35 protein-coding genes, 1 tRNA gene and 4 pseudogenes (1 of these 40 running past the window's edge) are annotated in these 57671 nt (G+C 35.4%); 21 read left to right on the forward strand and 19 right to left on the reverse strand.

Annotated elements, in window-relative coordinates; translation table 11 throughout:
• Positions 1-119 precede the first annotated feature (119 nt).
• From RINTHH_RS04915 to RINTHH_RS04925, 3 genes are all read left to right on the forward strand, one after another.
• Entirely contained in the window at positions 120-950 is an 831-nt protein-coding gene (locus RINTHH_RS04915) for a UbiA family prenyltransferase (RefSeq protein ID WP_008233618.1), read from the forward strand.
• Between the two features lie 181 nt (positions 951-1131).
• Positions 1132-1785, forward strand: a complete 654-nt coding sequence (locus RINTHH_RS10130; RefSeq protein ID WP_008233620.1) for an HAD family hydrolase — start codon at positions 1132-1134, stop codon at positions 1783-1785.
• 74 nt (positions 1786-1859) lie between these two features.
• The gene (locus RINTHH_RS04925; protein ID WP_008233621.1) at positions 1860-2948 is read left to right on the forward strand and encodes a RuBisCO accumulation factor 1; all 1089 of its coding nucleotides are present in this window, start codon (positions 1860-1862) and stop codon (positions 2946-2948) included.
• 1609 nt (positions 2949-4557) lie between these two features.
• On the opposite strand, the gene pyrE is transcribed toward RINTHH_RS04925, so the two are convergent.
• Complete coding sequence (gene pyrE / locus RINTHH_RS04930) at positions 4558-5127, reverse strand: orotate phosphoribosyltransferase (protein ID WP_408005758.1); 570 nt, start codon at positions 5125-5127, stop codon at positions 4558-4560.
• Between the two features lie 719 nt (positions 5128-5846).
• Positions 5847-5919, reverse strand: a tRNA-Ile gene (locus tag RINTHH_RS04935).
• 309 nt (positions 5920-6228) lie between these two features.
• Here RINTHH_RS04935 and RINTHH_RS04940 point away from each other — a divergent pair.
• The gene (locus tag RINTHH_RS04940; RefSeq protein ID WP_008233624.1) at positions 6229-6918 is read left to right on the forward strand and encodes a hypothetical protein; all 690 of its coding nucleotides are present in this window, start codon (positions 6229-6231) and stop codon (positions 6916-6918) included.
• Between the two features lie 212 nt (positions 6919-7130).
• Positions 7131-8454: pseudogene (locus tag RINTHH_RS04945) on the forward strand (hemolysin family protein).
• A gap of 95 nt (positions 8455-8549) precedes the next feature.
• Here the strand turns inward: RINTHH_RS04945 and queC are convergent.
• Complete coding sequence (queC, locus tag RINTHH_RS04950; RefSeq protein WP_044304668.1) at positions 8550-9227, reverse strand: 7-cyano-7-deazaguanine synthase QueC; 678 nt, start codon at positions 9225-9227, stop codon at positions 8550-8552.
• Between the two features lie 301 nt (positions 9228-9528).
• On the opposite strand from queC, the pseudogene RINTHH_RS04955 reads away from it, so the two are divergent.
• The 3 genes and pseudogenes from RINTHH_RS04955 to RINTHH_RS04965 all read left to right on the forward strand — a co-directional run.
• Positions 9529-10097 (forward strand): annotated as a pseudogene (locus RINTHH_RS04955) (Gfo/Idh/MocA family protein); the annotation flags it as partial.
• 311 nt (positions 10098-10408) lie between these two features.
• Positions 10409-11551 carry a ParM/StbA family protein gene (locus RINTHH_RS04960; protein WP_044304669.1) on the forward strand — a complete coding sequence of 381 codons (1143 nt, stop codon included), beginning with the start codon at positions 10409-10411 and terminating at the stop codon, positions 11549-11551.
• Between the two features lie 6 nt (positions 11552-11557).
• Complete coding sequence (locus tag RINTHH_RS04965; RefSeq protein ID WP_008233634.1) at positions 11558-12043, forward strand: hypothetical protein; 486 nt, start codon at positions 11558-11560, stop codon at positions 12041-12043.
• Positions 12044-12542: 499 nt separating this feature from the next.
• Here the strand turns inward: RINTHH_RS04965 and cysS are convergent, their stop codons facing one another.
• Positions 12543-14009 (reverse strand): cysteine--tRNA ligase, encoded by a 1467-nt coding sequence (cysS, locus tag RINTHH_RS04970; RefSeq protein WP_008233635.1) that lies wholly within the window; start codon positions 14007-14009, stop codon positions 12543-12545.
• A gap of 148 nt (positions 14010-14157) precedes the next feature.
• On the opposite strand from cysS, the gene RINTHH_RS04975 reads away from it, so the two are divergent.
• The 10 genes and pseudogenes from RINTHH_RS04975 (at position 14158) to RINTHH_RS11515 (ending at position 32707) form a co-directional block, all read left to right on the forward strand.
• Positions 14158-15174 carry a CobW family GTP-binding protein gene (locus RINTHH_RS04975; protein ID WP_008233636.1) on the forward strand — a complete coding sequence of 339 codons (1017 nt, stop codon included), beginning with the start codon at positions 14158-14160 and terminating at the stop codon, positions 15172-15174.
• A 656-nt stretch (positions 15175-15830) separates the two neighbouring features.
• Positions 15831-16172, forward strand: coding sequence for a photosystem II reaction center protein Psb28 (gene psb28 / locus RINTHH_RS04980; protein ID WP_044304670.1), 342 nt, complete (start codon positions 15831-15833; stop codon positions 16170-16172).
• A 486-nt stretch (positions 16173-16658) separates the two neighbouring features.
• Positions 16659-17945, forward strand: coding sequence for a glucose-1-phosphate adenylyltransferase (locus RINTHH_RS04985; RefSeq protein ID WP_008233638.1), 1287 nt, complete (start codon positions 16659-16661; stop codon positions 17943-17945).
• 429 nt (positions 17946-18374) lie between these two features.
• Complete coding sequence (locus tag RINTHH_RS04990; protein WP_008233639.1) at positions 18375-19370, forward strand: DnaJ C-terminal domain-containing protein; 996 nt, start codon at positions 18375-18377, stop codon at positions 19368-19370.
• 430 nt (positions 19371-19800) lie between these two features.
• Positions 19801-20103 (forward strand): 30S ribosomal protein S20, encoded by a 303-nt coding sequence (gene rpsT, locus RINTHH_RS04995; protein WP_044304745.1) that lies wholly within the window; start codon positions 19801-19803, stop codon positions 20101-20103.
• Between the two features lie 83 nt (positions 20104-20186).
• Positions 20187-20975 (forward strand): TatD family hydrolase, encoded by a 789-nt coding sequence (locus RINTHH_RS05000; RefSeq protein WP_044304671.1) that lies wholly within the window; start codon positions 20187-20189, stop codon positions 20973-20975.
• A gap of 801 nt (positions 20976-21776) precedes the next feature.
• Complete coding sequence (gene rpoB, locus RINTHH_RS05005; RefSeq protein ID WP_044304672.1) at positions 21777-25121, forward strand: DNA-directed RNA polymerase subunit beta; 3345 nt, start codon at positions 21777-21779, stop codon at positions 25119-25121.
• 125 nt (positions 25122-25246) lie between these two features.
• Positions 25247-31264: pseudogene (locus RINTHH_RS05015) on the forward strand (DNA-directed RNA polymerase subunit beta').
• Positions 31265-31909: 645 nt separating this feature from the next.
• Positions 31910-32053: a hypothetical protein gene (locus tag RINTHH_RS11510; protein WP_008233651.1), complete on the forward strand. Its 144-nt coding sequence runs from the start codon at positions 31910-31912 to the stop codon at positions 32051-32053.
• Positions 32054-32545: 492 nt separating this feature from the next.
• Positions 32546-32707 carry a hypothetical protein gene (locus tag RINTHH_RS11515; RefSeq protein WP_008233664.1) on the forward strand — a complete coding sequence of 54 codons (162 nt, stop codon included), beginning with the start codon at positions 32546-32548 and terminating at the stop codon, positions 32705-32707.
• Positions 32708-32772: 65 nt separating this feature from the next.
• On the opposite strand, the gene RINTHH_RS05020 is transcribed toward RINTHH_RS11515, so the two are convergent.
• Both RINTHH_RS05020 and ftsY read right to left on the reverse strand, forming a co-directional pair.
• On the reverse strand, positions 32773-34170 hold the full coding sequence (locus RINTHH_RS05020; RefSeq protein WP_008233665.1) for a GAF domain-containing SpoIIE family protein phosphatase: 1398 nt from the start codon (positions 34168-34170) through the stop codon (positions 32773-32775).
• Between the two features lie 2267 nt (positions 34171-36437).
• Positions 36438-37580, reverse strand: a pseudogene (ftsY, locus tag RINTHH_RS05025) (signal recognition particle-docking protein FtsY); the annotation flags it as partial.
• Between ftsY and RINTHH_RS11680 the strand changes: the two are divergent.
• Complete coding sequence (locus RINTHH_RS11680; protein WP_044304676.1) at positions 37507-37779, forward strand: hypothetical protein; 273 nt, start codon at positions 37507-37509, stop codon at positions 37777-37779. The pseudogene ftsY and the gene RINTHH_RS11680 sit on opposite strands and share 74 nt — an antisense overlap.
• Here RINTHH_RS11680 and RINTHH_RS11685 read toward each other — a convergent pair.
• From RINTHH_RS11685 to RINTHH_RS05055, 5 genes are all read right to left on the reverse strand, one after another.
• The gene (locus tag RINTHH_RS11685) at positions 37760-37990 is read right to left on the reverse strand and encodes a hypothetical protein (RefSeq protein WP_008233669.1); all 231 of its coding nucleotides are present in this window, start codon (positions 37988-37990) and stop codon (positions 37760-37762) included. The genes RINTHH_RS11680 and RINTHH_RS11685 overlap by 20 nt on opposite strands.
• Before the next feature lie 999 nt (positions 37991-38989).
• Positions 38990-39604, reverse strand: coding sequence for a transcription antitermination factor NusB (gene nusB, locus RINTHH_RS05040; RefSeq protein WP_008226451.1), 615 nt, complete (start codon positions 39602-39604; stop codon positions 38990-38992).
• Between the two features lie 283 nt (positions 39605-39887).
• Entirely contained in the window at positions 39888-40661 is a 774-nt protein-coding gene (locus RINTHH_RS05045) for a DUF502 domain-containing protein (protein WP_044304678.1), read from the reverse strand.
• 1380 nt (positions 40662-42041) lie between these two features.
• Positions 42042-42890, reverse strand: coding sequence for a hormogonium polysaccharide biosynthesis protein HpsJ (gene hpsJ-B / locus RINTHH_RS05050; protein WP_008233673.1), 849 nt, complete (start codon positions 42888-42890; stop codon positions 42042-42044).
• A gap of 109 nt (positions 42891-42999) precedes the next feature.
• Entirely contained in the window at positions 43000-43647 is a 648-nt protein-coding gene (locus RINTHH_RS05055; protein WP_008233674.1) for a TIGR04282 family arsenosugar biosynthesis glycosyltransferase, read from the reverse strand.
• 1214 nt (positions 43648-44861) lie between these two features.
• Here RINTHH_RS05055 and lepB point away from each other — a divergent pair.
• The gene (gene lepB, locus RINTHH_RS05060; protein WP_008233675.1) at positions 44862-45443 is read left to right on the forward strand and encodes a signal peptidase I; all 582 of its coding nucleotides are present in this window, start codon (positions 44862-44864) and stop codon (positions 45441-45443) included.
• A gap of 48 nt (positions 45444-45491) precedes the next feature.
• Here the strand turns inward: lepB and RINTHH_RS05065 are convergent, their stop codons facing one another.
• From RINTHH_RS05065 to RINTHH_RS05085, 5 genes are all read right to left on the reverse strand, one after another.
• Positions 45492-46034 carry a ComEA family DNA-binding protein gene (locus tag RINTHH_RS05065; protein ID WP_044304680.1) on the reverse strand — a complete coding sequence of 181 codons (543 nt, stop codon included), beginning with the start codon at positions 46032-46034 and terminating at the stop codon, positions 45492-45494.
• 28 nt (positions 46035-46062) lie between these two features.
• The gene (locus tag RINTHH_RS05070) at positions 46063-46437 is read right to left on the reverse strand and encodes an NINE protein (RefSeq protein WP_008233678.1); all 375 of its coding nucleotides are present in this window, start codon (positions 46435-46437) and stop codon (positions 46063-46065) included.
• A 960-nt stretch (positions 46438-47397) separates the two neighbouring features.
• A complete protein-coding gene (locus RINTHH_RS05075; RefSeq protein ID WP_008233680.1) occupies positions 47398-48564 on the reverse strand; it encodes a sugar phosphate nucleotidyltransferase in 1167 nt (388 codons plus the stop codon).
• A gap of 208 nt (positions 48565-48772) precedes the next feature.
• Positions 48773-49663 (reverse strand): segregation/condensation protein A, encoded by an 891-nt coding sequence (locus RINTHH_RS05080; protein WP_008233683.1) that lies wholly within the window; start codon positions 49661-49663, stop codon positions 48773-48775.
• 591 nt (positions 49664-50254) lie between these two features.
• On the reverse strand, positions 50255-51343 hold the full coding sequence (locus RINTHH_RS05085) for an AI-2E family transporter (RefSeq protein ID WP_008233685.1): 1089 nt from the start codon (positions 51341-51343) through the stop codon (positions 50255-50257).
• 237 nt (positions 51344-51580) lie between these two features.
• On the opposite strand from RINTHH_RS05085, the gene pdxH reads away from it, so the two are divergent.
• On the forward strand, positions 51581-52225 hold the full coding sequence (gene pdxH, locus RINTHH_RS05090; protein WP_008233686.1) for a pyridoxamine 5'-phosphate oxidase: 645 nt from the start codon (positions 51581-51583) through the stop codon (positions 52223-52225).
• Between the two features lie 328 nt (positions 52226-52553).
• Here pdxH and htpG read toward each other — a convergent pair whose 3' ends face one another.
• The 3 genes from htpG to RINTHH_RS05110 all read right to left on the reverse strand — a co-directional run.
• Complete coding sequence (htpG, locus tag RINTHH_RS05095) at positions 52554-54530, reverse strand: molecular chaperone HtpG (RefSeq protein WP_008233694.1); 1977 nt, start codon at positions 54528-54530, stop codon at positions 52554-52556.
• Positions 54531-56301: 1771 nt separating this feature from the next.
• Positions 56302-57282: a c-type cytochrome biogenesis protein CcsB gene (gene ccsB / locus RINTHH_RS05105; protein ID WP_008233695.1), complete on the reverse strand. Its 981-nt coding sequence runs from the start codon at positions 57280-57282 to the stop codon at positions 56302-56304.
• 128 nt (positions 57283-57410) lie between these two features.
• Positions 57411-57671 carry the 3' portion of a DUF3352 domain-containing protein gene (locus RINTHH_RS05110; protein ID WP_044304683.1) on the reverse strand. Its footprint extends 1473 nt past the window's final position, so the window shows 261 of its 1734 coding nt (coding positions 1474-1734); the start codon falls outside the window, past its right edge; the stop codon is at positions 57411-57413.

Genomic DNA, 57671 nt, shown 5'->3' on the forward strand with positions numbered 1-57671 from the left:
ATCTAAAAATAATATTTTTTATTCGTATTAACTAATTATTAATATTTCAATCTACCTTCGAATAGATATGTAAGCATTAATAATAAAAAGCCAAATTAGCTTATCGGTAAACACATAACATGTACTCACGCATTAAAAATTTACTGTCTTTATTCAATAAAGATACTTTTCATGATTTTCTTGAAATAATTCGCCTAAAATTCCATCTCAATTTTGCTTTTGTAATTCTAGGTGCGACTAGCTTTAGTGAAAGAATTGATACAGGACTAATATTCTCTTTACTATTAATGTATTTATCTTTTAATGTATTTGTCTATGGCGGTATTTATACAATGAATGCCATAACAGATCTAGATAAAGACTCTCAACATCCCCTCAAATGTAATCGTCCTTTACCTTCTGGAAGAATTAGTAAGCAATCAGCAATAAAATTAGCAGTAAGCCTAATGAGTATTGGTACATTCTTAGGATTTCTTCTTTTTGGAATAAATGTTGGACTTATATATGTTGTCTTTATTGCCATAAATCTATTCTACTCATTAGTAGCTAGAAATATTCCTTACCTAGAATTATTTGTTAATGCAAGCACTATGCCTCTTAGATTATTGATGGGTACATATCTTGTTACTGATAGTTTAGTACCCACTTCATTGATGTTTGGAGCATTTTGTGTGGGGATTGGCTTCCTCTCTGTACGAAGAATTGTCGAGAAAGACATTCAAAATAGTATCGAGGCTCGTCCTGCTCTAAAAGCCTATCAAGGAAATACTATGTTATGGATACAGTTAGTATCTTTCATCGGACTGATACTAGCTTTTAGTTCTGATATTTTTATTCAGCAGACTTTCACTGCCTATTTATTGATGGTGATATATTTTATAATTTTTTGTTTAGGAGTACATTTCTCTAAGTCTCTTAGAAGCTATTGGCGGAATTTCTATGGTCATTAGTTAAGCTTGAGAAAGTCTATAAGCATTTATTAAGAGAGCAAAATACGAAATAATTCACATTTGAATATAATTTCTACTCTCTTTTTTTGCTTATTAGGCCAAAAAGCTAATCAAATATAGATTGGTATGTCTAAAAGAATTATTGCTGATGATGATTACAGATTATTTATCATAAAAAAATATGTACTTATTCAATAGTTATAAACGCAAAAGTTTGGAAAATGAAATTGGTATTTACAAGTATAAAGCAGTAATATTTGATGTAGATGGTACGATGTACCATCTAAAGAAAATGTATCGAATAATGTTTCGTGAAGTCATAAATTATTATTTCTACCACCCACAAAATTTTAGAGAAATTAACATCATTATTGACTTCATAAAAGAGAGAGAAAAGCATGCATTAGAAGTTGTAGATGATGTGGAAAATGCCCAATACGAATGGACAGCTATAAAACATAAAATTTCACAACAGGAAGTGCGTGAATTAGTTGAAAGATGGATATTCCAAGTTCCTTTGCAACACATATATAGCTGTCGTCGTATAAAAGTAATAGACCTGTTTAATAGCTTGACAATACATGGCATTCCCACTGGTATATTTTCCGATTATCCATCTGAGGCTAAGTTGAAAAAGTTGGGTTTATCTACGCAGTGCATTGTAAGTGCCACAGATCCAAATGTTGGTAGACTCAAGCCAGATCCTAAAGGATTGTTACTGGCTGCTAACATTTTGGGAGTTTCTGTAGAGGACTGTTTATTAATTGGTGATCGTGATGATCGTGATGGAGAGTGTGCTAGGAGAGCAGGAATGGAATACTTTATACTAGATTGATGTGAAATGCACTACTATAGGTCTTTTGACTATAGAATAATACTTGTGAATCAGAAATCTTAGCGTATAAATTCATGACTAATATATTACCTAATAATACCTATAATTCGCATAATCAGTCAACAGAAGAAGCCGCTGAATTAATACGCAGGCTAAGACAAAAAGAAGGTAGTTGGGTAGAATGGGGTCAAGCTTGTGCCTATCTGCAGAAAAATGGTTATAATCCTCAGGAGATTTTTGAGTCAACCGGTTTTGAGCCAATTCAGCAGAATCAAGTGATTGTAGGCTCACAGGTTTATGCCTCCATAGAAAAAGTTGGAGTATCAGAGGCTACATCCTTGCATTACTTCCAAAAAGGAAGTGATGTACTATATGAGTTACGTTTGCTTAACCATGAAGAGAGAGCTGCAGCTGCTGATTTGACATTTCAACATCAAGTTGACTGCGAAGAAGCACGGGAAGTCGCCAGGGCCATAAAAGATTTTTCCCGGTTTGATAATCCACCTGCAGGATTTTCCAGGCATCCAGGTGATGCAGTAGCCTATCATTGTTGGAAACTAGCAAAACAAAACTCAGACTTAAAAGTGCGCTCGCGTCTTATCGCTAAGGGTTTAAAATTCTTACATACTCTGGAGACTAGACAAAAACTAGAACAACTACTAACAGACTTGACTGTCGATCCCAAACGCACTGCACCAACTCTACCTTTTTACCGTCCTAATGCTGATGCAGAAATTCCCCGTATTGTTCCAGTGGTAGGCAATTTACCATTAACGCTACAAGATATAAATAAAATTACTCGAGCAAAAGAAATCAAACCGTTTAATATCATTAAACTTTCTGGAGAACAAGCCTGGGTAGCCTTGCCAGGATGGCAAGTAGTATTAAGCGCAGAAGATCCCATAGTTATTTTATGTAATAGTGATCGTTTTCTGCCTCAAACCCAAACTTGCCCAGAGAAAGTAATGGTAATAGTAGATTGTGCTCAGAGGAAATGGGAGACAGGTAGCTATTTTATGGTAGAAAATAATGGAGAACTAGATTTTCAGTGGTTTGCTGACATCCCTGACTTTGATTTATTCGGTCGGGTTTTAGTAATTATGCGTCCCAAGAAAATTTTCGATGAGCTATTAAGTCTAGATTCCTGGCAGTTTGATGAATAATATAAATTTATTAAAAGCTTTGGAATCAAGATTAAATATATATCTGACTGTTGAGAAATCAGTTTGTCTAATAGCAAAGAAGTACTGAAGAAATTAATAATTAGTAATTTGCATATCTAATTAATTTTAGGATTCATTATGAATTATTATGCATATAGATAATCGTTATCAAATAATAATAGGTTTCACAAACCTTTCCTCCAACTTTTTTAAACTCATAAAACCAGGAAAATTAAACTTTGAGTTTAAGCAATACTAACCTTCAAAATAATCAATATAACTCAAGTTATTGAAAGTCTTCATCAGTTCAGACCAAAAGATTTTGATAAAATATCTTGGTTATTTAAACTGAGAAGTTTCACTAATTTTCATTTATTATTAAACATTTATATATGACATTTATATCGAGGTTGGATTTGATAAGCGCATAAGGATGTTTAATTATTCATTAAACATCGCGATTGAACAGAGTATAAATTGTAAGAGAAATATGTTAATTTTACTTTAATACACAATCTATAAATATCAAGTATATCTTTAATGTCCTATAATTAAAATTTGCCTTTATATTAATAAAACTACTTTCCAAACTTACATTTATGTTGGTTAACTACTGAATTCAGGATACCAAGAGGATTTGATATCGTCTGAATGGGATATCTCGAATATATCTAATTAAGTAAATGCTATTTTGTTTAATTATACATATCTTATTTTTTAGTGCTCTAGGTTATTCTTTTATGTATATATATATTTATTTTTCTATTTTTTAGCATATTTTCCTGTAGTGCTTTTAATTATGTCTTACTATCTAAATACATGTCTATATTAGGTTTAATCTATTTCTCTTGCAGTTTTATAAATATGTCTTCTGGCTGCTCTATAATTTTTATATATACAACGATTATATCTAAGACATTTTCTAAAACTGACTATTTTAATGTTTTATTGATTGGTTCAAGATTATACTAATAAAATTGTACATAATAATAAACTATACCCAGCTTTAAGATACCCAAAAATAATAACTTTTGGAATTAATAATAATTATGCTAATAGTATTCAATGTATGAAATTCACATGATAATATTTTATTATTACTTAGGATAAATTAATCCCTCAATGACAGTTAATTAAATCAATAATTAGTCTTTGATAATTGCTTTCATACAAAATAGCGTTACCATCAAATTTAATAAATATCTTCTCTCTAATATTTAATAATTTATAATTATTCTCTGATGATTTTAGATGAATAATTGCTATTATCAAATAGGCCGTTTGGAAAGTTACTCTTGTATCTTTTTAATTCGACTATAAACCTTAATTTATAGACTAATTACACTAAAAATGTGCGGCTAATTTTAAATTAAATATTTTTTGATTCATCGGAATTAACAACAAGCATATATTGGATTATTTACCATATAAATTGAAAAGGGAAAAGCTTATACTTATCATACTTTCACTCTATAGGAAAAGATTGTTAAGCATAAAGTAAATTTAAATTTGAGGTGAAGAAAATTAATATTGCTCCTTCTAATTATTAGAAGTCTGAATTACTATTTTCACTCTGTATCCAAAATTACTTCATGACAAAAGGATGCTCTTACTTAAAATTCTCTAATTCCTTATATCGTTCTTTTATTTCTTCAATATCAAATAATGCAAAAAAATCTAACCCTTTAGATTGATACAAATCTTTTCCACCCTGCTTACGATCTATCAATGAGATTACTGTATCTACCACATAACAACTATCCCTTAGATGATTAACAGCTCTCATGGCTGATTTTCCTGTTGTTACTACGTCTTCTAAAACTACTACCCTTGACCATGATGGTAAAGTGGGCCCTTCTATATAAGCCTTAGTACCATGTTCTTTAACTTCTTTGCGGATAATTAACCCTGGAATAGGTCGGTTTTCCAAAGCTGAAATAACACTTACAGAACTCACAATGGGAACAGCACCAAGTTCCAGGCCAGCTACAGCATCAGTATTTATTGGCAGTAGAGATAACAATAGACGACTAATGAGTAAAGCACCCTCAGCATGAAGAGTAACCTGCTTTCCGTTAATATAATAGGAACTTTTTTGTCCAGAAGACAAAACAAAATCCCCATCCCTATATGCTAATTGGCAAAATAAATCTAGCAAATTTTTTCGCAAAATATTCATATCGCTAGTAATTGTCCACACACCCTGTTTAGTAGAATCATCATTTTTCTTAATCATTGCCAAATATCAACAAATTTGCCAGATAGAAAGTTACTCTATAATAAAAGTCAAATATTAGTAATAATAAACTAATGTTTATACAAACCAAATATTATAGAGAAGTAATATTAAAAAATAGATTTGAATTGATATTTATAAGCCATCATTATTTTCTATGCATTTATGACTACCAATATAGTTACGCTTTCAGTAGCGGGTACAGGAACTTAACACCAAGTGAGACTACTGAAATAGGTTTTCAAAATAGCCTCAGTTTCCACGATAATGATGACTTAAATACAGATCAGGCATAGGTTAGACCATGCACTTAACCCCAATATACCTGAAATAAGTTTAACAATAAATGAAATTGCTAGAGATAGTGAGTTATTCAATATTATTTACTGTAGCATCATTCAACTACAAAATAAGTAAGAATATAAGTACCATTACTCATGGTTTGCCTGACTCTTAATAATAATTCTAATATTATACCTCACCATATTAATAATTAAATGTGGGTAATTTAGTCACATCATGGAATACAAATCCCTAGCAATGTTTAAATAGAATAAGAAAAAGAGTTATCGGATTATGTCTTGACTACATGTAGTCAAGACATAATCCGTATTGATGATTAATTATTTGACTATAGATTTTTCTCATTTATTATTATTTAATCCAGGGTGCAGGAGTTGAACCTGCCTAGGGCGAATTATGAGTTCGCTGCCTCATCCGCTCGGCCAACCCTGGTAAACATTAATTGCTAGGAACTAATAATAACATGAACTTACATGTTTGTATCAACCCAAACAAAATATTATAATTTTAGATGGTGGATACATTTATTGTTCAAATTAAGATAAATGAATCTTGTAAACAAAAAGGGGAAGACTTATAGCAGTAGTTATATTGGTTGGAAAAGTATGATTTTGCCAGAGGGCTCAATTGCCAACAAGTAAATATCATAACTGTATGTGCAAATGCTCTACCCATCATTGTTTAAGAGACTAACGACTGCAACTTGGATATACCAATAAATTATAGAAGTATTTTCCCATAATGAGACTAGATTCCACTGTAATCCTAACTTTGACTTTACTAACCCTAATGTTGGGTGCTGGTTCTTTAAGTGCTTTTTGGGGTTTTACTTTAGGAAGTGCTGCATTAGAAGGTGTTAGCACTCCTGATACTCGTCCGACAAACAAATTTGCCAACTCTAAGGGAAGTTCTTCAAATCCAGAAGGAACAATTATGTTGGATGAGAAAGAAATACTTAAAAAAGTCAAGTTAAGGATAGAAGGTAAAAGCAAAAATGCTGCTAAAAAACTTCAAAACCTTAGGAATAGAAGACCATATAAAAAAGAAGAAACTTTTTCCGAACAGAATAGGGAAAAATTTCGGCCTGGTTTCCCTATTAAGTCAGAAGATAAAAAGGTGAGCTTATCTGTCCAATCTGTTCGTTTCTCCGGAGGAGCCTTAGAAATGCAGGTAAAAATGCAGAATAAAAGCTCAGAAACAGCACGTTTTCTTTATACTTTCCTAGAGGTGATTGATGATAAAGGTAGAACTTTAAGTGCTAGTACGGAAGGATTGCCTGTGGAATTGCTGCCAGAAGGACCTACTTATACTGGCAGAATAATAATTCCCACAATTTTGTTAGATGAAGTAGAAAAAATATCATTAACACTAACAGATTACCCTGATCAGAAACTACGTTTAGAGATATCAGATATTCCGATAGAAATATAGTTAATATTTTCTGTATCTGGGATATTTATGATTAGAGGTAAAGATATCTGTCAAAAATATGGCAAATCTTTGGAATATTTTCCCAAACGGGAGAATAGATGTATTTTTAATGAAAACTTTGCATGTACTTTAGCTCCCAAATTCGCTATTGAAACGAGGCTTTTGGGCTGGGTTTTGCAGTGGTAGTTGTTAGTAATGTAAGTGGGTCGGATGTGAGTCTGCGATTATTGTCAGTGTTATTACTGATTGCGATTAATGCTTTTTTTGTGACGGCAGAATTTTCTATGGTAACAGTAAGGCAATCGCGTATCCGTCAGTTAGTTGAAGCAGGAGATATTCAGGCAATTTCCGTTGAGGGTTTACAGCGCAGTATTGATCGTCTGTTATCTACAACTCAATTAGGTATTACCTTATCAAGCTTAGCGTTGGGATGGATTGGGGAAAGTACAATTGTTGGATTGGTTAATACATGGCTTCAGTCTTGGTTTTTTCCTAGTGATACTAATCACTTCATTGCCCATTCCATATCCATTCCCGTTACCTTCTTTCTGCTTGCTTATTTGCAAATAGTTCTAGGTGAATTATGTCCTAAATCCCTAGCAATGTTATATTCCGAACAGTTAGCAAGGTTTTTAGGGTCTTCAGTAAAAGCAATCGTCCGTTTTTTTAGCCCATTTATTTGGATTTTGAATCAATCTACTCGCTGTCTACTCAAATCTGTCGGTGTCGAATATACAGGTCAAAGCTGGAAACCGCCAGTCACACCGGAAGAATTACAATTAATCATTTCCACGGAAAGAGAGTCTACTGGTTTACTAGCAGGAGAGAGGGAATTACTTAACAATATCTTTGAATTCGGAGAAGTAACAGTACAAGCTGTAATGGTTCCCCGCTCAGGTATAGTTACTGTGCCAATACATGTGAATTTGCAAATTTTCCTTCAAACTATGGCGGATACAGGTCATTCTTGTTATCCAATCATGGGTGAATCCCTGGATGATATTCATGGCATTCTACATTTTCAAGACCTGGCAAAATTTTTGGCTTCAGAAAAATTGCAGATGGAGACTGAAATCAAGAAATGGATGCGCCCAGTTCGATTTGTCCCTGAAAATACCCTGCTTAAAGATTTGCTACCCACTATGCAACAGGCAAAACCAACAATGGTAATTGTCGTAGATGAGTTTGGTGGTACATCTGGCTTAGTAACAATTCAAGATGTGATTGCTCAAATTATTGGTGAAACTGGGGAAGCAGATAGCACTGATGAAGTTTTTAAATTGTTAAATGAGCAAACGTTTTTAGTACAAGCACAAATTAACTTGGAAGAACTTAATGAGATTCTGCATATAAATTTGCCACAGAGGGATGGATATCAAACATTGGGGGGGATTTCTATTATATCAGTTGCAAAAAATACCCAGTGTTGGTGAGATTTGCCAGTATCAAAACATAGAATTCACTGTAATTTCCCTTGATGGTCCAAGATTGCATCAAATTCAAATACAGTATTTAGGGGAAAAATGTATGCGATAATGCAGTATTTTACTCCTAACAGAAAGAGAAAAAGTAAAAGGGAGAAGGTTAAATATTAATGTTTTTCTCTACACAGCTATTACTTTTTCTCCTCCTTACTGGGCATAAGTAATAGGATCTACAAGTCCTAATTCAGTAAAAGCAGATCGTCTTAAACGGCAGGAATCACAAACACCACATGCAAGGTTACCACCATTATAACAAGACCAAGTGAGTTCCCAAGGAACACTCAATTTGTTACCTAATTGGATTATTTCTGTTTTTCTTAAATTAATTAAAGGAGTATAAATATGAATAGGATTTCCTTCTACTCCTTGCTTTGTACCTAGTCGAAATACTTTCTGCATAGCTTGAATATAATCTGGACGGCAATCTGGGTATCCAGAATAATCTAAGGCATTGACTCCGATATAAATCCTTTCGGCATAAATACTCTCAGCATATCCTAAGGCAAAACTTAAAAAAATGGTATTGCGGGCAGGAACATATGTAACAGGAATATTTTGCGCTATCGTATCAAAAGGGCGTTCCTTAGGTACATCAATACTATTATCTGTAAGTGCTGAACCTCCCCATAACCTCAAGTCAAAACGCACAATCTGATGTTCAAAAACCCCTGCTGCATTAGCAACTGCCAATGCAGATTGTAATTCTCGACGGTGACGTTGCCCATAATCAAAGGAAATTGCATATGGTTGACAACCATCTGCTAGTGCTTGATAGATAAGGGTAGTAGAATCTACACCTCCAGACAATAAAATTACAGCTTTCATCAGCAAATTTAAATTCTATAGAGTGCTTAGTTAAAGGTTACTTTAATTACCACTTAGGAATATATTTCCTTATATTTTTGGCATAAAAATCAAAATTTCAAGCATCATACAAAGCATACATACTTGGAAGAGCAAGTAATATTTTTTGAAATCCGCCATGAATAAGCCCTCTGTGCTACTATCTGGATGGTTTTCAATGGCCCCTAAATATAAAGAAAGTTAAGCATTTAGACTGGCACAACCGTAACATCTCTATTTTTTGATGGTTAAGGGGAAAATCATAGTGCGAGATAGCATTTTCATGACAAATACAAGTCTTTATAAAAAAATACCCAAATACAATCAATTCGCATTACTGTAATTGATGTCGGACAGATGGGACATAACTATACACGTGTTCTAAGCTTGATGAAAGGTATAAAATTGGTCGGTGTGGCAGATATTAATATTGAACGTGGTGTTGAAACTGCCACAAGATATCAAGTCAAGTTTTTTGAAGACTATCGTGACTTACTACCCCATGCAGATGCTGTTTGCATTGCTGTCCTTACCATACTAAATCACACTGTGAGTGTTAATTGTTTACGGGCAGGAATTCATGTCCTCATCGAGAAGCTGATCGCAAAAAGTGTTTCTGAAGCAGAATCTCTTATTAAATCTAGATGTATTCTTCTTGTGGGACAGACTGAACGCTTTAGTCCTACTTTTCAAGAATTATGTAAAGTTCTTAAAACAGAAGAATTATTGGCTTTAGAAACTCGTCGTATGAATCTGTATACTAATAGGGCAAATTATGTATCAGTAATTCTATATCTAATGATCCATGATATTGATTTGCTCTTAGAAATAGCCGCAGCATCTGTAACTAAAAGGTTTTGGGAGAAGGATCTTGGGACTCCCGAATTTACCATATGACACAAAAATAAGCTCATTAACTCCTATAATTTAAGATGGAAAACTGGAATATTAGGTCCAATAATAATTAGTGTTTTGTTAAGATTTTTAGGATAATTAAATTATCAAAAGTACTAAGTGCCTCTATTCTCTAAAGTAAGTTTATTTTTGGGTCTATATTTTTTTGATTTAAATTCTATTAGCAAAGAAAAACTTTGAATGAGTATAACCATTATGTATTATATGGCTAAGTGAAAAATATGGCTAGGTGACAACTGGGAGCTCTCATGATAGATAAACCATCTGCAAACACCTCTATGAACGCTGCGGCTATTCCAATAAATAGAGTATCAAGTTCAAATAATATACATTCTGTACCCAATACTATGAGTGGTTTAGGGAATAATATTCTTAGTATTGATTTAGGTAGAACTTCTACAAAGACCTGTATCAGCCGTGAACCTGATAATGTCACTTTTGTACCATCTAATGTCAAACAGATGCCTATGGAACAAGCACGAGGGGGAGTTTTTGAGGCACGTGATACAGACCCACTGATGGATTTATGGTTGGAATATCAAGGTTATGGATATGCTGTTGGTCAATTAGCAGCAGATTTTGGAGCTAATCTAGGTGTGGGCCAATCCAAAGTTGAGGCTGCATTAATTAAGGTATTAGCCTCTGTTGGCTACTTCAATCTCAAGGGAGATATTTTAATTGTTATGGGTTTACCTTATTTATCCCAAGAGCAGTTTGAAAAAGAAAAGGCCCAATTGATTAGCCAATTAAGTGGTCCCCATATAATGAATTTTCGTGGTGAATCCGTAGAATTAAACATTGCCAAAGTTTGGGTGATGCCAGAAGGCTATGGAAGCCTTCTATGGTCTGAGGCTCAACATAAACAAGGGTCAGGAGATCCTGATTTTACACAGCTGTCAGTTGCACTGGTTGATATTGGTCATCAGACGATTGATTATTTGATGGTTGATAACTTCCGTTTTGCTAGAGGGGCTTCCAAGAGCGAAGATTTTGGCATGAACAAGTTTTATGAACTAGTTGCTAAAGAAATTGAAGGGGCTGATAGTCAGTCTCTAGCTTTGATATCTGCTGTAAATAAGCCCAAAGGTGATAGGTTTTATCGTCCTAGAGGTGCCAGCAAACCTAGTAATTTGGATGATTTCTTGCCTGCGTTGATAGAAGTTTTCTCTCGTGAAATTTGTGATCGTGTGCTAGCATGGCTACCAGAAAGAGTAACAGACATGATTCTAACAGGGGGAGGAGGAGAGTTTTTTTGTAAGGATGTACAACGTTTACTCAAAGATGCAAAAATCAATACCCACTTAGCTGCACCATCACGTCAAGCCAACGCTCTAGGACAATATATTTATGGAGAGGCACAGGTCTCTTCCAAAAGTTTTTCTATATCTTAAATACTGATGTTTCAATGGTCGAAAAGGGTAGTTAAATCGGTTACATTTGAGCCAGGAGCGGCGGATGAAAGTTTGCTGGCAATGATTAAAAGTTATTTGGAAAAACAACCAGAGAAAACCTTTAGCCAAATGTGTAAGGAGGCTTTATGGCAATCTTTATGTGTACCAAAATCAGTCAAGCCTAATCCGAAAGGAGCAATAAAATTAGAGGCTGAACAAAATATTGCTGATTTAAAAAATCAATTGTCTAGATTGGAAGAGTATTTTCTTTCCAATCAATCTTATCGTTTAGAACTTATAGAACACCAAATTGCACAACTAAGTCAACAAGTTACACAATTGGTAATTACGGCAAACCAAGAACCACCTACTCAGACTGTCAAATCTTCGGAAACTGCCTTGGATAATTCGACCAATAATACTGTTTCTTCCACTCCAGAAGATATTGACCCATTAATCAGCCGTCTTAGTCAATTCCTGGAAAATTTTTAGATTTATCAGAATCCTAAGATTAATAGTAATCCGAATCCTCCTAATTAATTATTTATTTGGGAGGAGTTGTTTTAGTTAATGTCTAAAACCCTAATCTTTCACGAAAATTAAATACTATGTACCATAGTATTCCTTAATTCGGATGACTTTTACCGCTATTAAGTTAGAGTTATATTCCGAAAAACTCAATTTATATAGCTTTAAATAGGATATTACTCTGTATTTGCTTTTGCATTTGTATTGATAATTGATGATTCCAGTTTTAAATGAAGATATTTCTACAAAGCAGGGACTCCTATAAACCATAGAGTAATTATTGAAAACCCTATAATTTATCCATAGGTTAGTCTTAATAATGATAATTATTTATGTGTATAATAAAGTTGTGCGTGAGATATAACTAACAAGCTATCAAAATATACAAGCCTCCATATATAAATCCTCAACGAAATTAAGTAAGGTTCAAATTAGAAGGGCTACTGGGTTTTGATAGGTCAAATTAACCACGATGCCATCGGGTTCCATCCTTACCATCAACTAAATTAATTCCCTGTTCTTTTAGTTGATGGCGAATACGATCACTTTCTAGAAAGTTCTTATTTTTACGGGCTTCATGCCTTTCTTGAATTAACACTTCAATTTCTGAAGCGCTTAAAGTATCAGTATTATGGGTTTTTTCTTCAGGTATGGCATCTAAGCCTAACACATGAGCTAAACTAACTAAAGTCTGCCACTGGCTATATAACTCTACTGATGATTTTTGAGTACTGCCTTCATGTACTAAAATATTAGCCTCCCGTCGTAGTTCCTTCGCTAGTTCAAACAACACAGCTAAACTACCAGAAAAATTAAAATCATCATCCCCTGAAATTTGAAACTTTTCTACAACTTCTGTAATTAGGGATGATGATGTTGTTTGCCAAGCAAACCTTTCTCCATATCGAGGACCAAATAATAAAGCATCCTTGAGGTTATTCCAACTGTTTTCTGCCGTTATAAGTGCTTCACTGGTAAAATCCAGAGGTTTGCGATAATGAGCCTGTAGAACAAACAAGCGTACTGCCATTGGATCTACTGGTTGAGGATGCATAAACCATTTACCATCTAGTAAATCTCGAATAGTAATGAAATTCAACAATGACTTGGACATTTTTTGTCCATCCACCATGACCATTCCATTATGTGTCCAGTAACGTGCTAATGGCTCGTTCATGGCTGCTTCAGACTGAGCAATTTCATTTTCATGGTGAGGAAAAATTAGATCGCTACCACCACCATGAATATCAATGGCACTTCCCAAGCTAGAGTGAATCATAGCCGAACACTCAATATGCCATCCTGGACGACCTCTACCCCAAGGAGAATCCCAAGCTGGCTCTCCTGGCTTTGCAGATTTCCATAAGGCAAAGTCAAATGGATGCTGTTTTTTGGTAAATTTACCATTTTTAGTGCCAACTCTACCACTGGCTCCAGATTTCATATCATCAAGTCTTCGACCTGATAGTTTGCCATAATTAGGAAAACTTTCTACTCTGTAATAAACATTACCATCAGTGGCATAAGCAAAATCTTTTTTTTGTAAATCCTGAATTAACTGCTGAATTTCGAAAATATATTCCGTAACACGGGGATATTCGTCTGCATCCTTCACATTTAAGCGGTGCATATCGACAAAGTACTCATCAATAAATCGATTAGCCACTAATGTCATGGTGGAGCTCGTTTCTTTAGCACGATTGAGGATTTTATCATCAATGTCTGTAAAGTTTTGAATATAGCGTACTTCATAACCGCGCCACTTCAAATATTGGCGAATAGTATCCCAAACAATATAAGAACGGGCATGACCAAGATGGCAGTAATCGTAAACCGTCACACCGCAACAATACATTTTTACTTTTCCTGGTTCTATTGTTCTAAAGGGTTCCTGGCGTCGTGTAAAAGTGTTGTAAACTGTCAGGTTCATAACCAAGTAATTCTCAATTAAAGAGATTTAAGGAATAATAGGTTTAAGATGCTAGCATGTAATCTCACTGTTATCCATGCTAAAGTTACACCAGTTTTTGCATTGCACTTCCAAATATTAAACCATTGATTTTTTTGATCCTATTACCATGCAATCAGCAGTTAACTATAATCCCAATAACATATATGTACCCAAGAAAGGATTACCAGTAACAATTATTACTGGTTTTCTTGGTAGTGGTAAGACAACTCTCTTAAATCATATTATTAAAAATCAGCATGGTTTGAAGACAGCCGTTTTAGTTAATGAATTTGGCGAAATAGGTATTGATAATGAGCTAATTATTTCTTCAGATGGAAATATGGTCGAATTAAATAATGGCTGTATTTGTTGTACCATCAACAACGATCTAATTGATGCAGTTTATAAAGTTTTAGAACGCCAAGAAAAGATTGATTATTTAGTGATAGAAACTACGGGATTAGCAGATCCTTTGCCTGTTGCACTAACATTTATGGGTGCAGAACTGCGTGATTTTACTCGTCTTGATTCTATTGTCACTGTTGTAGATACAGCAAACTATTGTTTAGATTTATTTGATTCCCAGGCTGCACATAATCAAATTGCTTATGGGGATGTAATAGTCCTCAATAAAGTTGATTTGGTGGATAAAGTATATTTGGATTCCTTAGAAGCAAGAATTAGGGAGATGAAGGAAGGTGCAAGGATTCTTCGTAGCAATAACTCTCAAGTACCCTTACCACTAATTCTGAGTGTAGGTTTATTCAAATCTGATCAATATTTTGATCAAAGGGAAGCTAACAATCACCATGATCACCATGATCACCATGATCACCATGATCATTTGGAAAATGATGGTTTTACTTCGATCTCTTTCGAAAGTGATAAGCCTCTCTCTGTAAGAGAATTTCAATATTTCTTAGATAATCTATTACCAGAAAATATCTTCCGTGCAAAAGGAATTATATGGTTTGATGAAAGTCCGAAACGTCATATTTTTCACTTATGTGGTAAGCGTTTTACACTGGATGATGATGAATGGAAAGGAGAGAGAAAAAGTCAGTTAGTGCTCATTGGTCAAAATCTAGATCATAATAATTTAAAGAAGCAACTAGAAAACTGCATCTGTAAGTCTTTCTGTTAGTTGGGAAAAAGGCTTTTGGGAATAATATAAAAAGAGATTAGAAAGGAGAAAAGTAGGAAAATATAATGCTTAGCTTAAAACCTCAAATCCGATATTTTTCAATTTAAAAGTAATAATTGTTTTTTCTAATTATTAGAAATGTGTTCATTACCGAAATCATCAAATAATGACAAGTAATTATTAAGAATATAATTGCTAGCTAAACAAGACTTAGATAAAATGTACTGATTAGTGTCTTTAGCAAACATCCCAATCCCAAATTAAGTCTAATAGTATTTAGGTGAATAAAGCTTTAATTATTATTGGTGCCATAAAAAGATGGTTATTGATAATAATATATGCAGAATAAATAGTTGTTGTCATGGTAGTTTATTTTGCATGGATTATTATCCTGACTAACCTAGTATTAAGGAAGTCACCGATCTTACTTGAGGATAGTCCTAGTGAAGAACTACTATTAGTTTGCTGCTGTTAAGTTTGGGGTTAGGGGAATAACAAAAATAAATATTTTCAATGGTGGACCTGTAATTATTACTAATTGAAACAAAAAATAATATATAGGTATAGGCAAAAATATATAGAAGGCTAGTTATTTAATGACTAAATGATGAGAGAATAAAATTCCAAACATTGATAAGGCTTGAAGTTTTTCAACTATGGCAAAAATTCAGTTTTCTAGGGGTATTGACGAAATAACCGTTCCAGATGTACGTTTGACGCGATCACGCAGCGGTGGAACTGGTACAGCAAAATTTACTTTTCAGAACCCTAAAGCTCTAGATAGTAATAGCACTGCAGAAATTACTGGCATGTATATGATTGATGAAGAGGGGGAAATAATTACCCGTGAGGTTAAAGGAAAATTCGTTAACGGTAGACCGGAAATCATAGAGGCAATTTATTTGATTAAGTCTAATGAGGAGTGGGATCGTTTTATGCGTTTCATGAATAGATATGCAAAAGAAAATGACTTGGGATTAAGTAAGTCTGGAAGATAAATATAAATTAAAAAGAGAATAGGAAAAAAAATACAGAATCTTCATTTTGAAATTGATAACTGTCCTGGGGGATATTGTTCTATGAAATATCAAATCAAACATTCCGAAGGCTAGGTTACAAATTTTTCATCTAGATCCAAAAATATCAAAATCCAAGATCTGTTGGAGTATATTAAGGTAAATTAAGTTTTTTCTTCCTGGCCCTAGTAATACTGTTATTTTATATATTGAGGGTTTTATCCTAGGATAATTCAACTGTTGGGTTGGCCAATTGCAAAATATTCAAACAAATTAAAAAATATACAAAAAAGATTTAATCATTTTCTGGGGAAGATTTTTTACTTTGTTCATACTTTCTTTTGAAGAAAAACCACCATTCTAAAGAAAAACTTATTACTTAATAATTTTCCTTACCCCTCTTACCAGTAGCTGCTGCAGACAGTTATAAACTGTATTTGAGAATTGAAAGGCATCTGGGTTATTTTTGTGAAAAAAGTTTTAGCAATTATTCTCGGTGGTGGAGCAGGCACACGCCTTTACCCCCTAACTAAATTACGTGCAAAACCGGCAGTATCCGTAGCAGGAAAATATCGACTGATAGACATTCCTGTGAGTAACTGTATTAATTCAGAAATATTTAAAATCTACATTCTTACACAATTTAACTCAGCCTCTCTGAATCGCCATATTGCTCGAGCCTACAATTTTTCTGGCTTTACAGAAGGCTTTGTTGAAGTCCTAGCAGCTCAACAAACTCCAGAAAGTCAGACCTGGTTCCAGGGTACAGCAGATGCAGTACGCCAATATATTCAACTTTTCGAAGATTGGGATGTAAATGAATACCTGATTTTATCCGGTGACCATCTCTACCGTATGGATTATAGAAAATTTGTCAAACGTCACCGAGATACCAAGGCTGACATAACTTTATCCGTACTTCCTATTGATGAGCGACGCGCTTCTGATTTTGGTTTGATGAAAATTGATGATGCTGGTAGGGTAGTTGACTTTAGTGAAAAACCCAAAGGTCAAGCTCTTAAACAAATGGCTGTAGATACTACCATTTTAGGATTAACACCAGAGCAGGCTGAACAAGAACCATACATTGCCTCAATGGGGATTTACATCTTCAAAAAAGATGTTTTACTAAATTTATTGAAAGAATCTTTGGAACGCACTGATTTTGGCAAAGAAATTATTCCCGATGCTTCTAAGGAATATAATATCCAAGCATACTTATTTAACAATTACTGGGAAGATATTGGAACTATTGAAGCATTTTATAATGCCAATTTAGCATTAACTAAACAACCGCAGCCACCCTTCAGCTTTTATGATGAGAAATATCCAATATACACCCGTGCTCGTTATCTACCACCGAGTAAGATGTTAGATTGCCAAATTTCTGAATCGATGGTGGCTGAAGGTTGTATTTTGAAAAACTGCCGAATTCATCACTCGGTTTTGGGTGTAAGATCACGGGTAGAGGAAGATAGCGTGATTGAAGATACCCTTATTATGGGATCTGATTTTTATCAGCCCTTTATAGAGTGTCAATCTATTGACGATGATTTTATGCCTATTGGCATTGGCAAAAAATCCATTATTAGGCGTGTAATTGTTGATAAAAACGCACGAATTGGTAATTATGTCAAAATTATCAACAAAGACAATGTACAGGAAGCTAATCGTGAACAACAAGGCTTTTATATTCGTAGTGGTATTGTAGTGGTTTTAAAAAACGCCATAATTCCTGATAACACAGTTATATAAAGGATGAAAATTCGGAACTATGAATTGGTGACTTCTACTTAAAAGGCGGGAATAGAGGATATGAGGATATAAGGTTTGATGATCTATTCTTTTCCCTTAATTGTTTGTTTATAATATTTGATGTTGAAAACTAAAAAAACTATGGGAGAGGATTATAGTAACCTCTTCCATATTTTCTATTATTGATTATTTTGGGATTGACAAATTAATTCCTCTACTCTCCCCTTTGTAGCTTTTTCTTGGTGTACGGAAATTGCACTCTTTGAGTGAGAATAACCGCACTCTAAATTCCGTTATTGATTTGCTAACTTAGAATCATAATATTGCATATTTATTATGTTGTTTGACAATACATTAACTAAGCAAAGTCATTAAATCCGTTAATTATATATAACAACTTCAAGGGAATTGGCGATAGGAGGCTGGTAGATGGCTGCAATGGACTTTAAAGATTATTACTCAATTTTGGGGGTTAGTAAGACTGCCAGTCCAGACGAAATCAAAAAAGCTTTTCGCAAGTTAGCTCGTCAGTATCACCCTGATGTAAATCATGGTAATAAAAAGGCAGAGTCGCGCTTTAAGGAGGTGAGTGAAGCTTACGAGGTACTCTCAGATGCGGATAAGCGCAAGAAGTATGATAGATTTGGCCAATACTGGAAACAATCTGGGGAAAGTTATCCTAGTAGTACTGGGGTTGACATGGGGGGATTTGATTTTAGTCAATATGGCAGCTTTGATGATTTCATTAATGAGTTATTAGGACGCTTTGGTGCTAATGGCCCTGCTGCTGGCAGAAATCCTTACAGCAATTATCGCCCAAACTCAGGTACCCCTGGTAACTTTGGTGGTTTCAGTGATTTTGGCTTCCAAGATGGTGGAACACCCGGCACCCAAGATAGTGAAGCTATTATTTCCCTGAGCTTTGCTGAAGCATTTAATGGTGTGCAGAAATCCCTGCGAGTAGGTCAGGAAATTATTGATGTTCGTATACCTGCAGGGGCAAAGACTGGTAGTAAGTTGCGGGTGAGGAGCAAAGGAGTTATAAATCCTTTGAGTAAGCAAAGGGGTGATTTATATTTGAAGGTAGAACTCAAGCCTCACAGTTTTTTCCAGTTTGATGGAGATAACCTGGTATGCGAAGTACCAATTACCCCAGATGAAGCAACTTTAGGTGCAGTTATTGATGTACCAACCCCGGATGGTAATGTGAATGTGAAGTTACCACCAGGGGTGCGTTCTGGACAATCATTACGTTTGAGGGGTAAGGGCTGGCCAACACCAAAAGGGGGAAAAGGAGATCAGTTTGTCAAAGTGGCAATAGCTCCCCCTAAAAACCTTTCTGTACAAGAGCAGGAATACTATGAAAAGATACGTGCTATTCGTACTTATAATCCCCGTAGCCATTTGCAAGGAGTACATTTGTAACTTCTTCTAGGTTCTAGATGACAATTATAAATCCTGAAAAGGATTTGAAAGATTTTTCAAATCCTTTTTTCATGCTATTTGCACGTTTATGCTAGAAAAAGAAACTACTTATCAATAGAAGCATGTATAAATTTAAATAAAACATGGTACTGTTAGTCCATATGATTATATGGGCTAACATATTAGATTGTAAATTATCTAGCAATAAGCTGTAAAAATTTCTACCCCCTGATTTCTCAGTCGTGTTTTGATATGTTTATATCTCTAGGGTATCTGCAGGTATCCAACGCCTTAATTAATTTCATAATATTGAATTATCAGCAAAATAAGCAAGAGACTTTTACATAACCCTTAACATTTGCAACAACAGTGTTATATTAGTAGTTCTGGTATTATGTGTACATAATTAAAGTCTTTAGTGGAACTGATTGTGGCGAATTCAAAGTCTGCTCTCAAACGAATCCAAATAGCTGATCGTAATCGATTACATAATAAAAACTATAAGTCAGCAGTAAGAACATTAATCAAAAAGTGCTTCATTGCAGTGGGTGATTATACTGAAAACCCCACCTTAGAGTCGAAACAAAAAGTGCTTGATCAAATGTCCAAAACTTATAGCAAGATTGATAAAGCAGTTAAGCGTGGGGTCCTTCATATCAATAATGGGGCACGGAAAAAATCTCGGTTGGCAAAGCAGCTCAAACAAGTTGTAGAAACTGCTACCACTGAGTAATAGTGTAAACACTAGTCTTAATTTCACAAGGACTAGTGTCAATGTTTGTCGCGTTATATTTATTTTGTAACTATATTAAGAGAATGAATCTGATTGACACCCATGTTCATCTGAACTTTGATACATTCAAGCCTGATTTGTTGGAAGTGAGGTCACGGTGGCAAGATGCAGGTGTAGTACATTTGGTACATTCATGCGTTAAGCCATCTGAGTTTAGTCAGATTCAATCCATAGCAAAAAAATTCTTGGAAGTTAGTTTTGCTGTTGGACTGCATCCTCTTGATGTAGCAGATAAATGGCATAACTGCATGGCAGAGGAAATTAAGCACCTGGCTATTTCTGATGCCAAAGTGGTAGCCATCGGCGAGACTGGCTTGGACTTTTACAAGGCAGATAATCGTAAGCAGCAAATAATGGCACTAGAATCCCATCTGATGGTGGCAACTGAACTAGATTTGCCTGTAATCATACATTGCCGCCAGGCAGCAACTGAGTTACGTAGAGTGCTACAAAAATGGTACAACGATAATCGTAAGGAAATTAGGGGCGTTATGCACTGCTGGAGTGGAACACCAGAGGAAACTCAATGGTTTCTGGATTTGGGCTTTTACATCAGCTTTAGTGGAACAGTTACTTTCAAAAATGCTAAGGATATCCATGCATCAGCAGCTATGGTAAGTCCAGATCGCTTATTGTTGGAGACTGATTGCCCTTTCTTAGCACCTGTACCTAAAAGAGGAGAAAAGAGAAATGAACCTGCACACATACGCTATGTAGCAGATAAAGTGGCCAATTTAAGGAGAGAGACATTAGAACATGTTGCTTCTCAAACTACCACAAATGCATGTACGTTATTTGGACTTACAATTTGAGCTAAAGACTCACTAGGATAATTTTCCCGGTCATATTACAGAGTATTTGGAATTTTATTGAGGGAAAGTATGGTACAATGATACCCTCAAACAAGCCTATTCGTACAGTAATGGGCAAGTTGATGATAGACAGTACCTGGGTCTTGTCCTATCTTCCGTATACTTTCTTGTATGGCTATCTCTACAAAACAGAATAAGTGCCAAACACTAGTAATTACCCACCACTGAAAGGTGATTATCTGCCCCCCACTAAATAAATCCTATCCCCCTACCGAATGAACACTTGTATAACTTAGATGCCTAAATCTTTGACCAGCGAAAACCCCAGCAATTAATTGCCTGGAAACTGCCTTCAAAAGTTGCCGGCCTTAATGCCTTCACTGCATTAATTTGGTAAGCCTGTGCCTACACCACCTAGCATATCACCTCTTTAGTATTAAGGCTACTGTCCGAGTATAAGCATGGATCAATATTCTATTGGTAAATGTAAATTTATAATTTGGCGTGAGCAAATAAGCTCAACTTTAGGGGGAATAGAAAAAAACATTAGCAGATTATTAATATTTTTTCCCTGGAATCATTGTAAAAATTGGTAAAACCGTTTATTGCAGTCCAGGCAAATATGACTGGCTGCTTAGCTTATTGCTATTTTAGGGAGATATTTACATCCCATTGCTGGGATGTGCTTTTTCAATATGAGAAAGCAAATCATTGATTTGTAAGTGCCTGTATAGATCAGGCGGTTTCAGGAGAACTTATCGTACACCAAGTAAGTTAAGCAAGGTTGAGAAATATAGAGGTATGACTAACGAAACCCTTATGACACCCACCTTTTTATTACCTGACTTGATTGAAATTCAGCGTTCTAGTTTCCGCTGGTTTTTAGCAGAAGGGTTGATTGAAGAGTTAAACTCCTTTAGCCCTATTACAGACTACACTGGGAAATTGGAGCTACATTTTTTGGGTCATAATTATAAGCTAAAAGAACCCAAGTACGATGTAGAAGAGGCTAAAAGGCGTGATAGCACCTATGCAGTGCAAATGTATGTTCCTACTCGGTTAATCAACAAAGAGACAGGTGAGATAAAGGAGCAGGAAGTATTTATTGGCGATTTGCCTTTAATGACAGAAAGAGGCACATTTATCATTAATGGTGCAGAGCGGGTTATCGTTAATCAAATTGTGCGATCACCAGGAGTTTACTACAAATCAGAAATTGACAAAAATGGCAGACGCACCTACAGTGCCAGTTTAATTCCTAATCGGGGAGCTTGGCTGAAATTTGAAACAGACCGCAATGACCTAGTTTGGGTAAGAATTGACAAAACTCGTAAGTTATCAGCACAAGTTTTATTAAAGGCATTAGGTCTATCAGATAATGAGATTTTTGATTCTTTGCGCCACCCAGAATATTTTCAAAAGACTATTGAAAAGGAAGGACAATTTTCCGAGGAAGAGGCCTTGATGGAGTTGTACCGCAAACTCCGTCCTGGTGAACCTCCTACTGTTCTTGGTGGGCAACAATTATTAGATTCTCGCTTTTTCGATTCCAAACGCTATGACTTGGGTAAAGTAGGACGTTATAAACTCAATAGAAAACTGCGGTTACAAATACCAGATACAGTGAGGGTACTTACCCCTCAAGATATTTTAGCATCAGCTGATTACCTAATTAACCTGGAATATGACATCGGCAGCACTGATGATATTGATCATCTTGGTAATCGCCGTGTAAGAAGCGTTGGCGAATTACTGCAAAACCAGGTTAGAGTGGGCTTAAATCGTTTGGAAAGAATTATTCGAGAACGAATGACTGTATCGGATGCTGAAGTTTTAACACCTGCATCCCTAGTCAACCCAAAACCATTGGTAGCAGCAATCAAAGAATTTTTTGGTTCCAGCCAATTATCCCAGTTTATGGATCAAACCAATCCCCTAGCAGAATTGACCCATAAACGCCGTCTATCTGCTCTGGGGCCAGGTGGTTTGACTAGGGAGCGGGCTGGCTTTGCAGTGAGAGATATTCATCCCTCTCACTACGGCCGGATTTGTCCTATTGAGACACCAGAAGGACCAAATGCTGGTTTGATAGGCTCGTTAGCTACTCATGCCAAGGTAAATATGTATGGCTTTTTGGAAACACCCTTCAGGCCAGTAAAAAACGGTCAGGTCAGGTTTGACTTGCCTGCAGAATATATGACAGCGGACGAAGAAGACGACTTGCGCGTAGCACCAGGAGATACCAAATTAGATGAAAATGGTTGTATTTTGGGTACTCAAGTACCTGTGCGTTATCGCCAGGACTGGTTAACCACAACACCAGAACAAGTAGACTATGTAGCAGTATCTCCGGTACAAATTGTATCTGTGGCAACTAGTATGATTCCCTTCCTAGAGCACGATGATGCAAACCGTGCCCTGATGGGGTCAAACATGCAGCGACAAGCAGTACCTCTGTTGAAACCAGAACGCCCTTTAGTTGGTACAGGATTAGAAGCTCAAGCTGCTAGAGACTCCGGGATGGTGGTTGTCAGTCGAACTGATGGGCATGTTACTTATGTAGATGCAACAGAAATTCGTGTATGTTATCGTATTCCTACAGCTTTAACTGGCGATTCTGAAGACATAAGAAATACTCAACAGTCAGAAATCAAGTATTCCCTTTCTAAATACCAACGTTCTAACCAAGATACTTGTTTAAACCAAAAGCCTTTGGTACGTATTGGTGAGCGAGTTCTTGCTGGTCAAGTTCTTGCGGATGGTTCATCCACAGAAGGTGGGGAATTAGCACTAGGGCAAAATATAATAGTTGCCTATATGCCTTGGGAAGGGTACAACTACGAAGACGCTATTTTAATATCTGAACACCTGGTTCAGGATGACGTTTATACTTCAATTCACATTGAGAAATATGAAATTGAGGCACGACAAACGAAACTAGGGCCAGAAGAAATAACTAGAGAAATCCCCAATGTAGGTGAAGATGCTCTACGGAATTTGGATGAGCAGGGAATCATTCGCATAGGTGCTTGGGTAACATCAGGGGATATTTTGGTAGGTAAAGTGACACCTAAAGGCGAATCAGATCAACCACCTGAAGAAAAGTTGCTGCGAGCAATTTTTGGTGAAAAGGCAAGAGATGTTCGGGATAATTCCTTGCGAGTTCCCAATGGTGAAAAAGGCCGTGTAGTTGATGTGCGTTTATTTACCCGTGAACAAGGCGATGAACTACCACCGGGGGCAAACATGGTAGTGCGAGTCTATGTAGCACAAAAACGGAAAATTCAGGTGGGTGATAAAATGGCAGGAAGACATGGCAATAAAGGGATTATTTCCCGGATACTGCCCATCGAAGACATGCCATATCTACCAGATGGTTCCCCTGTTGATATTGTACTTAATCCCTTGGGTGTGCCTAGCCGGATGAATGTTGGGCAGGTATTTGAATGCTTGTTGGGTTGGGCTGGACTAAACTTGGGAGTTCGTTTTAAGATAACCCCCTTTGATGAAATGTATGGCGAAGAATCATCTCGCCGGATTGTTAATGATAAATTGCAAGAAGCCAGAGATGAAACTGGAAGAAATTGGGTATTTAATCCTGAAGATGCAGGCAAAATTCAAGTTTATGATGGTCGTACAGGAGAACCATTTGATCGCCCTGTAACCATAGGTGTGGCTTATATGTTAAAACTGGTGCATTTGGTAGATGATAAGATTCATGCCCGGTCAACAGGTCCATACTCTCTGGTAACTCAGCAGCCCCTTGGTGGTAAGGCACAACAAGGGGGACAGAGATTTGGAGAAATGGAAGTATGGGCATTAGAAGCCTTTGGAGCAGCATATACATTGCAGGAATTATTAACTGTGAAATCTGATGATATGCAGGGAAGGAACGAAGCTTTAAATGCCATAGTTAAAGGTAAAGCCATTCCCAGACCAGGTACTCCAGAGTCTTTCAAGGTGTTGATGAGAGAATTACAATCCTTGGGACTAGATATTGCCGTTCATAAAGTAGAAACGCAAACAGATGGTAGTTCTTTAGATCTGGAAGTGGATTTGATGGTAGATAATAATACCCGACGAACTCCCTCTCGCCCTACTTATGAATCTCTATCTAGAGAATCAATTGAGGAAGAAGAATCTTAAAAGATAGGAAAGGGGTAATGGGTTGAAAGAATAATATTTTCTCTCTTCCTTCCTATTCCTTTATTCTTCTTATCTCTAACTCAAAATTCATATATTCAATCCATAATTTAATATTTGATTGTGCCATGAGATACACACAAAGTAATCAGTTTGACTATGTAAAAATTGCCTTGGCATCACCAGAGCGTATTCGCAGTTGGGGTGAACGCACTTTACCAAATGGTCAAGTTGTTGGTGAAGTAACCAAGCCAGAAACAATAAATTACCGGACTCTAAAGCCAGAAATGGATGGCCTATTTTGTGAGCGAATTTTCGGGCCTGCAAAGGATTGGGAATGTCACTGTGGTAAGTATAAAAGGGTAAGACACAGAGGAATAGTTTGCGAACGCTGCGGTGTTGAGGTTACTGAATCACGAGTACGTCGTCACCGTATGGGCTACATAAAGTTAGCTGCACCTGTAGCCCATGTCTGGTATCTCAAAGGTATTCCCAGTTATATTGCAATTTTACTGGATATGCCTTTGCGTGATGTAGAGCAGATTGTCTATTTTAACTCGTATGTGGTGATAAGCCCTGGTAATGTTGAGACTCTCACCTACAAACAGTTATTGACTGAGGACCAATGGCTGGAAATAGAAGACCAAATTTATAGCGAAGATTCTGAGTTAGTCGGTGTGGAAGTTGGTATAGGGGCTGAGGCCTTACTGCGCTTGCTAGCTGACATTGAATTGGAGCAGGAAGCAGAAAAGTTAAGGGAGGATATTACCAATGCTAAGGGCCAAAAACGGGCAAAAATTATCAAACGATTACGGGTAATTGATAACTTTATTGCTACTGGTTCTAAGCCAGAGTGGATGGTAATGAATGTGATTCCGGTTATTCCCCCTGATTTACGCCCAATGGTCCAATTAGATGGAGGGCGTTTTGCTACTAGTGACTTGAACGACTTGTATCGCCGTGTCATTAACCGGAATAACCGCCTTGCAAGATTACAAGAAATTTTGGCTCCTGAAATCATTGTCAGAAATGAAAAGCGTATGCTACAAGAAGCTGTGGATGCTTTGATTGATAATGGTCGTAGGGGACGAACTGTCGTAGGAGCCAATAATAGACCCTTAAAGTCGTTGTCGGATATTATTGAAGGTAAACAGGGGCGTTTCCGACAGAACCTACTAGGTAAAAGGGTTGACTATTCCGGTCGCTCTGTAATTGTTGTAGGACCGAAATTAAATATTCACCAGTGTGGATTACCAAGGGAAATGGCAATCGAGTTATTCCAGCCCTTTGTAATCAATCGTCTGATTCGCAGTGGTATGGTCAACAACATAAAAGCTGCAAAAAAATTAATCTCTCGATCTGATCCCAGTATTTGGGATGTACTTGAAGAGGTGATTGAAGGACACCCAGTCATGCTCAACCGAGCACCAACTCTTCACCGTTTGGGTATCCAGGCATTTGAGCCAATTTTGGTGGAAGGGCGAGCAATTCAGTTACATCCCTTGGTGTGTCCAGCATTTAACGCTGATTTTGATGGAGATCAAATGGCGGTTCATGTTCCCTTATCGCTGGAGTCTCAATCGGAAGCACGATTGTTGATGCTGGCATCAAGTAATATTTTATCTCCAGCAACCGGTAGGCCCATTGTTACTCCTAGCCAAGATATGGTACTAGGAGCATATTATTTGACTGCCGATAATCCAAAGGCAATTAAAGGTGCAGGGAAATACTTTGCCTCTCTTGAGGATGTAATTATGGCTTATGAGCAGCATGTAGTGGACCTGCATGCTTATATTTTCGTCCGTTATGATGGGGAAGTTGATAGTGGTGAGCCAGATAATGAGCCTCAAGAAAATATTACACATGAGGATGGTTCTCGTACTATTATCTACAAATCTCGGAGGGTAAGGGAAGATTCTCAAGGTGGTCTAATTTCCCAATATATTTACACTACACCTGGTCGCGTAATTTACAATAAAGCAATTCAAGAAGCGGTTGCTAGTTAGTGAGTTTTTGGTCTTAGGGAAAATAAGATAAATGATTTTTCATCCCTTACCTGCACCTTATCAAGCACCCATAATCGAAAATACATAGATGCTCGCAGATTAATCCAAAATTCTATGAATAGTGAAAAAGTAATTTTTAGGAACCGTGTTGTTGACAAAGGTCAGTTAAGAAAGCTAATTTCTTGGTCATTTACTAATCATGGAACTGCACGGACTGCTGTCATGGCAGATAAATTAAAAGATGTGGGGTTCCGCTATGCTACTAAAGCTGGGGTTTCTATTAGTGTTGACGACCTAATGGTTCCCCCTTCAAAGCGATCACTTTTAGATGAAGCTGAAGCAGAGATACGCTCTACAGAGGAACGTTACCAACGGGGTGAAATTACAGAGGTAGAGCGTTTCCAAAAAGTAATTGACACCTGGAATAGCACTTCAGAGGCTCTTAAGGATGAAGTAGTTAGATACTTTAAGGAAACTAACCCACTCAACTCTGTTTACATGATGGCATTTTCCGGTGCTAGGGGTAATATTTCTCAGGTAAGACAGTTAGTAGGCATGCGGGGACTAATGGCAGACCCCCAGGGGGAAATTATTGACTTGCCGATTAAAACGAATTTTCGGGAGGGATTAACAGTAACAGAATATATTATTTCCTCATATGGTGCAAGAAAGGGATTGGTTGATACTGCTTTAAGAACTGCAGACTCTGGTTATCTTACCCGACGTTTGGTAGATGTATCTCAAGATGTAATTATTCGGGAAATTGACTGTGGTACTCATGAGGGTATTCCCATTACTGCTATGAAGGAAGGGGATAAAACCTTAATACCCTTAGCAACAAGATTAATAGGTAGGGTTGTCTGTAAAGACATACGACACCCCACTAGTGATGAAGTCATTGCTCCTCGGAATAGTCCCATAGATGAAGACTTAGCAAATACCATTGAGAGATTAGGTGTAAAAGAAGTATTTGTCCGCTCACCATTGACTTGTGAAGCAGCCCGTTCTGTTTGTCAGCATTGTTATGGCTGGAGTTTGGCACATGCAAAAATGGTAGATCGAGGTGAAGCAGTAGGAATTATAGCTGCTCAAAGTATTGGTGAACCTGGTACCCAATTGACTATGCGCACATTCCATACTGGTGGTGTATTCACTGGTGAGGTTGCAAGACAGGTGAGGGCAGATTCTGATGGTACTATACACATCCCCAGTAATTTGAAAACTAGACCATTTCGTACTCGTCATGGTGAAGATGCTTTATACGTAGAAGCTAATGGCTTTATGATTTTGGAGGTTCTACTAGCTGGCAGTAATACCACGAATAAGAAAATTACTGTTACACAAGGTTCTACTCTATTCATTGGTAATGGCAAAGAAGTCAAACAAGGACAGCTATTAGCAGAGGTTGCTTTAGGAGGACGTACAACTAGGGTAAATACTGAGAAAGCAGTAAAAGATGTAGCTTCTAACCTAGCGGGGGAAGTCAAGTTTGCTGATGTTGTTGCTGAACAAAAAACTGATCGCCAAGGTAATACCACTACGACAGCAACTAAGGGTGGTTTAATTTGGGTTCTATCTGGGGAAGTTTATAACTTACCTCCGGGTGCGGAACTGGTAGTTAAAAATAACGATATAGTTCACACCAATGGTGTCTTAGCAGAGACAAGACTCACAACTGCACATGGTGGTGTAGTCCGTTTACCTGAATCATCTCCAGGGAAAAGTACTAGGGAGATTGAAATTATTACTGCTTCTGTATTACTAAACCAAGCGACAGTAACAGTGCAAAGTTATCAAGGTCGTAACAATTATTTAATACATACAAGTAATAATCAACAGTTTAACCTTCGTGCTACCCCAGGGACAAAAGTGCAAAATGGACAAGTAGTTGCTGAGTTGATTGATGACAATTACCGTACAAATACAGGTGGATTGCTTAAATATGCTGGTATAGAAATTCAGAAAAAGAGTAAAGCAAAGCAAGGCTATGAATTAGTTCAAGGAGGAACTTTATTATGGATACCCGAAGAGACCCATGAAGTTAATAAGGATATCTCCTTACTGTTAGTAGAAGATGGTCAGTATATCGATACTGGTACAGAGGTGGTTAAAGATATATTTTGTCAAAATAGTGGAGTTTTAGAAGTAACCCAGAAAAATGACATACTCCGGGAAGTAGTGATAAAGCCAGGAGAACTTTTAATGGTTGATGATCCAGAGACAGTGATGGATAAGGATGATACCTTTATTCAACCAGGAGAAGAATTCTTAGGAAAAACTTTCACTGAGTTGCGTTATATTCAATATCTGGATTCTCCTGAAGGACCAGCTATTTTAAGTCGCCCTGTAGTTGAGTTTCCCGTATCTAGTAAGCCTGATATCCCATCTACTACATCAGTTAGCCAGCAAACAGGACGCTCTATTGAGTTAAGAGCAGTACAGCGTCTTCCTTATAAAGATTCTGAGCGTGTCAAGTCCGTGGAAGGAGTAGAGCTTTTACGTACTCAATTAGTATTAGAAATTGAGACTGAGGGTGAAAATGAACATGTTTCTTCTAACTTAGCTGCTGACATTGAGTTAATTCCCGATGAAAGAAATCCGGAAATTCAACGTATGCAAATGGTGATTTTGGAATCCCTGGTTGTCCGCCGAGATATAACTGCTGATGCTACTCAGGGTAGTACTAACACAATGTTAAAAGTGGAAGAAGGAGATACCATTCTTCCTGGCGGAGTAGTAGCCCGTACCCAAATTTTATGCAAAGAGGGGGGTGTTGTACGTAGTATACAAAAGGGAGCAGAGACAATTCGCCGCTGTCTAGTTCTTCGCAATCAAGATATGACAGAAATTTCCACTAGCATTGAGCCGAATATCAAAAAGGGTGATTTGTTAATAGAAGGTGTAGAAATTGCTCCCGGAATATTCTCCAGCGAATCTGGTCAAGTAGTAGAAGTCAAAAAACCTAACACTAGCTCCATAAATGAGGGTTCTCCTCTAGCCACACAGAAGTATACAGTAACTGTTCGTAGTGGTCGTCCTTACCGTGTTAGTCCTGGTGCAGTACTGCAAGTAGAAAATGGTGGTTTAGTACAGCGGGGGGACAACTTAGTACTTCTGGTATTCGAACGTGCGAAAACAGGGGATATCATCCAAGGTTTGCCAAGAATTGAAGAGTTGCTGGAAGCTCGTAAACCTAAAGAAGCCTGTATTCTGGCAAAACGCTCTGGAGAAGTAAAGGTAGTATATAGTGATGGTGATGAGGCCATTGCCATTAAAGTACTAGAATCTGGTGGAACAATTTCTGAATACCCCCTTGGACCTGGACAAAACCTAATTGTCCCGAATGGTCATATGGTAAGTGCAGGAGGGCCACTAACTGATGGTCCTTGTAACCCACATGAGATTTTAGAAACTTTCTTTAATCTTGGTTCTGAGAGTGGGGTCTACCATTGTGCAAGTAATGCTTTGCAAAAAGTACAGACTTTCTTAGTTAATGAAGTCCAATCAGTATATCAATCTCAAGGTATTGATATTGCTGACAAGCACATTGAAGTAATTGTTCGCCAAATGACTGCCAAAGTCAGAATTGATGATGGTGGTGATACTACTATGTTACCTGGAGAATTGATAGAGCTACGTCAAGTAGAACAAGTAAATGAAGCCATGGCAATTACCGGTGGTGCCAAAGCACATTATACTCCGGTACTTCTTGGTATTACTAAGGCATCTTTGAATACAGATAGTTTTATTTCAGCAGCTTCCTTCCAAGAAACAACAAGGGTACTAACAGAAGCAGCCATTGAAGGGAAATCTGATTGGTTAAGGGGATTAAAGGAAAATGTAATCATTGGACGTTTAGTTCCTGCTGGCACTGGGTTTAATGCCTATGAAGAACCAACTACTATTGAGGATTATGCTACAGATATTACCAGTAGTGGATTAGATGAGGTAGATGATCCTTTGGATATGGTACTTGACGACCGCACTGCCCGGAACTATCATTTGGATTCTCCCAACATGAGTGATTCTGGATTTATGAGCAGACATACAGATACTTCCATCCTAGATGATGAATATTTCAGTGATCAAGTTGTAGATATGATTTCCGCTGATGATTACAACTTTGGTGAAGACGATTAAACGTGACTGATGGAAACCGGGTAAAACCCGGTTTCTTATAGCTAATCTAGATATGCCAGGATGATAAATCCTAATTTATATCATCTTTTAACTTTTCGACTTTTTCTAGTCTTATCAAAAATTTGAGATAAGAGCCTCAATGACTGAGCATAAATTATTATGTTGAGCCGATAATATTACTAAGAAAATTTATATACTTAATATACCTTCAAATATTTCCTATGAAATAATAACAAGCATACAGCATTAAAAATGCCTGAATTTGATATTCTCATTCTTTACAACATTCCTGGAGAAGTAAATACCTAGATACGCTCAGCAGTTAGAAATTTATCTAAACGATTAAAAAACCAAGGAATTCATAGGGAAATTTCAGTGATTTTATCACCATGTCCCCACGCTACAGGAAAAGAAATTGATATGGTGCCTTCTTGATCAGAAGTAGATATTGTACAAGAGGCAGGGCATCTTTTATCATTCCTATTGAGAGGAAATACTGTATATAATTGGGATTCGAGTAATAGGGAAGTAATTGGTGATGATCAAATTGTTTCTATTATTCTTGCTCAAAGATTAGGCTATAGAACATTACTATATGCAGAATATAAAGCAAGATAGCATGATTTTATCGATAAGTTTGCAGTTATGAAACCTGAAATTATAACTAAAGTAGCCCCCAAATATGCTGGGAAATTCACCTTAGTTGTTGATTTAATGGCAGAGGTGAGCGCAAATAAAACCTTACATCCACATTCACCAAAGGAACTCATTGTTATTTTACCCGGTTGAAAAACTGCAAACCTGTCTCAGAGATTACTTTTAAAATTGGAAATTGCAGAATATATTCATTCTAAAAGGCCAAAAGTTAAGTTTATTCTTCCCATTGTCCCTAAATTAGATTTAGAAACCCTAATCAATTCTGATAGCCCTGATAAAAACCACCTAGTTAAAGTATTTGGTGGCAGTTCAGTAGAATTATTATATACTTAAGTTAAAAACAATAAGTGGATTAATAATAGAGCTAATTACTCTCTATCCAGCTTACGAAGCCTTATCCCAATTAATTGTTGCAAATGCTATATAACTGGGCTAGCTAGGAGTGCCTATGATAATTTTACTACCCACCCAACAACTAGATCTATAAGAGCATAGGATGGTGTAACAGGCTTATTAGCCAATTTCCCACTATTTGGTTTTGGTTTGGCCAAGGTGGTTAATTATTTATTCTTGAGACCCAGTGTTTTGTTAGCATGACCAAATATTTGGATACAGAAAGAAATTGTGCCAGAACTGGTTGGGAAATTGCATCTTCCACAAATTGGAGAAATAGTTTTAGATTACTTACAAAATCCAGAAAAATTACGCTGTATACAAGAGCAAATGAAAAATGTGAGTGGTAAAGCTGGTACAGACCAGAAAATTACCAATTTAGCTATGGAATAATTAGAATTAGAGAAGTTAATGTAGTTGAGTAGATTATTAAAGTGTTGTATTGCGAGTCTGACATACTACCTAACTTGTAAAACAACTAATGTCATATCATCATTACTCTGTTTATTTGCACCAATGAATTTCTGAACTTGATCAAATAAATAATCTAGAATTTCTTGGGTGCTACTACAGTATCTACAAGCAAAACTCAAGTGAGAGATTAGATTTTCCTCATCAAAACGATTACCATCTGCTGCTGCCGCATCAGTTAGTCCATCTGTATAATAGATAATTGTATCTCCTGGTTCCAAATGTGCTTGAGCATCTTCATACTGACTTTGTACATCTAAACCAATCAGCATTCCCAAAGTATCCAAACGACTTACTGTTTTAGTATTAGCGTGCCACCACAAAGGCGGATTATGAGCAGCATTACTATAATATAAAGTTCGGCTGTTAGGGTCATATTCAGAATAAAAAAGAGTTACGAAGCGATTGGAGTTTTCTAAATCAACATACATCACTCTATTGAGATTTTGCAGGATTCTAGCAGGAGTGTGACTGTGAAGCACTTCACCCCTTAGCATTCCCCGCATCATAGTCATAATTAGCCCTGCGGGAACTCCCTTACCCATGACATCGCCAATTACTAATGCCCACTTTCCATTATCTTTATTCTTAGAAAGGCTTGATGTTATATGATTATTACTTGTAGGAATAAAATCATAATAGTCTCCACCAACACGATTTGCTGGCTTACAACGAGCAGCAATGGTAATACTGGGAATTGATGGACATTGACGTGGAAATAACCGCCGCTGAATTTCAGCCCCTATTTCTAGCTCTTGATCTAGACGCTCTTTTTCGCGTAGTTCTACAGCCAATTCATCATTTTCAATAGCAACTGCAGTTTGATCTGCCACCAGACGTACTAACTTTTGTCGAGTCTCTGTCCAACTATATTCGGAATGGCTACTTAACACATAAAGCCATCCTCTTTCCTTGTGCTTAACTAAAATCGCAGTTCCAAATATTTGCATATCTGGTCCTAAGTAATGATGCATTTGGTCATCTAAAATACCAATAGAGTTAGAATTATGAGTATTATTACTATTAGGTAATAACTTGATTTTACTACTGGCGGTTTCTAAAGCTTTGCGAATGTTTTTCCTCTGACGACTATTTTGCCAATGCAATTGTTCTAATCTAACTTGACCATTAGGTTTGTATATAAATAATGCACTACCATCTGCATCTGTTACCCTAGTTGCCATTAATGGAATTAGTTCTAGGAATTGATTTAAATTATTAAAACTTCTTAAGGCAAAACCTAAGGAACTTAACAAATCCTGTATTTTATTTTGTTCCCGGTGTAATCGCGCCACCAACTCTTTAAGTGCAACAATTGGGGTCACATCATTAGCACTGCTACTATTACTGTCAGTCGGTTGGGATGGCACTTGAGACACTTGCACTGTTTCTTTGCTCTTAAATGTTGCTAATTTGGATGATAGCTAGTCAGCCTCAAAAGGGTGAGAATAGCCAAACAATACTGGGACAAATTCATGGCTTTTTTTAAAGTAAAAAATAACACACATGCTGTTTATATGGTTGGTAATTTCCTCTATTAAAGCCTAAAGTGCCAGCTTAGCTCCCCTGAACTATAAGTTATAATTTAGGGTGGGCTGCTAGGATTTAAATTCGTTTCATCTAACTGCAATTATTCTGACTAGACTTCACTTAAAATCGACAGTAAAGTGGACTGGATGAAATTCAATTCACATGGTTTATAAAATAAACTGTGTAAATTGAAATATGAATCAAACATCAGAACTCATAATATATTGCGATCTCACTATTTGATTCACTTAATCATGAGGTCATATGTCTTTAGGGACGAAAATTACTACATGAGTATATATCTTGTCAAGGTGTATACTCGACTCTTATTGGTCTGATACCCTAAGGGTATAACCTATGAAATAAATAGCACCTGAATGGTAGGACTCATTGATGCTAACTATACATAGTCTAGTTGATAATGCGTATTTTGATTTCCTTTCCTAGAGAAGGAGTAAAAGTAAAATAAGTATTTCATTTTTTAGGAAATAGTGGGACTCTTCAAGCAACTGAGGACGATTTATATAAAATAGCCAAAAAATATAATCGGGGTTGATTCTAACAAAGCTTAATACTCAGAAATGAAACTAGTGAATCATTTTGTTAATTTATTTTTGTTAGCTATATCACTTACTATATTTCTTAAAAAGACATTAATGGGGTTTTAGGAAATATATGTATAAAATACTAAGAATTTTATGTTTCTTTATTTGATTTAAATTAATGAAATCTTTGAAAAATAAATCACAAACAAAGTGCAGTTACTTAATTCCACTTTGTTTGTGAAGATTAATGTCTAATATCATTGGACCAAATTTTCACGATTAAGTGGGAAGTGAGAATTAAGTAATTGTCAGAATCATCCACTAGATTTACATAAACTATACTAAACACTACCAGGTCTTACTCAGGTAAAAGTACTTTTATTCTCTACCCCAAAGGGTATATTCCTATCTGTTATATTGGCTCTTTATCAGTCGGGAAAAGATTATGCGTTTTTAAATTCCTAAAAACCTTAAGTCTCCTGTCACTAAAACATCATCGGACAAACTTACTGCTATAGACAGGTAGATTTGTCAAACTTTTCTTCATAAACATTTTCTGATTTTTAGGAGTACTGAATGGAATGTCGAATTTAAATCTTAAGTAATGCTTTTCCTTCGCCCAAAGTATATTTCAATATTCCTTATAGGTTTACCCATCCTAATGACGAGTAAACCAAGTGAAATAACTGTTAGATTAAATTAGGTGCTTTACAATATGTGAAGCAGTATAGGAGCCAAATCAATATTTTTGATGACTTTCCATGAGTATCAAGTAGCTAATTTTTGTATTCCCATTCAGAAATACAATAGGGTAAAAAAGAAAACACTTGTTTTTGTATGCAGGTCATTCTATAAATATAAAAGGGTAAAGTCAATAGATAATTTAAGTAACTGATAACGAAATTGGATTATTATCTAAATGAATTATCTTAGTTCAATACCCACTCAATATTTAGCATTATCTATCTATCTATGATTGCTAACTTTATTCTTCTCTTTTATTGCTCAATAGTCCTAACAATATAGTGATGCAGATATCAAAAAATTCGACATAAAATTCGACATATATAAACTCTAGAAAAAGAGAAATGAGCTACAATTTAAAAGATATGGATTTAGCTGTATACTTTAGTTTCATTTTCGATAGAAAATATGGCTTGGTGAATTATTCTTTTACCATGATGACTGGGTTTCAGGTTAGATTTTTGGGACCTATAAAACTTACTCAATAGTCACTAGGGCTAAAAACCTAAATAGAAATTATCCTTGAGATTCTTAGGTAATGCCTATTCTCTTATATCCTTTGTCAATTTCCAAGTGATTCAGTAATTTACCAAACTATTCAACAAGTTTCTGTATTGGTACAATTACCTCATAGTAATGACTCAAGTTAACTGCCTTATGGATTGTTGAAACACATATGGATGATGTGTTTCAATTGACTGGGTTAATACAACAATATATTTCCCGGCAATTTCCTGGTAATATTCAAGTTGAGTTCGCTAAAGTCTAGCCAGAAGAATTACCATTTCAAATTATACCAGACTAAGATTTTAAACTGAAAAATTACAAAATTCCTAACCACCTAAAAGAGCCTCAACAAACTCATAACTAGAAAAGGGGCGTAAATCATCAATACCTTCTCCTGCACCAATAAACCGAATTGGTAAGCTAAGTTGTTGAACTACAGCTAAAGCTACTCCGCCTCTAGCAGTACCATCTAATTTTGTTAAGACCACACCACTCAATTTAGCTGCTTGGGAAAATACTTCCGCTTGTCGTAGACCATTTTGCCCCAATGTAGCATCTAATACTAATAAGGATTCTACTTTAGCATCAGGGGCTTTTTTACTAATAGTTCGTCGGACTTTACTAAGTTCGTCCATTAGATTTTTCTTGTTCTGCAATCGTCCTGCAGTATCGACTAAAAGTAATTCAATACCGCGGGACTTAGCAGCATTAATTGCATCAAATACCACTGATGCTGGATCAACATTTTTACTGGGGTTTGCAACTACCTCTACACCACTTCTTTCCCCCCATATTTTCACTTGTTCAACTGCCGCGGCTCGGAAAGTATCAGCAGCACCAATCAAACAGTTATAACCGGATTTTTGGGCAAGGCGAGCCAGTTTACCAATGGTGGTAGTTTTGCCTGCACCATTCACTCCAGTTATTAACCAGATATTCAGGTTCCCTCTTTCTAAAGAAAAGCTGCCTGACTCTTTCAAAGGTTTATCTAGCATATCCCGGAGAATTTTCTTAAGGTAAGTTATTGCTTCATCTGGGGGTAGTGCTTTTTCCTTTAATTTTTGCTGAAGAGAATGAATAATATAATCTGTGGCTTCTACTCCTACATCAGCTTGTAATAGAGCAGCTTCAATTTCGTCTACTGCAACCTGATTGAGAGGACCTTGACCCACAATAGCTTTTAGCTGGTTTACAATATTACGACGGGTTTTATCAAGACCTTGACGGAGCCGTTTAAGCCAGGTAATTTCTTCTATAGAAATATCATCTGCACGTTTTCCCTGAGATCCTAGTACTTCTACTGACCAAATAAAGCCATCATCAAACTCTATAAGAGCAGTTTCATCTATTGAAGTATTGGCAGTAGTTTGTGCCAGTTCTATATTATCCAACTCAATGGCACTGGCAGTTAACCGTTCTTCCTTACTATATCTTTCAGCAGTAGCTCTTTCTATAAAGGATAGATTAGTAGGAGTAGATTCTAACTTTTCTTGGATAGTTAGTGAGGTTTCGTTAATAGTACTTCCAGAAAGAATATTTGTGGTTATTGTAGTGACTGCTGTTGTTAAGTTGTCTGCTGATTCAGTTAAGCCACTAACGTCCGTGAATTCAGCTTTTAAATCTTCTGCAGGAGAAGATAATTTGTTTCTTACATCAGTCCTAGTCTGAGCTTCTTTTTTTCTTGAATATTACTATAAGCTGCTTTTGCAAAAGCTAGTAAGTCTTTTGATATTTCTGATGTACTTGCATTACTATAACAGTCTTCTGAAGTGAAACAATCTTCATTAGCACTAGGAATACCTTTCTCCTTGTTCTCTGGATTAGCACTAGCATTAGTAGTACCCTCTTCATTTTGACGGTTAAACCAATTAAAAGCCATAATAACTAGGTTTATGAGTTGTTGTATTAGTTAATACGTGATGAGAAATTTGGTTATGAGTTGAGCCAATCCTTTAACTCAAATTACTAATAAAAAGCTGGATTTTTCTATGCTCAATTCACAACTTAACATTGATTTAGGTTCTCTAGAACTGAATTGTATGTCAATGATATTGTGTAACTTTACTATCTATTTCTGCATTTGAACTTTAGGTCGAAATATTTATCCGTAGTACGCCTGTAGATTCTATAGATTAAGACTATTTACAATAACCATTACATCATAAAATTATGATAGTAAATCAATAATACAATTAATCCTCGACCTTCTTTATGGAACCCAATATTCGTCTCTACTCACAATCATCAAAGACAACATGTTGTATCTAAGGTAAATAAAAAATGTTACTTGTTCATATTAAAACTGAATAAAGGTAATTGTCTTTAGAAGAAAGTAATAGCATTGTTCATTCTTTTATATAAAGTATTGGATTTTCAGTAGCCAAGTATCTATAAAAGCATTCATTAGGATTAGAAAACCCAAAATTGGGTACTTCAAAAATTTTATTGTGGAATGGCTTGTAAGTAATTAATACAAATACAAACAAGTTAAGTATATAGAACATCCCAATATCATTATTATTTATTCAAGGTCTTCTTGTAGAAGACTTTTGTGACAATATTCATAATAGATATCAGCACAAATTCTCCAATCCATGATTATCCGAACAGATAGGGTATTCTAGTATCCATTATTTATCAGTTATAAACAATCTTTATTTGCTAGCAAAAGTTAATTCCAAATGCAATTATTGGAGAGTTTGTACAATCACTAAGTAGATTTGTATTTAAGCATCTTGTGCTTGAAAAGCAAATTAGATTCAGAGAAAAAAGTAATCTAACTCAGCTTAAAAAAGTTGATTAATTTATTCTCATCTTAATGGGTATCAAAATTTTGTAAATATACTTTTTCATATTTATGTATTCTTCTGAAATACAGTTATTCTGTTACCCGACGCAAAACCCCATTAATAAAGCGATGACTATCATTGCCGCTGTAACGCTTTGCCAATTCCACAGCTTCATTTATTGCTACTTTGTTAGGAATATCAAGAAACATCATTTCCAGTACTGCAATCCTCAAAATATCACGATCTATTTGTGCTAGGCGGTTAACTTGCCAATCTACTAAAGCTGAGCTTATCGTTTCATCTATAATTTTCCGCTGATCGTTAACAATGCGAATAATCTCAATGGTATATCTTCCCACCTCCTTATCTTGATTAGCCAGCTGAATTAATTCCGGAAATTCTATAGCCGCTCCTAATTGATTAATTGCCGTTTGAGTACAAGTAATTGCATCTTGTAACATGTCTCTAGAAGTATTTAGGTCTATAGCACGGGTTTGACTACTGAGAAGATAGTCATTACTACGTTGTAGTTCTGCAGTAGCATTATCTAAGGTCTCTTGCACCTCAGATGTTAAAGTCCTTACAGAAGCTAGTATCAATTTTGACAATTCCTCTTCCGTAAGTTTTTTATGATTTACAGGAAGTTGGGAAATACTTAAAAGTGCTAATTCACGAGCGATTTGCCGGGGTTTACGAGGTTGCATAAGAATATAAGGAGTAAAATACTACTAAAGTCATCATAGTCAAGGAAAATTTATAATTAGGAATTATTCCTCATATTGAGTAGCTATTTTAATGTTCATAAACTCGAATATTCTCCAAAATAATAATTTCAGAGACCACATAATTAAGTATGAGGCTTTCAGGATTCAATAGATATGAAGCGTAATTATTTGATATTCTGAAATTTTAGGTTGATTATTACAGCTAGCGTTGTGTAATTGCCTTGAGGTATACATATGGGGAATGCTGTGTCTCCTCAAGACCTTATCCTTCTTCGACAGGCATGGTTTGTTGCTTAACTTCCAAGTTCGTGATTCCCATAGTATGTTCTTGACTAATGACCAAGGGTGAGAGGACTGTACTGGGAGCTACAATCCCCCCAGAAACAACTATTTTAAGTGCATCTTCTATGGATATTGATAGGTTTACCACTTCATTCTCTGGTACTAATGCGTACCATCCACTTGTAGGATTGGGCGTAGTAGGAATAAACACACCCACCATGGAACCAGATAACTTGGCTTTAATCTCAGAACTAATAGAACCTGTAACAAAAGCAATAGACCACATACCACGTCTCGGGTATTCTAACAAAACAACCCGACGAAATTTATTATTAGAGTCTTTAATTAAAGTTTCAAGTAACTGCTTGAGGGTTTTATAAACTTGTCCTGCTAAAGGAATAGCTTGTAATATCCGTTCACCTACATCTAGCAACCATCGTCCAGCAATATTCCTAGCCATCAAGCCAATAATCAAAATGCTTAGCAGAGGAACTGCTAATCCTACAACCAAGTTGAGTAAGTTGACTAAAATTGGATGCATTCCATCAAAAGGATTCAGCTGTTTAGGAATTCGAGTAAGAAAATTAATCACCCAGATAGCTATTGTAACAGTTAGCCAAATTGTAGTGGCCAGAGGAATGACCAATAATAAGCCAGCAATCAGGTCATTTTTCAAGTCTTGTTTCCAACGATGAAATGCCAAAACGCCATTCTCCTGTTTTCGGCTACCAAAATTTCTATTATTGATATTCATAGCAACATGTGAATCAATTTACGAAGCTAGTTTATCTCAGTGTTTAGGTGTAAATCATATTTCATAGACTTCGCACCTAAACTTATAATCGGTATAGTAAGGACGGCACTAAATTTTTTGCTATTACCCAAGACCAACAATTTTAAGAGTTGTAAATGATTATTAGAAGTATTTTAGTGTATTATCCATAATATTGTGCGAAAAAAATAGCTACAATAATCGTAGTTCAGAGAATAACCCAACTACTGATAGCCTTTATTGGTAAACAGTTGGATACTAATTTAGTAAAAACTATAGTCAGATTGGATAATTTTTTGGATGATTACCGGTAAAAATGTCCTGCTTTAAAAGCTTATATTTGGTGATTATAGTTGGGTTTAGTTGATTGTTTGTTTAATAGATCACTATGGTTATGCAAGACTCACAGCCTAAGACCCTAAGCAGGTGAAATTTAACACTCATAAAATAATTACAAAACACACAGGGCTATTCCAAATCTTCTATTTAAAAACCACCTGGGAACAAGTAAATACATGTGTAAAAGTATATAAATAGTCTAGCTGATAGTCTTTTAAGATGAGGCATTTAAAGCTTCCAACTTGCTAGGGATTATACCTCGAAAGTTAGTTGTAATATTTTCTAACTTGATTCAGTATTTCCCTTAGTTGATAGGTATAATGGCAGTCTTACTTATATGTATATCTGAATATCACCCTTTCTATAGTTGTAATATGGGTGTGTGTTGTCTGTAAAAACTGGTTTGTAGTCCTAACCTTTTAGTATGAGAATAACCTATAAAGTGAACCTCAAAGTGACAAGATAAACTCATTTATTAATAGGGTATTATGTAATGTAGTAAATCTAATAGCCTATAAACATAGGCATTCTGGTTATGTAATAGCTTGTATAATAGGATTATGATAAGAATTTTTTTATCCTTCCTGTATGTTGGCATTCAGGAGATAATTCTGGGAGTATACATACTGTTAATCTCTTCGGTGAATTGACCCTAAACCCTATTTATTTTACCTATTGGTAGATTATAAAGTGATGACTTAAAAATTTCTTAGGGCAGGTAGTAGCAATAATTTGCACGGCCTGATAGCTCAATTAACCCACCAATCGGATAAAATAGCTAATTTAATGCAATAATATGTAGTTATTTGTTACCAGTCAGCATGTAAATTTAGAATATGTGGTTTTAATCGATAAATGAAAACCACATATTCTTATAAGTTTCTACCCTTTAGGTTTTATTTCTAGAATTGAAAAGGAAGTAAGAAAAAATCATAAAGTGGTAGTTTTTCATGTGAAAGAAATAAATTTAGCCCCTTAGCACATTATATTCTTAGATTTTGCATTCTGAATTTAATATCAAATCTAATGTATAGCATTTTTATGTTTCTTATCAGAATAATTATGCATTTCCCTTAAACTACTCCAGCCAATAATTGTATAACCAACAGATAGTAGCAAACTATTCAAGCCAATGCTTATGAATGATTTCCAGGCTTCTTGCTTGGTGTTTTTTTCTAATCTTTTCCTCCTGACACGAATTTTAGTCAATTGTTCATTTGCGCTTTGCTGGGCTGCTGAAAGGGGATTGGTTTGTTGACTAACTAGTTTGTCTAATTCTTTAGGATTTACCTTGGCTTTTTTGAGCACATCTTTCACTAAATCTGGTATTTGATTATTTGCCAAGACCTGTTTATATTTGGTTTCATCCTCAATAATTTCGGTTAATTGAGTTTTTGTTCTATCTCTTAACTGTTTTAGCTGAGCTTTTCCTTGTTCGCTATTGAATTGGGCTTTAGTCTGAAACAAACTTGTTTCTAGTTGTTTTTCTGCCCTATCTGCCTCTTGGTTTATTTCCTTTAACTTCTGCTTGCTAAATTGGTTCATATTGTTGACGTGTAAGGGGAAAAATGCCAAAAACATCATTCCTAAAATTACAGCAAAAATTGAGGCAGGTATTTTTAAATGGAGTGAAAATCTGTGACTTTCATTTTTATTATCAATCCAATATCCAATAAATAGCATACCCAAGCCCACCATTGGTATAATTCCCCGGTCTACTAACGCAGTAACTAAACTAATTTGCCATTTGCTATCAGTGACTTGGAAAGGAAATATCAAAACCAAAACATCTAGCAAGAAAGATAAAATAAGAATAACGGCAATAATTTTGAGTGTTCTAGAAGTAATTGCTGTTGATAAATTATTAATCATAAGCTTTTGTTATTAAATAGTTTTTAAGGCTTTAATTATGTTGGTTACTTATATAAAGATAATTGGTCTCTATGTAATGATATGGTATGAATCTTAGACTGGAAATGCACTAATGAGTATTCCATACTTTTGAGTAAGATTGCCAAACTAATAAGTCTTCTGGTCTATCAATATCTGTAAGAGTTTGTAACTGCATTTGAGATAGACCCAGTCTCTGGGCTGTACTTATAGTCTGTTGTAAAACTCTTGCTGTTCCCCAACTGATGTTGATAAATAATTCTGGTATATATCTTTTTAGACCAAGTAAGTAATAGCCACCATCGACTGCAGGACCAATGATCAAATCGTAATTAACCAGTTGATCAAAAGCTTGGGTAAGAATATCAGCATTTAGCCCTGGGCAATCAATACCGATTAGTAAAACTTGTTGGGCATTATTTTGAAAAGCATTGAAAAGTGAGCGCCCCATGTTATTTCCCAAATCTCCTTCTCCTTGAGATTCGTAAATTAATTTGTCCCCTAACCAAGCTTTCATAAGCTCTAAGTTACCACCATTAAATCTAACTTCTATGGATGTATAACTAGTATTTACTAATTTTTTTGCCCAGGCAAGTGTATACTCGGTCATTTGGCGTTGTAAATCAGCTGCACCCTCTGGGCCCAAAGTATTTATAAGTCGGGTTTTGGTGTTTCCTGGTTCTGGATAACGAGTAAAAATGATTAAATGCCGTTGATTGATTTTTGGGTTATTAAGCAAACGATTTTCCTAATAAAAGTACTTTTTAACTACTGAAAGGGAGTTAAGCAAAACAATTCATAATAACAAATAAGCATGACTATATTATTTACTCTATTGCCTTTCTCATTCATCTCCATATAATCTCTATCAAACTCCACCCTTTATCAAACCAACACATATTTTTATTTAAAATAAAACTTGTTCTTATCACTTCTAATTTTCAATAATCCTTTAATATCATAAATACTTAAATCCTATAAGTAAATGTGCGAGATTTTATTTTTCTCAACTTCATTACTAGAGATTTTAATCTTTATCTTCTAAAACAATTTATATCACCTAGCATATTTGCATTTGAATTGAATACAAGGGTTCATGACCGCATTTTAGGGATTAATCGGGGATAAATGATACAGCAAGAACAAGTCTAGAAAATATTTGCAACATTGCCGGAGCCAAAAAATCATGCTATACAACTCGCGATGTCGTTTCGCTTGCCAATATGCTAAGAAAGAACTCGTGCTTTTGGGAATAAATAACTAATATTCCTGTCTTAATCACCTCAATTAGAGTACACCAAACAACTGCAAACTCTAAATAAAACCCTATTTTTTTTGATCAATATAGCCTTTTCTTTATTGAGTTTTATGTACGAATTGTAAATTCAAACTGTGAAATTCCCTACTTTTCATATAAAAGGCAAAAGGTTTTACATCAGAGATAATGTGAAATTCTATATTTTGTTAAATAATATTACAACCGAAACTACTTAAACTCTTTGAAGAGTTTTGGAAATTTTTATAACCCCAAACATATTTGCCTCTTATAACTAAGAATTATGGTAGCTATTTTAAATCATAAACTATAATAAGCATCTTACATCCTTTGATATCTCGACCATTATTTTTGAATAAACACCTACATAGTTTTAATAAAATAACTATCCATCCGAAGTAGGTATTTTAATAATATTCTGGCAATATTAAGTTTTGCTATCTTCTTCTATACTAAGATTTTTGCGGAATTTAATGAATAAAGTACTTATACAAAGGCTAACTGTATTTATTCTTCAAGGATAGAGGAATTAATTAACAATTATGAAGTTTGAGTCTTCAAATATTTCGGATAAATTCATGTTTGAATTTATTAAATAGTAATATAGGCACTAATAAATAGCGTATGATATCCAAGGTAAAATAAAGCCTTAAACTTTAATTATTGTTGAAAACTTTATGTCTTCCCAGGAAAACGATAAAAAACAAACCACTGAAACTAATTTATCAGCCGGAGTCAGGAGTGGCTTACGAGAAAATTTTAGTTTAATTGTCATTGCTTTGCTTTTAGCCTTCCTGATCCGTACATTTGTTGCCGAACCTAGGTATATTCCATCGGATTCTATGGTTCCCACTCTACTCACAGGTGATCGTTTAGTAGTGGAGAAAGTGTCCTACTATTTTCATACCCCCAAATTTGGCGAAATCATTGTTTTCCAACCGCCAGAAGAGTTAAAAAATCGTGGCTATCAGAAGAATCAAGCTTTTATAAAACGAGTAATTGGTGAACCAGGGAATGTTATAAGCATTAATGCTGGTCAAGTTTACTTGGATGACAAGTCTTTACAAGAAGACTACATTGCAGAACCTCCCAATCAACCCTTTCTACCAGTCAAAGTTCCCCCAGATAATTTGTTTGTCATGGGAGATAATCGCAATGATAGCAACGATTCCCGTTACTGGGGTTTTGTACCTCAAAAGAATGTTATTGGTCGAGCTATATTCCGTTTCTGGCCGCTTAGTAGAATTGGTTTTATTTAGATCTGGAGAAGGCTATTATAGGTTTCTTTTTTTGTAATTGATCTATGTTTAAAAACGTAGATGATACATTAACTTTGCTATTACATCACTAGATAAGTTTAACCTTTGTTGAAAATCCGCCAAGTTTTGGTATAAGCCATTCGTAAATCTGTTGTCAATTAAAGCTTGTGCCAATTCAAAATTAATATAAGGAACCTGGAGTAAACTTTCTAACGTTGCAGTATTAGGGTCTACCACATAAACTAAACCTTCTGTATCTTCATCTTCGTAATAACTAAAATTGAGAATTACCTCTAAATATTTGAGTCTATGAACTGATATACTTAAGGCGGCAGCCATATCCTCGATACAATAAAATCTTACTCCTACACGAGAAAGTTCTACTAAATTTCTTGCTTGATGGATCGATAAACCCGGCAAGCGTAGCCAATCATCTACAGCAGCTCGATTGACATCAATCCGTACACCCAAATGTGCTGCCATCAGAATCTCCTCCTCAGATTGCAGGCGATAGTAAGGATCGGAGCTCAATTTGTGACGTAGTCTTTTAAGTCTTGGATTAATGCCAAATGATAGCCAGTTTTGATTCATACAATGCCAATCTAAATAAATATGCAAATCACGAAATTTGTTCGAGAATATAGCGACGCTTTTGTTCGAACTCATACTCAGAAATTAAACCTTCCTGACGCAAAGTATCCAACTCTCTTAGAGCCTCAGCTAATTGAGCCATTGTATTTTCACTTTTTATTCCATTTGTAACTAGTGATTTGCCTCCATTAAAATTATTATTAAAACTATCTTCATCTTGGGTAAGATACCACACACCTTCAATAGCACTTGCAACCCTTGGAATTGGTGTCCAAGAAAGTATTACATACAATAATCCCCACAATGGTTGACCTAGATAAAATTTATGTAGTCCAGAAACTGTTAATATACTAGCAAATGCCAAAATGGCAGCTACACTGCGGCTTTTATACTTGATTGACATAATGGAATATACCCCCGTAACTATAGTCAAATAACAATGCCAACAAAATAATTACAAAAATCAAGTATTATTACCTTCTTCAATTCTTCTTTCAGATAAAAGCCTGGTTATTAATTACTACATAATCTTACTGATGATATATTGGAAAACTACAAAAATAAATGATTTAAGTTCAATAAGGGGTTATAATTACCAATCTTATTGGCAATTATAACCCAAGTACAAATATTCATAAGCAACCCACCCCAGTGTTAACCATCGTTGCTTACAGTGATAATAAGCCGAATATTAAGGTATATAAGACAGGTAGAGGTGTTGGTCCCAACATAGGTTCTTTCCGACCACACTGTTATAGCCTTCTCCATATACTTCTTCCATTACTCGACTTACACTCAACTTAACATAAGTAAGAAAAACAGTTTATCTACTAATAAATCTAACGAACTCAGTTACCATTGTTCAAGTTTTCGAGCATTTATAGTGATTAACAATTCTGAATATTTAGCCTGAGAAATTGTTTACTTGGTTTTATAGGATAAATATACTGCTGCAATTCTTGTATTCACTATGCTTCGGTATACATGTTCTTTTAATCTTTTTACCCATTCTAGACAGTTATAACAACTCATATAAATTTTGCAAGATAGTTGCTTAAAGGCTGCTTATTATATATTTGATTACATATGCTCAGTGAATTACTAGGTCAATTTCCTTTTTTCAAACTAGTAATTGTAGAGATACTAAGTGATAAATCATTAATTATGAAAACATAAAACAAGAATTGAGGAGTGCTGCAACTGGTATTTAATAGAAAGCATTATAGAATAGACTCAAAATATTTCATTATAATTTTATGTTTTCCCTTCTCCTATACACTCTGGTAATTACCAATATTGAGGAGGAGAAAGCGAAAATATCAATACATTACAACAACTTAATAGTGTTTTAATCATGTCCTGGCTAGTTACCATTACTACCTAGTAACTCTGTAATTGCCTGACGTTCTATAGGAGTTTGAACCGGTGGAGTCTGTCGGGCATCAGTGATAAGCCAATCCAAAGCAGCAGCTTGAACGTCAATAGCAGCTCCAGTCTTATCTACACAATACCTACCAAACACCAATTTATCAACCAAACGAACCCCTAGACCTAAACGAGACCATTCAAAAATAACACTATTTTCAACAGTGGTATCACTGCATATCCAACAGTTAGGACCAATCATTGCTGGACCAATAATTTTTGCTCCATCTTCAATCCTAGTCATTCCCCCGATATATACTGGCCCTATAATATCAACCCTATCCCAGTTAATATCTACATTCAACCCAGTATATATCCCTGGGAGCACCTCCTGGCCAGGAATTTGCACATTTTTGATGCTCCCAGATAAAACACCACGAATAGCCCGCCAATAATCTGGTACCTTACCAATGTCTACCCACTCAAATTCCATTGGCAAAGCATAGAAAGATGCCCCTATTTTCACCAATTTTGGAAATAAATCCCTGCCAATATCGTACTCAACACCTGAAGGTATGTAATTTAATACCTCTGGTTCGAAAATATAAATACCAGTGTTAATATTAGTACTTAAAGCTTCTTCTACTTTTGGCTTTTCCTGGAAAGCTTTTACACGGCCATCATCATCTGTTACAACGACACCATAGCTAGAAACCTTTTCTTTGGGAACGGGCTTGGTAATAATAGTGGCAATAGAATCTTTTGCCCGGTGCCACTTAACTGCTGTGGTTAAATCTAAATCGATTAAAGCGTCCCCACATATTACCACAAAAGTATCATCAAAAAACGGTGAAAAGTCCTGGATTTTACGCATACCACCAGCAGAACCGATAGCTTCTCCCACCAAATTACCATCGACTATTCGCCCTTCAAAAGAATAGGCAATCTGTACTCCAAACCTTTGCCCATCACGGAAATAACTTTCTATTTCTTCCGCCAGGTGGCTTACATTAACCATAATTTGGTCAAACCCATGTTGACGGAGTACTTCTAATAAAAACTCCATCACTGGCTTTTGTAAAATGGGAATCATTGGTTTAGGAATTGTATAGGTAATTGGGCGAACGCGAGTACCTTTACCAGCAGCGAGAATCATCGCTTTCATATAATGTACTCCTCAGCCACAAGCCAGTTTACTATCATTAAATAATACCCAGTTATTTATTGATTGACGATCAAATGCCATGATCCTATTTGGAAAGCAGCAACTTCTGTCACTTTCTGCAACCATCAGTATAACTAGAGATAAACAATCGAGGAATATAAACCAATAAATTATCGAAAGCCATACAGAAAAGTAAGAGTAAAAAAGACTATACTGCTTTGCTTACAGTATCTAAGCTTGCCATAGGTAATTCCGCTGGCAATTTACTTCTATTTTCTTGAGGATGGATAATTAGACGAATCTTAACATCTTGGTAGAATTCCTCTTGAACTAACTCAACCTTCGATTGAGCTGAAAGTAATAATAATGCCCAAAAAACTCCAACAGTATTACTTTGGGACAAATTATGGGTTGAAGCATTACATGTTACCCCAAAAACATTTGAAGGAGTAATAGATTGATTCTCAGCCCAAAGCTCAACTAATTGTTCCAAATCCAACCAATTTTCTTCCAAACACAATTCATCTGCCTTCAATCTTAGTAACTGTTCTAATTGACTAGCAACTTCTGTCAAATTTTCTCGGTGTGCCAGTTCCAAAGCTGCTCTCATGCTTTTGACAGTAGCTTTTTGTCTAGTACAAATTGTCCCATTTGATTTTTCCAGACTTTTCAGTCTTTCTGCCATGATATGTAATTGTCCAATGAGTTCTTGCAGTGATACTCGGCGTTTTGGAGGTGGCATCGCCGCAGTACGACGACGTAGTTGTTTTTCCAGTGGTAGTCTTTGTCTATGGTGTTGTAGAATTTCATCTGTGCTTTCCAATAGCTCATCTTCTGCTAATACTTCTATTTCTTCAGCTGCAGATTGCAATTCCACCAATGAGTTAGCCTTAAATAGTACTAACATTGATGCTGATAGGAAAGCCTGTCCTGATTGGGATAAATCAGATTCATAACCTCTTGGGCTAGATTCCCCACCCATAAGTTCTAAGTAACGGTCAATCACCTCAATAACCTTCACATCCCAAGGGTCAATTTCACCTTGTTCTGCTTGTTGAATTAAGTTGGTAATTGTTTCCAGCAATTCGGAAGCATCCATTAATAGTTTCCAATGAAAATAGAAGTTAGTAGTCAGAAATTTTAGAGGTAAACAGATATTATTTTCATTTTTTATTTGGTGGATGTATTATTTATTGTTAGTTTTGACTTGTTTAAGAACTAGATAGAGAAAACAGAATAAGGCTGAAGAATAATAGCTAGCACCGTTATTTAATTTCCGTCTTGCCATTTAGCCTTGAGATATTAAAAGTCAAAGACTTACTTCCATTAATGCTTTAACTATAGACTTAGCCTTTATTCATGTTTACAGCAAACATAATCACCAGATAAACTTATCACAACATTTAATGATTGCAATAGTCATACCTATGAATTTCCAGTGATTCTGAAATGATATGATGTCAAATGGAAACCCAGCCATAAATATCTTTATTTTTTACTCCACTATTCTCTAGTACAACACAGAGAAAAAATAAACAATTAGTGAGAAAAATAAGGTTTATATAAAAAGTGCCAGTCTAGCACGATTATCAAAAATCTGGTGGAATGTCACACCAGATAACATCATGAACAAAAATTCTTAAAATTAAATAAAAGCACACAAGATATCTTCCGTATTGACTTTTATATACTAGTTAGATAAAAAGTCATTATCCACAATAATTGTTTGAGATATATCCATACCTCTCTTTTGTTTTTTAACAGCCTCTACAGTTTCCTTGATAGTCCCAGCAATTGGTACTGCTACTAATGCTCCCAAAAAACCACCAATTTCAAAACCCGTTAATATAGCTACAAAAATCCATATGGGATTCAGTCCAGTAATATTACTCAGTAACCTTGGTGCCAGGATATTATCTTTAATTTGCTGCAATAGTATGGATACTGAAGCAAGTTGTACTGCTAACCACCAACCTTGTAATAAAACTAACAGGGTAGCAATACCAATGCCAAGGGTAGCCCCGAAAAAGGGTATTAATTGGGATATACCAATTAGTATTGCTAGTACTAATCCAAAAGGGACTTGGAGAATTATAAATATGGGAGTTAAAGTTACTACCATAAATAATCCTAGTAATAGTTGACTAAGAAAGAAATTGTGAAAGTTTAACTTGAATGATTTGTTAATAGGCTCTCTCACGCCTACTGGCAAAAGATTAATTAACTCATACCAAACACGTTCACCATAAGACAACATATAAAACGCTAATACTGTTACCAAAACAAGGTTAATAAATGTAGATACAACAGTACCAGCTATACCAACTGCCCCAGAAGCTAAAGTTTGTACTAGGCGTTCGATATTAGCGTTAATTTGATTGCTAACTAGGTTTAAATCGATGGGTAATCTTCGTCTTCTAACTATAGCTTGAAGGTACTCCAAATTGTTCTGAGAACTGCTTAACCAATCGGGGATTTGATTTAACAATTGAATTGTCTGTTCTATGACTATGGGTACTAGAGTAATACCCACAATAATTATGATAGCTAAACTTAGCAATAAAACAATAATAATGGCTTGTGTGCGAGAAAAGCGAACTTTTCGTAAAAATTTGACTGGATAATTCAGCAAAAAAGCTAAAATTGCAGCAATACTAAGAATAGTAATTGAATGATGGAAATATCGAAATAATTCAGATAGTAGCCATATATTCAGGGCAATAATTGGACCACTAAGACCATATACCAATAAATTTTGTAAAGAATTCCACCGCTGCATTTGATAATATCTATATGAGAATTTTTAGACAAAGTATTGTAGTCAAACAGTTTGAAATTGTAGATTTCCCTGGAAGTATTACCATCAGTATTTGTATTTTTGCTTCCATAGATATACTCATAAATATAAGTTATTAAATCAATAATAGCGATTATGCTGATATCAGATTTGCATCATATGTATTTTCATTGGATGTAAGAGATAAATACTTAACTATTTTTTAAAAATTAGGTGGTCATGGAAAAAATTACAGATGGAATCCGCAAAGACTACAATTTAGAAAGATTGTATGAACATGATATTAATCCTAATCCCTTTCAACAATTTAGTACCTGGTTTAAAGAAGCACTCAGTTCAAAATTGCCAGAGCCCAATGCTATGACTGTAGCAACTTCTACTTCTGATGGTAAACCTTCAGCCAGAATAGTACTACTGAAGAATTTTGATGAAAGAGGTTTTGTTTTTTATACCAATTATCTTAGTCGTAAGAGTTTAGAGTTAACCAACAACCCCCAGACAGAATTGGTATTTTGGTGGGCAGGTTTAGAGCGTCAAGTACGTATTTATGGCAGAGTTAAGCAAGTCTCTGATGAAGAATCCGATGAATATTTCTACAGCCGTCCTCTAAATAGTCGTTTGGGAGCTTGGGCTTCCGAACAAAGTCAAGTGATTGCAAGCCGTAAAATACTAGAACAGAGGTTTCAAGAGTTACAAATAAAATATACAAATCAAAATATTCCACGTCCTACTCATTGGGGTGGCTTCCTAGTAGTTCCTCAACAGTTTGAATTTTGGCAAGGTCGTGCTAGTCGTCTACATGATCGCTTGCGTTATAATCTTTTAAAGAATAAAACCTGGCAAATTGAACGTTTATCCCCTTAATTTGGAATTGCTTAATTTGGAGTTGACAATGTTTAATAAGCTCAAAGAATCCAATTAAATAAATCCAGTTCAACTGCAATGATTATCGACAAAAGTTAGTAGTATAAGTGTATTATAAATCTATATTAGGTTAGGGATTTGGGAGGGTTGGCTTTGAAGGAGAAAAAACTTCAAGCTACTGGCTGTATAATTCCACAAAAAATAATTTTTTATTTGGAAATTAAATACCTAATCAATCATACCAATCCTGGCTTCCACGTGCTATTTAAGAGGGGGAGAAAAGAATAATAAAAATTAGCAAAATCAGCTTTCTCTCTTCCCCCTTTCTCTATTTAGCTACTTCTTCTGCCAGTTTAGTAAGAACATCATTTGAACGTTCTACAAAAGACTTCATTCCTTCTGCATCAAAACCCTTTTGTGACATTAGTGCTAAATCGTATATATGTTGACACATCATTTTGACTAACTTTCCTGTAGGTGATTCACCATCTCCCTGAATAATACCCCCTTGACTGAGCTCGACAAGACTTTGAATCAGAGGATGAGAAGTATTTACCAGTAAAACATGTTCTTCAGGAAACTCTAGATTTTGCTGTTGCATTAGGGCATTCATATCCCGCAAACGTCGGAGAATTTCCGGTAATAATACCATAGCTGGTGGAGTCATTTGCTGGGCTTCTGACTTTAAAGCTTCCGTGCGGATATTTACCTTGGGTTTATTAATAGCTTTCTCAAAAAGTTCCTTAATTGAGTCACTACGAGTTTTATTGGTTTTTGGATTAACAATTTCCCCTGATTTGTCTTTATCTAATAAGGTGTTATCCAAGTCAGAATCTACTCTAGTAAATTTGACATTCTTATATTCCTGTTCCAAGAGATTTATAAAATGTGTGTCAATAAAGGAATCCATAAAGAGTACTTCTAAACTTTGACTCTTGTATAGTTCTATATAAGTAGCTTGGAACGCTTCATCAGTACAGTAAAAAACCTTATTCTCATGAATAGCTTTATTCCGCTCCAGATATTCTTTGAGAGTGGTGTAAGAATTTCCACTATTTCCAGAAGAAGATGAAGCCACATTCTCCCAAACATCTCCTTCTTGTGTTTGTATTTGAGGAACTGGAGTTTCTACTGTGTTTGTTCCGGAATTGATAGTACTACGGAAAATAATTATATCTTCTACTTGTTTCTTAAACTTCTCATCATTAAGTACACCAAACTTAACAAAGGTGCTTAAATCTCTCCATACATTAATGTACTGTTGGCGATCATTGCGGTATAGCTCCTTTAAACGGTCTCCCACTTTTTTAGCTATGTAATCACCGATCTTCTTTACCGTACGGTTCCCTTGCAATGCGCTCCGTGAAACATTTAAGGGTATATCAGTACTGTCAATAACCCCACGCATAGGTAAAAGAAACTGGGGAATAATCTCTTCACAGTTGTCACTAACAAAGACCTGATTGCAGAAAAGTTTGATTTGTCCCTTGTTGACATCTACGTCGGGTTTGAGTTTTGGAAAATAGAGAATACCATTAATAATAAAAGGATAGTCAGTATTCAAATGAACCCATAGTAGGGGTTCTTCCTGAAAAGGATATAGATAGCGATAGAACTCTAAATAATCCTCTTTGCTTAAACTGCTAGGTGAATCTCGCCAAGAAGCTTTTTGCTTATTTAATTGCTCCCCACTCATTTTAATGGGTATTGGCATGAAGTCACAGTAGGTTTTGACCAGATTCTTCACCCGTTCGGACTCCAAGTACTCCTGTTCTTCCTCCATTAGATATAGAGTAATAGTAGTACCACGACTGCTACGGGTAGATTCTTGTAGTGTAAAATTGGGGGAACCATCACAACTCCAGTGAACAGCCTGTGATAAATCCTTGTAAGATAGAGTATCAATTTCAACCTTACTTGCGACCATAAAAGAGGAGTAGAAACCTAAACCAAAGTTTCCAATGATTGAGCTGTCTGAATTACCTTGATACTTTTGGACAAATTCCTGAGCACTAGAGAAGGCCACCTGATTAATATATTTTTTTACCTCATTGGCAGTCATGCCAATTCCATTGTCTGTAATAGAAAGGGTTTTTTTACTTTTATCTATATTTATCTGAATTTCTGTTTCCCCTATTTCTCCTGAATATTCTCCACTACTAGATACCATGTGCAGCTTCTGGATAGCATCGACGGCATTAGATACTAATTCCCGCAAGAAGATTTGGTGGTCTGAGTATAGAGACTTCTTAATAATAGGGAAAATATTTTCAGTATGAATACTGATAGTTCCTTGTTCTAGCATGATTTTCTAATGAATTAAGGTTTCCCATTAAAGATTCTACCGGTTAGTTAGAATTCGCAACACCAATTTAAGTTCAGTAATATCTACATACATTAGATTCGGTTTTCCCTACCTAACTAATGCGGTTAACTTAACTTTTAGTTCTCATGTAGTTATAACTGAATAACTCTGACAAGGATAGAAATTCAGCTGTTCTGGAGGATTAATAAAATTAAAATGTCTTGGAAAATATTACAGGTTTAAAAAAAAATGTGTGCTCATAGTAGAAGCTATACAGGAAATTATTATCTGTAGATACAATAAAAAAGGTGGGAATGAACAAAAATATTATATAAATAAGGAGGCGAGCAAATCTCAAATAAGGATTGTAGTAGGACATCTGAGAGGACACAGAATAGGATTTATTTTAAAATATAATTTTGAGGTATTTTAGTTATTAAAAAATAAATGAGTATTTTGAAATTTAAATTTCATTATTCTATTAGCTTATAAAGCTTTTTTCCTATTACCTTTAAATGAAGTTTCTATAATTTAGTGAGATTTAGCTTTAATGAATTAGTATATTAATACTCCTAATTGCAATGAGATTCACCCATCAAAGGAAAGAACATGAAGTATAGAACATATTTGTTGCTCATTAGGTAAACCCTAGGTTAATTGTTAAAATTGGTCCTGTATTCCATTATTTTACCCTTAAATTGAGGAATATTTTCTAATCTAATTACTATGATACTTAAATTGATAACTTTGCTCTTGTCTCTTTTCTCGTATTTCAATAAACATAGCTTAGTAAAAACATATTGAGCATTAATAATTGGGATTAATAAAACAGAACCAATAGAGCTATATGTGATGTTTGAAGGCAGACACATAATTTTTCTCTTAACAAGAGACGATATAATCAAAAATAATGTCTAATGGGGAAAAACCAGAGATTTTGGTTTTAGACAATGTGAAATTAGTGTAATTTTCATAAATCTGCATACATAAGAATTACATTAACTGATTATATTTCTACTCATTCAAAATATCTATATTAGAATAATCACATTTTATAGAAAATCATACTGGAACCAATTAATCTAAAAGTAAAAGAATGAGAATTGAAGGTTGAGTCAAGTATAGTGTTTGAAAAACATTTTACTTAATTGAAATATTATATATATATATTGGTATATCTGCTATTTTTTTCAGTATCATCCTGAGTTTTGACTATTAATTTTGTAATACCTGCTACTTGTTAATTATGGAATCTTAATTTTAAAATTTTTACAAAATACTATAGTTACATGGAAAATTAAGATTACATGGTTTCAACTTCAAATCTGACTTAATCCCAAAAAAATATTTGCTACTATGAAAATCTAAGTGATAATGAAAGGCTAGTAAAAATATTTTGGTTATAACTAAAGAATTTATTTCCCTTTAGATTGAATCTATATGACTATACTTACGACAGATTCCTTTCATTCGTTAGTATGTTTCTACGATTGATACACCTAAAACATCTCCAATATCTGGTGGAAATTACCCAGATGAGAACTATAGCTAAAGCTCCCAAGTCGAACAAATTAATTTTTAATTAAAATAACAGTCAGGATTTACAGTGAAAAGAAACCAAAATCCATTTAAGGAATTGATTAAATTATTCTTTATATTTTACATTAGAGCAAACCAAAAGTTGTGAATCAAGTTAGTGAGAATTGACGATATAGTTTCCTTACTTACTTTCTTAATTTTCTAGTTGGCTACCCAAGTAGTAATAGCCTATTCAATTAATAATTATATTGAAAAGCCAACCATAGGAGTGTAAACCCTTGCCAAGTAAATTGACCCCTAAATAACAAATCCAGACGATAAAAAAGCCACTAGCAGCTATGATTGCAGGACGGCGACCTTGCCAGCCACGGGTAATACGAGCATGAAGATAAGCTGCAAATACTAACCAAGCAATTAATGCCCAAGTTTCTTTCGGGTCCCAACTCCAATATGAGCCCCAAGCCTCATTTGCCCATACAGCACCGGAAATGATGCCAATGGTTAGCAGTGGGAATCCAAGACCAATCATACGATAACTAACATTATCTAAGGTTTCTGCAATGTTGAGACGTTGTGGTGAAAGTAACTCTTCAGATCCAATTGAAGTGCTTACATCACTATTAGCTATTGATGTGCCAAGTTTGTGTAAATAATAACCATTATGACGATAACCACTAGCAGCTCCAGTAGAACTACCTGTGAGTTGGATATTCTGACCGCGAGTTACAAACAGAAAAGCGATCGCTAATAATGAGCCCACCATTAAAGCAGAATAACTGAGCATTGTTACACTGACATGCATCATTAACCAGTTGGACTTCAGTGCTGGTACTAAGGGTTCTGCCATTTGCATTCCTGGCGGTAATGACAAGGCTGCAAAGGCTGTAAGTCCCATGACTATAGGGGATGTAAATGCTCCAACTAAACGACTACCACTAACATTTTCCGCAATTAGGTGAATAGTAGTAATACCCCATGCAAGAAAGAACAGAGACTCATACAAATTACTGAGGGGAAAATAACCAGCTTCCAACCACCTAGCTCCAAGGAGAGTAGCTATACACAAATTAGCTATAATTATTCCTGTAGTACCTACAATTTGAAAACCTTTAAATTTGGGGAAAAATGCACCACACCAGTAAATTAAAACCGTACAAAATAATACAGCAAAAGTTGTATTATCTAAATAGTTTTGGAGTAGAACCAAATTCATTAACTTACTCTCTCCGATAATTTTTTGTTTAGAATAAATGCAGATATTTAAGATAACACCTGTATTTTGAACTGTAGATGAGAAGGGGAAATAGTTAATAGTAAAACCATATATTCAAATTAGGTTTATTATCTATTAGTGTTATCAGTTAAACTTCTTACATCATCACTCTTCTTCAACTCCACAAAAATTTTATAGTACTGGCTATGAGAATCCTGAATCCTAGATGTTATACCAAGTAAACGCGAACTATCTAAGAGGAGATTTTGATTTGGGAAAATATTCGGTAAGGAGAAATTTCGAAGACCCCTCTCAATATCTATGAATAATTCACCACTACTAGGAGTCAGCTCTGAAGAAACTATATTTTTATATACTTGGCTATTTGC

Source organism: Richelia intracellularis HH01 (assembly GCF_000350105.1).
Taxonomy (GTDB): domain Bacteria; phylum Cyanobacteriota; class Cyanobacteriia; order Cyanobacteriales; family Nostocaceae; genus Richelia; species Richelia intracellularis.

Bases quoted from the DNA above. Each gene is read 5' to 3' on its own strand.
- RINTHH_RS04975 (WP_008233636.1), top strand. From the start codon at position 14,158: ATGCAATCAGCAGTTAACTATAATCCCAATAACATATATGTACCCAAG.
- pyrE (WP_408005758.1), bottom strand. From the start codon at position 5,127: ATGAATATTTTGCGAAAAAATTTGCTAGATTTATTTTGCCAATTAGCA.
- RINTHH_RS05000 (WP_044304671.1), top strand. From the start codon at position 20,187: ATGAATCTGATTGACACCCATGTTCATCTGAACTTTGATACATTCAAG.
- queC (WP_044304668.1), bottom strand. From the start codon at position 9,227: ATGAAAGCTGTAATTTTATTGTCTGGAGGTGTAGATTCTACTACCCTT.
- RINTHH_RS04940 (WP_008233624.1), top strand. From the start codon at position 6,229: ATGAGACTAGATTCCACTGTAATCCTAACTTTGACTTTACTAACCCTA.
- RINTHH_RS05065 (WP_044304680.1), bottom strand. From the start codon at position 46,034: ATGAATCAAAACTGGCTATCATTTGGCATTAATCCAAGACTTAAAAGA.
- pdxH (WP_008233686.1), top strand. From the start codon at position 51,581: ATGGAAAAAATTACAGATGGAATCCGCAAAGACTACAATTTAGAAAGA.
- RINTHH_RS11510 (WP_008233651.1), top strand. From the start codon at position 31,910: ATGAAACCTGAAATTATAACTAAAGTAGCCCCCAAATATGCTGGGAAA.
- cysS (WP_008233635.1), bottom strand. From the start codon at position 14,009: ATGAACCTGACAGTTTACAACACTTTTACACGACGCCAGGAACCCTTT.
- RINTHH_RS04960 (WP_044304669.1), top strand. From the start codon at position 10,409: ATGATAGATAAACCATCTGCAAACACCTCTATGAACGCTGCGGCTATT.
- RINTHH_RS05070 (WP_008233678.1), bottom strand. From the start codon at position 46,437: ATGTCAATCAAGTATAAAAGCCGCAGTGTAGCTGCCATTTTGGCATTT.
- RINTHH_RS05045 (WP_044304678.1), bottom strand. From the start codon at position 40,661: ATGAATATCAATAATAGAAATTTTGGTAGCCGAAAACAGGAGAATGGC.
- RINTHH_RS05075 (WP_008233680.1), bottom strand. From the start codon at position 48,564: ATGAAAGCGATGATTCTCGCTGCTGGTAAAGGTACTCGCGTTCGCCCA.
- RINTHH_RS11685 (WP_008233669.1), bottom strand. From the start codon at position 37,990: ATGGCTTTTAATTGGTTTAACCGTCAAAATGAAGAGGGTACTACTAAT.
- lepB (WP_008233675.1), top strand. From the start codon at position 44,862: ATGTCTTCCCAGGAAAACGATAAAAAACAAACCACTGAAACTAATTTA.
- htpG (WP_008233694.1), bottom strand. From the start codon at position 54,530: ATGCTAGAACAAGGAACTATCAGTATTCATACTGAAAATATTTTCCCT.
- RINTHH_RS11680 (WP_044304676.1), top strand. From the start codon at position 37,507: ATGGCACTGGCAGTTAACCGTTCTTCCTTACTATATCTTTCAGCAGTA.
- rpoB (WP_044304672.1), top strand. From the start codon at position 21,777: ATGACTAACGAAACCCTTATGACACCCACCTTTTTATTACCTGACTTG.
- psb28 (WP_044304670.1), top strand. From the start codon at position 15,831: ATGGCAAAAATTCAGTTTTCTAGGGGTATTGACGAAATAACCGTTCCA.
- RINTHH_RS04990 (WP_008233639.1), top strand. From the start codon at position 18,375: ATGGCTGCAATGGACTTTAAAGATTATTACTCAATTTTGGGGGTTAGT.
- nusB (WP_008226451.1), bottom strand. From the start codon at position 39,604: ATGCAACCTCGTAAACCCCGGCAAATCGCTCGTGAATTAGCACTTTTA.
- RINTHH_RS05085 (WP_008233685.1), bottom strand. From the start codon at position 51,343: ATGCAGCGGTGGAATTCTTTACAAAATTTATTGGTATATGGTCTTAGT.
- RINTHH_RS10130 (WP_008233620.1), top strand. From the start codon at position 1,132: ATGTACTTATTCAATAGTTATAAACGCAAAAGTTTGGAAAATGAAATT.
- RINTHH_RS04925 (WP_008233621.1), top strand. From the start codon at position 1,860: ATGACTAATATATTACCTAATAATACCTATAATTCGCATAATCAGTCA.
- ccsB (WP_008233695.1), bottom strand. From the start codon at position 57,282: ATGAATTTGGTTCTACTCCAAAACTATTTAGATAATACAACTTTTGCT.
- RINTHH_RS04965 (WP_008233634.1), top strand. From the start codon at position 11,558: ATGTTTCAATGGTCGAAAAGGGTAGTTAAATCGGTTACATTTGAGCCA.
- hpsJ-B (WP_008233673.1), bottom strand. From the start codon at position 42,890: ATGATTAATAATTTATCAACAGCAATTACTTCTAGAACACTCAAAATT.
- RINTHH_RS05080 (WP_008233683.1), bottom strand. From the start codon at position 49,663: ATGGATGCTTCCGAATTGCTGGAAACAATTACCAACTTAATTCAACAA.
- RINTHH_RS04915 (WP_008233618.1), top strand. From the start codon at position 120: ATGTACTCACGCATTAAAAATTTACTGTCTTTATTCAATAAAGATACT.